Genomic DNA, 57,671 nt, shown 5'->3' with positions numbered 1-57,671 from the left:
GTCGAGGACGCCCGCTTCCGGGTCGACCTGCCGCCGGGCACGGACGTGATCCGCGAAGGGCGCTGACCCGGCTTCGCCGGGTCAAGCTTGAAGCGGGAAGAGCGGCGCTTCGCGCCTGGAAGCTGGAAGAAACCCCCTGACCCATGATGTCGGGGTTCATGCTGTCTTCCAGCTTCCAGCTTCCAGCTTCCAGCTTCCAGCTTCCAGCTTACGGCTTGCCGCCGCCATCCGCCTCGGCATCGAGCCCGGCCCGCCACTCCTGCATCTGCTTGAAGCGCTGTTCCTGGCCATGCTCGGTGGGCCCGAAGAAGCGCTCCCGGGGCAGGTCCTCGGGCCAGCAGTCGTGGGCGCTGCCCGCCGGATAGCCGTGGGGCTCGTGGTGGGCGTAGCGATAGCCCTCGCCATGGCCCAGCGATTCCATCAGCTTGGTCGGGGCATTGCGCAGGTAGGTGGGCACCTCGAGCCGGGGCGAGGCGGCGGCGAAGGCCTTGGCGCGCTTCCAGGCCTGGTCGATGGCATTGCTCTTGGGGGCCACGGCCAGGTGGATGGCGGCGTGGGCGATGGCACGCTGGCCCTCGTAATCGCCCAGGCGAAGGTAGGCGTCCCAGGCCGCCATGGTCAGCGGCAGGGCCCGCGGGTCGGCGTTGCCCACGTCCTCGGAGGCGACGGCGGCCAGGCGGCGGACGACGTCCAGCGGGTCGCCGCCGCCCTGGACGAAGCGGGCGATGTAGAGCAGGGCGGCGTCCGGCCGTGAGGACCGCACCGACTTGTGGATCGCCGAGAGCAGGTCGTAGTAGTGGTCGCCCTGCTTGTCGAAGGCGCTGGCCTGGTGGCCGATGACGTCCTCGAGGGCTTCCCGGGGCAGGCGCTCGCCGTCCCCCTCGGGGACCGCGAAGTCGCAGGCGGTCTCCAGCAGACCCAGCGCCCGGCGCGCGTCCCCGGCGGCGGCCCGGGCCAGCAGGGCGAGGATCTCGTCGTCCACGGCGATGCGGCGCCTGCCCAGGCCCCGCTCGTCATCGCCCAGCGCCTGGCGCAGCACGGCCACCAGCTCCGTCTCGTCGAGGGCCTTGAGGACATGCACCCGGGCCCGGGACAACAGCGCCGAGTTGACTTCGAAGGACGGGTTCTCGGTGGTCGCGCCGATCAGCGTCAGCAGGCCGGATTCCACATGGGGCAAGAGGGCATCCTGCTGGCTCTTGTTGAGGCGATGGATCTCGTCGAGAAACAGCAGGGTGCCCCGGCCCTGGCCCTGGGCGGCGCGCGCCCGGTCCACCGCCTCGCGAATGTCCTTGACTCCGGCCATCACCGCCGAGAGTCGCTCCAGGTGAGCGCCGGACTCCTCGGCGAGGATCTCCGCCAGGGTGGTCTTGCCGCTACCCGGCGGCCCCCACAGGATCATCGAGCGCACCACGCCGGTCTCCACCATGCGGCGCAACGGCTTGCCCGGCCCGACCAGGGCCTGCTGGCCGACGTAGTCGGCCAGGCGGCGCGGCCGCATGCGCCAGGCCAGGGGGGCGCTGTCCTCGGTCGTGGCCTGCTGGAACAGGTCCATTTCTGACTCCTTCGCTGACGGCTGCTAGAGTGGATACGTCGACGCCGGTCTTTCGACCACGGCGCCGGATAAAGGTCCCGCAGGGAGGGGTGTGCCGGCCACGGTCCGCCCTCAGGCCAGGAACCACCAAGGCGGAGGCGAGTCGAACCTAAGGTGCCTTCCGTCCATGATCGATACTGAGGAGGCTTCCGCAATGCCCATGCTGAACCAACTGCGCCAGGATCATGCCAATATGGCCCGCATGTTGCACGTTCTGCAGCTCAAGCAGAAGACCCTGGCGGGCGGCGAACGCCCGAATTTCCAGCTGGTGCGGGAAGTCGTGGACTACATCCTCGACTACATGGAAGGCTTCACCCTGCCGCTGGAGGAGGTCTGTGCCGAGCGGTTGCGCGAGCGGGCCCCGGAGTCCATCAAGGTCACCGAGCAGCTCGCCAAGGACTACCGTGCCCTCAAGGCCCAGCTCAAGCGGCTCTCCGGCGACCTGGACATGATCCTCATGGACGCCGTCATTCCCATGGATCGCTTCGCCGACGACCTCAAGGCCTACCTGGACGCCCACCGGGCCTACCTGCGCGACGAGCGCGAGCTGCTCTTCCCCCTGATCCGGCAGCACTTCGATGACGACGACCTGGAACGGCTCGCGGATGCCCTGCCGGACGGTGCCGCCGCCGAGCTCGAGCGACTGCAGGAGGCCTACCCGGAGCTCTACGCCGAACTCCGCGACGCACCCGAGCCCGTGACCTGATTCCCGTTGGGCCGCAGCGCCGACCGCCCAAGGGGGCGTCGGCGGCTTCGAGTCCCCGGCCCACTGAGGTAGAATGCGCGGCATCCTTTGACGGGAGGCGCGCAATGCCGGACTTCGCCCCACGACGGTTCCTCCAGCCCCCCGGGCCCCCTGGCCCGGGGGCCGTGTGCATGGAGGCGCCCTGATGGCGGGACCGGTACTGGTCTTCGACTCCGGCGTCGGGGGGCTTTCGGTGGTGTCGGCACTGCGCCGGCGCCTCCCGGACGTCGCCCTGGCCTATGCCTGTGACAACGCCATGCTGCCCTACGGGGTGCGCGAGGACGACTGGCTGGTGGCTCGCATCCTCGCGGTCTGTGAAGCCGCAGTGACCGCCAGCGGCTGCAGCGGCCTGGTGGTCGCCTGCAATACCGCCAGCACCCTGGCGCTCGAGCCGCTGCGCGAGCGCCTGGCGGTGCCGGTGATCGGCACGGTGCCGGCGATCAAGCCCGCCGCCGGTGCGAGCGAGACCCGGCACATCGGCCTGCTCGCCACCAGCGCCACCGTGCTCCGGCCCTACACGGTGCGGCTGATCCGCGACTTCGCCGGCGACTGCCGGGTGACCCGCATCGCCGCCGATCCCCTGGTGGGCCAGGCGGAGCGACTGGTGGCCGGCGAGGCGCCGGATCCCGAGGTCCTGCGCCGGGTGCTGGCGCCCCTGGTGGAGCTGCCGGATCTGGACACCCTGGTGCTGGGCTGCACCCACTTCCCGCTGCTGCGGGATCAGCTGGCCGAGGCGGTGCCCCATCCGGTGCGCTGGGTCGATTCCGGCGATGCCATCGCCCGGCGCGCCGGCCAGGTCATCGCCTCGCCGCAGCGTCGTCCGGCCCGCGAGCTCGGCTGGGTGACGGCCCCCACCCAGGCGCTGGCCCGAGGCCTGGCCGGCTTCGGCTTCGCCGACACCCGCCGGCTGACGCTGGCCTGAGCCCTACCGCTGTCTCTCGTTTCCCTTCTCTTCGACCGATCAAGAACCAGGAGCCGCCGTGGCCATCCCCGTTGTCGATCCCGACCGCTATGACGAACAGCTCGCGGCCAAGCGCGACCGCCTGACCGCCGACTTCGCGCGCTTCGCGCCGCCGCCGCTGGAGGTCTTCCCCTCCCCGGCGAGCCACTATCGCCAGCGCTGCGAATTCCGCCTGTGGCACGAGGGCGACGATCTCTATTACGCCATGTTCGAGGTCGATCCCGACGATCCCAGGCAGAAGACGGTGGTGCGCCTGGACGATTACCCGGTGGCCAGCCGGCGCATCAACGAGCTGATGCCACGGCTGCGCGAGCGCCTGCTCGACAATCCCGTGCTGCGCCATCGACTCTTCCAGGTGGAGTTCCTCACCACCCTGTCCGGGGAAGCCCTGGTCACCCTGATCTATCACCGTCCCCTGGACGATGCCTGGGAAGCCGAGGCCCGCGCCCTGGAAAGGGCCCTGGACATCATGATCATCGGCCGTGCCCGCAAGCAGCGGCGGGTCTTGACCCGGGACCATGTCTGGGAACGCCTCGACGTCGATGGCCGGGAGTTCGTCTACCAGCAGGTGGAGAACAGCTTCACCCAGCCCAACGCCGAGATCTGTCGATCCATGCTGGGCTGGGCCAGGGAGGTCACCGCCGGCAGCGGCGATCGCGACCTGGTCGAGCTCTACTGCGGCAACGGCAACTTCACCATCGCCCTGGCCGAGAACTTCCGACGGGTCCTGGCCACCGAGATCTCGCGCACCTCCGTGGCCAGCGCCCGGGAGAACCTGGCGGCCAATGCCGTCACCAATGCCCAGGTGGCGCGCATGTCCGCCGAGGAGTTCGCCCAGGCCCTGAGGGGCGAGAAGGGCGGGCGCCGGGTCGCGGAGCTGGACCTTGGCGACTACGATTTCTCCACCGTGCTGGTGGACCCGCCCCGTGCCGGACTCGACGACGAAAGCTGCCGTCAGCTCAGCGAGTACGAGCGCATTGTCTATATTTCATGCAATCCCGAGACGTTGGCGCATAACCTGGAGACGCTGACCCGGACCCATGAGGTGGCGCGATTCGCGCTGTTCGATCAGTTCCCCTGGACCCATCACTGCGAATGCGGGGTGCTGCTGCGCAGACGCACCTGAAGCCCCGCCGCCTCGACGGCCGTGTCAAGGGCGATGCGTAACCGACATGTCTCATGAGTGAACCGGCATGTTGCTGGGGATGACGGCAGGAATTGCGTAAGCTCCTGGCGCAAGGGCACAAACGCGCCCGTCTACTACGTCAAGTGATCCCGGCCGCGATCGGTGGCCGCAGGCAGTCGAGGTGATGGATGCTACACGTCGCACATCATGAGGAGACCCGGCAGGATCTCCTCAAGCAGCTCAAGGAACGGCTGCAAAGCCGCCTGGACAAGGGCAAGGCCGAGCAGGTCGATGGCTTCGCGCGCCATTTCTATGCCACCGTGCCCCTGGAAGACCTCGCGGAGCGCCGCCTGGACGACCTCTACGGGGCGACCCTCTCGGTGTGGCACTTCATCCAGCAGCTCGATCCCAAGGCGCCCAAGGTCCGGGTCTTCAACCCCGACTTCGAGGAACACGGCTGGCAGTCCACCCACACCTTCATCGCGGTGCTGCACGAGGACATGCCCTTCCTGGTGGACTCCGTGCGCGTGGAGCTCAACAACCGCGGCATGACGATCCACGCCATCCACAATGCCGTGCTGGCGGTGGATCGCGACCAGCAGCACCGGCTGCGCAAGGTCGTCGCCCCCGGCGAGAGCGGGGCCCCGCAGCGGCGCGAGTCGCTGATCGCCATCGAGGTGGATCGCCATTCCGACCCGGCCGAGCTGGAGGACATCGAAGCCAGCCTTCATGAGGTGCTGCGCGACGTGCGCACCGCGGTGGCCGACTTCGAGCCCATGTGCGACAAGGCCCGTGCGGCCGTGGAGGAGATCGAAGCCTGCCGCCCCGATCAGGTGGACCCCGACGACCACCGCGAGGCCATCGCCTTCCTCCACTGGCTGCTCCAGGACAACTTCACCTTCCTGGGCTATGACGAGTACGAGGTCCGCGACGTGGACGGCCACCAGCGCCTCGACAAGGTGCAAGGCAGCGAGCTCGGCGTCTTCCGCCTGGACGAGCCTCGCTACCGGGAACGGATCCGTACGGACATGGGCGTCGAGGGGGACCACTACGTGCTGGTGCCCCAACTGCTGTCCTTCGCCAAGAGCGCCCATCATGCCAGGATCCACCGGCCGACCTATCCCGACTACATCTCCATCGACCGCTACGACGCAGAGGGGAACGTGATCGGCGAGCGGCGCTTCCTGGGCCTGTTCACCGCCACCGTCTACAACGACTCGCCGCGTCACGTGCCCATCCTGCGCCGCAAGCTCCAGGCGGTGATGGACATCTCCGGCTTCAACCCCAAGGCCCACAACGGCAAGCAGCTGCTGCAGATCCTCGAGGTCTATCCGCGGGACGACCTCTTCCAGATCGACATCGACGAGCTCGCGCAGACGGCGCTCGGCATCCTCGATATCCGCGAGCGTCGCCGGGTGCGGCTGTTCATCCGCGAGGACCGGTTCGGCAAGTTCTACTCCTGCCTGGTGTTCGTGCCCCGGGACGTCTTCTCCACCGAGCTGCGGCTTCGCGTCCAGGCCTTGCTGTGCGAGGAGCTCGACGCCACCTTCGGCGACTTCAATACCTATCTCTCCGAGTCGGTGCTGGCGCGCATCCAGTTCATCCTGCGCTTCAACGGGGACCGGCCGGTGGACTACGACATCCGGCGCCTGGAGGAGAAGCTGGTCAAGCTCGCCCGCAACTGGCGCGACGACCTGCTCAACGCCGCCATCGAGGGCTTCGGCGAGGAGCAGGCCAACCTGCTGATGGGGCGGTTCCGCGACGCCTTCCCGGCCAGCTACCGCGACGACTTCAGCGCCCGCACCGCGGTCTACGACCTGCAGCATCTCGGCGAGCTGGACGAGGGCGCGCCGCTGGCGCTATCGCTGTATCGCCTCATCGAGGAGGAGGGCAGCGGCGTCAACCTCAAGCTGTTCCATCCGGATGCCCCGATCCCGCTGTCCGACGTGCTGCCGATGATGGAGAACCTGGGCCTGAGGGTGCTCGGCGAGCGGCCCTATCCGGTCGAGGCCACCGATCGGGCCTACTGGATCCATGACTTCACCCTGGAGCATCACACCAGCGTGGAGGTGAACCTCCAGGAGATGCGCGAGCCCTTCCTCGAAGCCTTCCAGCGCATCTGGACCGGCGAGGCCGACAACGACGCCTTCAACCGGCTGATCATCGGCGCCAACCTGGACTGGCGGGAAGTCGCCATGCTGCGCGCCTACGCTCGCTACCTGAAGCAGATCCGCTTCGGCATGTCCCAGGACTACATCGCCACCACCCTGGTCAACCACCCCGAGATCACCCGCGAGCTGGTGACCCTGTTCGAGCTGCGCTTCGATCCCGCGGATCGTCCCGAGGCCGGCGAGATCGCCGACTGCGAGGCGCGCATCCAGGCCCTGCTCGATGACGTGCCGAGCCTCAACGACGACCAGCTGCTGCGTCGCTACATGGAGCTGATCCAGGCGACCCTGCGGACCAACTACTACCAGCGTAGCGACGGCGGCGGCTACAAGGACTACATCGCCCTCAAGCTGGAACCGTCCCGGGTCTCCGGCATGCCCAAGCCGCGCCCGGCCTACGAGATCTTCGTCTGCTCGCCGCGGGTCGAGGGCGTGCACCTGCGAGGCGGCAAGGTGGCCCGGGGCGGGCTGCGCTGGTCCGATCGCCAGGAGGACTTCCGTACCGAGGTGCTGGGCCTGGTCAAGGCCCAGCAGGTCAAGAACGCGGTCATCGTGCCCGTGGGCGCCAAGGGCGGCTTCGTCTGCAAGCGCATGCCGGAAGGGGCGGATCGCGAGACCACCCAGCAGGAGGGCATCGCCTGCTACCGGACCTTCATCCGTGCGCTGCTGGACGTCACCGACAACCTGTCCGGCGGTGAGGTGGTGCCACCGAAGGACGTGGTGCGTCACGACGACGACGACATCTACCTGGTGGTCGCCGCGGACAAGGGCACCGCGACCTTCTCCGATATCGCCAACGAGATCTCCGCCGAGTACGGCCACTGGCTCGGGGATGCCTTCGCCTCCGGGGGCGCCAACGGGTATGACCACAAGAAGATGGGCATCACCGCCAAGGGGGCCTGGGAGTCGGTCAAGCGCCACTTCCGCGGCCTGGGCGTCAACACCCAGGAGGACGAGTTCAGCGTGGTCGGCATCGGCGACATGGGCGGGGATGTGTTCGGTAACGGCATGCTGCTGTCCGACAAGATTCGCCTCATGGGCGCCTTCAACCACCTGCACATCTTCGTCGACCCCGATCCCGATGCGGCCGCCGGCTTCGCGGAGCGCAAGCGGCTGTTCGAGCAGCCGCGCTCCAGCTGGGAGGACTACAACCGCGACCTGATCTCCGAGGGCGGGGGGATCTTCAAGCGCAGCGCCAAGTCGATCGCCATCACGCCGCAGATGAAGCGGGCCTTCGGCATCGCAGAGGACAAGCTGTCGCCCAACGAGCTGATCCGGGCCATGCTGGTCTCCCAGGTGGACCTGATCTGGAACGGCGGCATCGGCACCTACGTGAAGGGCAGCGAGGAGAGCGACGCCGAGGTGGGCGACAAGGCCAATGACGCCCTGCGCATCAATGGCCGCGACCTCAACTGCCGGGTCGTCGGCGAGGGTGGCAACCTGGGCCTGACCCAGCGCGGCCGGATGGAGGCCGCCGCCAAGGGCGTGCGCGTCAACACCGACTTCATCGACAACGCCGGGGGCGTGAACTGCTCGGACCATGAGGTCAACATCAAGATCCTCATCGACGAGGTGGTCTCCCGTGGCGACATGACCGAGAAGCAGCGCAACCAGCTGCTCGCCGACATGACCGCCGAAGTCAGCGACCTGGTGCTGCGCGACAACTATCGCCAGACCCAGGCGCTGGACCTGGCCGAGCTGCTCTCCCGCCAGGGCATCGGCCCCTTCCGGCGCTTCATCAGCGAGCTCGAGGCGGCCGGGCAGATCGACCGGGAACTCGAGTTCCTGCCCTCCGACGAGGAGCTGCTCGAGCGCACCCATCATGAGCAGGGCATGACCCTGCCCGAGCTGTCGGTGCTGATTTCCTACGCCAAGAGCGTGCTCAAGGGCGACCTGATCGCCTCGGACGTGCCGGACGATCCCACCATCATGCGCTACGTGGAGCGAGTCTTCCCTGCGGTGCTGGTGGAGCGCTACCGCGACGAGATGTACGAGCATCGCCTGAAGCGGGAAATCGTCGCCACACAGCTGGCCAATGACATCATCGACCACATGGGCGTCGTCTTCGTGCGCCGGCTGATCGACTCCACCGGGGCCAGCCGCGCCGAGATCGCCCGAGCCTATGTCATCGCCCGAGACAGCTTCCATCTGACCCGGCTCTGGGAGCAGGTGGAAGCCCTGGACAACAAGGTACCGAGCCGCGTCCAGTACTCGATGATGCTCGACCTGATGCGCATGCTGCGGCGGTCCACCCGCTGGTTCCTGCGGCATCGCACCAGCATGACCACCCGGGATGCCATCGACTACTTCGCCCCGCGTCTGGCCCAGTTGCAGGAGAACATCGGCAAGCGGCTGCGTGGCGAGGAAAAGGAGCAGTGGGAGGTTCGTCGCCAGGAGCTGTCGGAAGCCGGCGTACCGGATGCCCTGGCCGCCACCGTCGCGGCCGCCAACAGCCTCTATGCGGCCCTGGGCATCATCGATACCGCGCGCCAGACCGACGACAAGCCGCAGCGGGTCGCCGAGGTCTTCTACGAGGTCGGGGCGCGGCTGGAACTGCCCTGGATCCTGCAGCAGGTCACCCGCCTCGAGGTCCGCGACGGCTGGCAGGCCAAGGCACGGGAAACCTTCCGCGACGACATCGAACGCCAGCAGCTGGCCTTGACCGCCAGCGTGCTGGGCATGGAAGGCGGTTCCCGGGACGCCGCCGAGCGGGTCGAGCGATGGCTGTCGCTGCACGAGAGCATGCACCAGCGCTGGCGTCGCCTGCTCGAGGAGGTGGGCAGCGGTAGCCAGGGCGGCTTCCCGCTGTTCGCCGTGGCGGTCCGCGAGCTGGTGGACCTGGCCGAGAGCAATAGCGAAGCCTGACGGCCCCAGGAGCAGGGGGCACCGAGGCGCCCGAGACGCGAACCCCCGCCACAGGCGGGGGTTCGTCGTTGGGGGCGGGCGACCGGGAACGTCAGAGCAGGAAGATCGTGGCCAGTCCCAGGAAGGACATGAAGCCGATCACATCGGTCACCGTGGTCAGCACCACCGAGCCGGACAGCGCCGGGTCGATGCCGAAGCGCTTGAGCATCAGCGGGATGACGATCCCGGCCACGCCGGCGGCGAGCATGTTGATCACCAGGGCGGCGGCGATGATGGCGCCGATGCCCAGGTTGTCGAACCACAGCACCGCCACGATCGCCACCACCAGGGCCCAGAGCAGGCCGTTGAGGATGGCGATGCCCACCTCCTTGCGCAGCAGCCAGTTGCTGTTGGTACGGCTGATCTGGCCCAGCGCCAGGCCACGGATGGCCAGGGTCAGGGTCTGGCTGCCGGCGATGCCGCCCATGCTGGCGACGATGGGCATCAGCACCGCCAGGGCCACCACCTGGTCCAGGGCATCCTCGAAGCGGCCGATCACCCAGGCGGCGAGGAAGGCGGTCACCAGGTTGATGCCGAGCCAGACGGCGCGCCGTTTGGCGCTGGGCAGCACCGGGGCGAAGAGATCCTCTTCCTCGTCGAGGCCGGCCATGTTCATCAAGGCCTGCTCGGAGTGTTCGCGGATGACGTCGACGATGTCGTCGATCATGATGCGGCCGAGCAAAAAGCCCCGGGAATCCACCACCGGCGCCGAGACCAGGTCATGGGTCTCGAACAGGGTCGCCACGTCCCGGGACTTCATGGTGACCTGGATGCTGTCCACGTCGCTGTCCATCAGGTCGGCCACCGCCATCTCCTGGTCGCTCGCCACCAGGCGCGACAGGGGCAGGACGCCCATGAACAGGCCGTTGCGGTCGACCACCATCAGCGCATCGGTGTTGTCGGGGACCTCCTGTTTCCAGCGCAGGAAGCGTTGCACCGTCTCCAGGCTGACGTCGGCGCGCACGGCGATCGTGTCGGTGCGCATCAGGCGGCCCGCGGAATCCTCCTCGAAGGCCAGGGTCTCCTGGAGACGCATGCGCTGCAGCTCGTCCATGGAGCGCAGCATGTCCTCGGCGACCTGCTGGGGGAGGTCCTCGAAGAGCTCCGCCAGGTCGGCGGTGTCGAGGCCCGCGGTGGCGGCGACGATCTCGGCATGGTCCATGTCGTCGATCAGGGTGCTGCGCACCTCGTCATGGACGTGCAGCAGCACTTCGCCGTCGACTTCCTGGGGAATGCGCTCCCATAGCCGGATCCGCTCGTTGGGCGGCAGGGACTCCAGCAGCAGGGCGACCTCGGCGGGTTCCAGGTCGGCGATGACATCGTCGACCCACTCCAGGTGTTCCTTCTCCAGGGCCAGGTGGATGCGCGACAGGCGGTGTTCCAGCGTCTCGGTCGTATCGGTCATGTCGTCTCCCTGGCATGCGGATGTCGAGGCTGACATCACCCTGTGAGTGTCCTATGTTGGACTCCATCCCATATCAGTAGACCACAAAAGGAGAGCCCCATGGCAGCCAGCGAAGGCTATCACGAGCCGGTGGAGGAGCTCAGCGCCGAGACCCGGGATTATCATCGCGCCATCGTCTCCTTGATGGAGGAGCTCGAGGCGGTGGACTGGTACAACCAGCGGGTCGACGCCTGTCGGGACGACGCCCTGCGGGCGGTGCTGGCCCACAACCGGGACGAGGAGAAGGAACATGCGGCCATGACCCTGGAGTGGCTGCGTCGGCGTGACCCGGCCCTGGACAAGTACCTGCGGGCCTTCCTCTTCACCGAGGGCGATATCGCCCACTGACCCCGCCCCGGCGGGGTTCGTCGTCCTGGGGTGGCTGCGCTATACTCGCGCCCCGATTCGTCAGCCGCCGCCCCAGGAGAGCCCATGTATTCCCTCGCCCGATCCCTGCTGTTCCGCCTCGATGCCGAGAAGGCGCATGGCCTGGCGCTCTCCGCCCTGGACCTCGCCCACCGCCTCGGCATGGGCCGGGCACTGGGCTCCCGGGTCGAGGATCCGGTGGAGCTGATGGGGCTGCGGTTTCCCAATCGGGTCGGGCTCGCGGCGGGGCTCGACAAGAACGCGGACCATCTCGATGCGCTGGGGGCGCTGGGGTTCGGCTTCGTGGAGGTCGGCACCGTGACGCCCAGGCCCCAGGACGGCAATCCCCGGCCGCGCCTGTTCCGCCTTCCCGAGGCGGGCGCCATCATCAATCGCATGGGCTTCAACAATGCCGGCGTGGACCACCTGGTCGCGAACGTCCGCGCCAGCCGCTACGACGGCGTGATCGGCATCAACATCGGCAAGAACCTGACCACCCCGGTGGAGCGGGCGGTGGACGACTATCTACTCTGTCTGCGCAAGGTGCATGCCCACGCCCACTACGTCACCGTGAACATCTCCTCGCCGAACACGCCGGGACTGCGTAACCTGCAGTTCGGGGAGCACCTGGATCAACTGCTGGGCGCCTTGCGCGAGCAAGCCGACCGCCTCGACCGCGACGCCGGCCGGCGCGTGCCCCTGGCGGTGAAGATCGCCCCGGACATGAAGGCCGACGAGGTCGCCCTGGTCGCCCGCAGCCTCGAGGCCACCGGCATCGACGCGGTGATCGCCACCAACACCACCGTGTCCCGCGAGGCGGTCGAGGGCCTGCCCCATGCCGACGAACAGGGCGGCTTGTCCGGTCGGCCGGTGTTCGAGGCCTCCAATGCCGTGATCCGCGAGCTGCGCCGCCGGCTGCCCGACCTGCCGATCATCGGCGTGGGCGGAATCGACAGCGGCGAGGCGGCAGTGGTCAAGCGCGAGGCAGGGGCGGACCTGGTACAGCTGTATTCCGGCTTCATCTACCGTGGGCCGGGGCTGGTGGGGGAGTGTGCCCGGGCCCTCAAGGCACACGGGCACTAAAAAGCCCATGGGGTCGCCATGGGCTTGAGGATTCGTCGGGGACGATGGGGTGGAATACCCGCCCGTGGGTCAGACCACCATGGGGTTCTTGTGGATGCCGGAGACCCCTGTCATGCCGGCCCATTGATCTCCACGACCTTCACGCCAACCGCTCATCCAGTATTCGCGTAGGTTGATGTCTTGGCTGGGACAGTCGTCACGGGAACGACCTGAGAGACCCGCCTTGTACCCATGGACATAGGCACGCTGGAAGCGATCACGTTTCTGTCGTTTCATTGGACTACCTCTTGCTAAAGGTACCATTGGAATACGACGCACAAGGGCGCCGAACCCGTGTATGGGGATCCTGAAAGACGTGCGACAGCAGGTTCGCACTGGACAGGAAGAATTTCCCCTTGACAGGAACGCATGCGTTGTCAGGTAGCTACCACCTAATTCATAGCGCAACCTGGTCGATGCTGTCGACAGGTGATTTGTAACAAGGCGTACACACTCCCGTCCTCCCCGGACGACGGGACAGGCGCCATCCCGATGGACGAGCCATGACCGAAAGACAAGCCCCTGATTCACAGGCGTTTCTCGCGACCTGTCCCAAGGGCCTCGAGCTGCTGCTGGCCGAGGAGCTGGCAGCGCTCGGGGCCGAACCGGGCAAGACCACGCCGGCGGGCGTCCACTTCCGCGCCGACCTCGAGGCCGCCTACCGGGTCTGCCTGTGGTCGCGCCTGGCCAATCGGGTCATCCTCTGCCTGCTTCGGGAGGAGGGCATCGAGACGCCCGACCGGCTGAGGGCCGTCGTCGCCGGGGTGGACTGGCGCGAGCATCTGGCTCCCGGGTCGACCCTGGCGGTGGACTTTCATGGTCGAGCGAGAGACATCCGCCATACCCGTTTCGGCGCCCAGACCGTCAAGGATGGGGTGGTGGATCGGCTCCAGGCCGAGGGGCGGGCGCGACCCAGTGTCGACACCCGACGACCGGACCTGCGCCTCTATGCCCAGTTGCATCGGGGGCGCCTGATCCTCGGCGTGGACTTCGCCGGCGACAGCCTGCACCGTCGCGGCTACCGTCGCGACGTGGGCCACGCCCCCCTGAAGGAGAATCTCGCCGCGGCCCTGCTGGTGCGGGCCGGCTGGCCCGAGCTGGCCCGCCAGGGGGCCCCGCTGGTGGACCCCCTCTGCGGGGCGGGGACGCTGCTGATCGAGGCGGCGATGATGGCCGCCGACATGGCACCCAACCTGCATCGCGAGCGTTTCGGCTTCCATGGCTGGGCGGGCCATGACGAGCGGCGCTGGCGGGAGCTCAGGCGCGAGGCCGAGGCGCGGGCGAGCATCGGCCGCAAGCGCTGCCGCTCGCGGCTGTTCGGTTTCGACCAGAGCCCCCCGGCGTTGTCGGCCGCCAAGGCCAATGCCATGCGGGCGGGGATCCCGGCGCTGATCGACTTCCGGGGCGAGGCGCTGGGTGGCCTGACCCGGCCAGAGGCACTCGCTGCCGAGGACAAGGGGCTGGTGATCACCAATCCGCCCTACGGCGAACGGCTCGGCGAGCTGCCCGAACTGGTGGAGCTCTATGCCACCCTCGGGGAGCGGGTCCGGGCGGCCTTCCCGGGCTGGCGGCTGGCGCTGTTCACCGCCAACCCCGATCTCGGCCACCGTACCGGGCTGCGGGCTCACAAGCAGTATTCGCTGAAGAACGGTCCCCTGGATGCCCGGCTGTTGCTGATGGAGGTCCCGGCGGAAGCGGGCGGCGAGGCGACGGGGGCCGCGAGGCCCGCACCGCGCTCCGAGGGCGCGCAGATGTTCGCCAATCGCCTGGAGAAGAACCGCAGGCGCCTGAAGAAGTGGCTCAAGCGCTCGGGGGAAACCTGCTATCGCCTGTATGACGCCGACATGCCGGAATACGCCCTGGCCATCGATGTCTACGGCGCGCATGTGCACGTCCAGGAATACGCGCCGCCGAAGTCCGTGGACCCCGCCCAGGCCCAGAAGCGCCTCTTCGATGCCCTGGCGGTGATCCCCGAGGTGCTGGACGTCGATCCGGCCCGGGTGGTGGTCAAGCGACGCGAGCGCCAGAGCGGCCGGGCCCAGTACCAGAAGCAGGCCGCCAGCGGCGAGCGCTTCGAGGTCCGCGAGGGTCGGGCGCGGCTGTGGGTCAACCTCCGCGACTACCTGGACACCGGTCTCTTCCTCGATCATCGGCCGGTGCGCCGGCTGCTCGCCGGGATGGCGCCGGGCAAGCGCTTCCTCAACCTCTTCTGCTATACCGGCACGGCCACCGTTCAGGCGGCGCTGGGCACCGAGCGCGACGGCGGCGCCGTCGACAGCGTCAGCGTCGATCTCTCCAACACCTACCTGGACTGGGCGCGGGACAACTTCGCGCTGAACCGGCTGGATCCCTCACGACACCGGGTGGTGCGGGACGACTGCTTCCACTGGCTGGAGACCGCCGGCGGGCGGTTCGACCTGATCTTCCTGGATCCGCCGACCTTCTCCAACTCGAAGAAGATGGCCGAGACCCTGGACGTGCAGCGCGACCACGGCCGGCTGGTGCGCCTGGCCATGGCCCGGCTGGCCCCGGGCGGGACCCTGGTGTTCTCCAACAACCAGCGCCGCTTCACCCTGGACGCCGACCTGGCCGAGGCCTATGCGGTGGAAGACATCTCGGCGAAGACCTTCGACCCGGATTTTCAGAGGCGTCCGGACCTGCACCATTGCTTTCTGATCCGCCACCGGGAGGATGCATGATTCGTCTAACCCTCTACACGACCCTGGGCTGCCATCTCTGCGAGGCCTTGGAGGCCTGGTTGGGGCGGCTGGCCGGCGTCGAGGTGCAGCTGATCCGGGTCGAGATCAGCGAGGACGAGGCGCTGATGACACGCTACGGGACGCGTATCCCGGTGCTGGCCGACGCGGCGGGGGAGGAGCTGGATCGTGGCTTCGAGCCCGAGCGGCTCGCGGCCTGGCTGGCGGCACGGGGCTGGCTGGACGAGGCGGCCTGGCGGGCCGCCCGGGGAGGTGAGGCCCAGCGGCCGGAACCCCGGGGGGCCGAGGTGCGCGGCGGGCGGCGCTACCTTTCCCCTGCGGGGAAAGCCTAGGCAGCAAGCCGTAGGCCGGATAAGCCGAAGGCGCATCCGGCATGGTTTGTCGGGTGCGCTCGCAGGCTCGCTTACCCAATGGGATGGACTCCTCCTCACCCTACAACGGCGTCTGTGCGCCAGGATGGTAGGTGAAAACCGCCACCATCATGAGCGGAGGAGGAGCCCAGATGAACATTAGCCGGGTTGGTGTCGATATCGCAAAGTCCGTCTTCCACGTGCATGGCGTGGACCGCCATCACCAGGTCCAGTGGCGCGGCCAGTACTCGCGCGGCAAGTGGCTGGAGGCCCTGGTCCGGCGGGCCCCCGCCGGGGCCGAGATCGGCATGGAAGCCTGTGCGTCCTCTCACTACTGGGCCCGGGTGCTGCAGGCACGCGGCTATCGGGTCAGGCTGATCGCCGCCCAGTTCGTGAAGCCCTACGTGAAGAGCCAGAAGAACGACCGCGCGGATGCCGAGGCGATCTGCGAGGCCATGAGCCGTCCCCATATGCGTTTCGTGGCGGTCAAGACCGTCGCCCAGCAGGATACCCAGGCCGCCCACCGCATCCGCGAGGCACTGGTCGGCCAGCGCACGGCCAAGGCCAACCAGATTCGCGGCCTGGTCGGGGAATACGGCCTGGTCGCACCCAGGGGCATCGCCCCACTGCGCCGTGCCCTGCCATGCTGGCTGGAGGACGCCGAGAACGGTCTCAGCGACGACTTCCGGGTGCTGCTGGCCGGGTTGGCCGAGGACCTGCGCTATCTCGATGCGCGAATCACGCAACTGACCCAGACGATCGAGCGTCACGCCCGGCAGGATCCGGTGGCCAAGCGGCTCCTGGCCCTGCACGGGGTGGGGCCGATCACCGCCAGCGCCCTGGCCGGGGCGCTCGGGGACGGCCAGGCCTTCGCGCGCGGTCGCGAGTTCGCGGCGTCCCTGGGGCTGACGCCCCGCCAGCACAGTACGGGCGGACGACCGCGCTTGCTGGGCATCAGCAAGCGCGGGGATCGCTACCTGCGCACGCTGCTGGTGCAGGGCTCGCGGGCGGTTCTGCGCCATGTCACGGCCCGGGAGGATGGGCTGAGTCGATGGCTGCAGGCGCTGACGGCGCGCCGCCCGGACAATGTGGCGGTGATCGCGCTGGCCAACAAGACGGCGCGTCTGGCCTGGGCCATCACGCGCCATAAGGTGGCCTACGACCCCGCCCTGGCGGCACGTCCTCAGGCGTGCGCCGGCTAGGAGCGGCGGCCGTTACCAGAAGGGCGGCCCCATGAGGGGCGCCCGTCCACGGTAGCCGAGCACGAGGTGAGATGGCGAACAGGTCGGACCGACGTCGGACCACCCCATGTAGGTCGGAGAGCCCAAGAGCTCGTTTATCCGATAGGGAGCCGACGTGCGGAACCCCCATCAGGGTCCGATGCCCATGACCGAGGCATCCTTGAAGAGACCGAATATACGTGAGCAGTCGTACCTATCCGCCTTTCCACAACGTGCTGGCAATCGAGGAGGAGTCCATAGTGCGCCAGGCGAAGCCTGGTCGTCCGGGAAGTCGCGCGAACATGCGACAGAAAGGACGAATTGAAACCCAGTGGGTGAAAGTCCCACTCGGCCAAGGGTAGCCACCAGCCGGTAGCGAGTGTTGCGTGGTGCCGGGTAACCGTCACTGCGAAGCGTACACAGCGAGTGGATAGGCCGCGTGATTGAGCATCGAAATCCTCGGATCACGGTCGCCGACAGCGTTATGGATCTGGAAGGCAATACGAACCCGTTGTACTGGCTTGGCGGGAGAGGGCCGTCGGTGTCATAGAGCAGGGCATGTCCACACAGGGGTTTCCCAGGAACCTGGGAGGCCCGCCTTTCTCCCCCGAAAGGTGAAAGCTCAGGTGTCGGAGCCACCTGTCCCGAAAGCTCCCGGTCCGGTGCTGTCGTGCCTGGCGGTATCGGAAGCAAATCACGGGCACTCAAGGGGGTACGGCCGGGCGACCACAAGGAGCCAGCCGGACGGAAAGGCGGGAGTCGCTCATACTACCGATGAAGGCGGGGAACCGGCTCGACGGGACCCGCTGGAGGGAAGGGGCGACCAATCATCAGAACCGCGAGAGGGAAACATGGCAGGTGCACAGGAACCTGTGTCCATGTACACGTCACAATTGCGGATAGCAGCGCTGGCAGAGCGCTTCCCGCAGCGTGCCTTCACGTCACTGGCGCACCACATCGATGCCCAGTGGCTGAAGACGGCCACCCTGATGACGCGCCGTGACGGCGCCGTCGGGATTGATGGTCAGACGGCGGACGACTTCGTGCGCAACTTCGAGGCCAATATCCAGCGTCTGCTGGAGGCGGCCAAGAGCGGTTGCTATCGAGCCCCGCCGGTGCGGCGTGTCCACATCCCCAAGGGAGATGGGCGCGCCACACGGCCGATCGGCATTCCCACCTTCGAGGATAAGGTCCTGCAGCGCGCCGTGGTGGCCCTGCTGGAGCCGCTCTATGAGCACGACTTTCTTGGCTGCTCATACGGCTTCCGACCGGGGCGCTCGGCGCATCAGGCGATCAAGACGGTATGGGATAGCCTGTCGTCGATGGGAGGTGGCTGGGTCATCGACCTGGACATCCAAGCCTTCTTCGACACGATCGATCATCAGCACCTGCGCGCGCTTTTGCAGCAACGAGTGAAGGACGGTGTCATCCTCCGCCTGATCGGCAAGTGGCTCAAGGCCGGGGTACTGGAGGCCGGGCAGTGGCAGAAAGGTGAGATAGGCAGCCCGCAAGGGGGGGTGATTTCTCCATTGTTGGCTAATGTCTATCTCCACTACGTGCTGGACGAGTGGTTTGAAAATGAGGTCAAACCACGCCTGCGAGGACGGGCGTCCTCGGTGCGTTTCGCCGATGATGTCGTGCTGGCCTTCAGCAACGAAGCCGATGCCCGCAAGGTGCTGGAGGTGCTTCCCAAGCGCTTCGCGCGCTTTGGCCTCACCCTGCACCCGACCAAGACCCGCCTGGTGCGGTTCCGACCGCACCGCGAGCAACGTGCCGAGACCTTCGACTTTCTGGGCTTTACCCACTACTGGGGCAAGTCCCGGCGCGGTCGCTGGATCATCAAGCAGAAAACGGCCAAGGATCGGTTCAAGCGCGGGCTGAAGCGAATTTCGCTGTGGTGCCGAGCCAACCGTCACCTGCCCCTACGAGACCAGCACCGTCAACTCTGTCGAAAGGTCACCGGGCATTACGCGTATTACGGGATAACCAACAACATGGAGGCCCTGCAGCGCTTCCTGCACATGGTTCGGGGTATCTGGATCAAGTGGCTCAGGCGGCGATCACAGAAGGCAGGGTTCTCATGGGACAAGGCAGCTCAACTGCTGTCGATACTTCCGTTACCACGTGCCAGGATTGTCCACCGCTTGTCCTTTCAGCGAACCTGATGGTTGAAGAGCCGGATGCGTCAATCGCGCACGTCCGGCTCTGTGGGGGGCCGGGTCGAGCAATCGCCCGGTCTACCCGACTACGACCTACGGCGTATCCAGCAGCGACAGCTGGCTGACCGCATCACGCCCCTCGGGGCTGTGGTCGTCGGCCTCGAGGACCTTGCGGAAGCCGCGCGAGGCCTGGATGGTCGCCTCGTCCTCGAGCCACATCATGGCCTGGGCATGGTCGTCGGCGAGCCGGTGCTTGAGGCCGCCGAACTGGGTGCCGATCTGCCCCCAGGCGCGGCTGAAGATCCAGTCGCCGAACATGTCCTGATGGACATGTACCAGCACATAGTCATGGTCGGTTTCCCAGCGAACGATCACGGCGGCTCCCGGTGTCGGCGGCGGCGCGAAGGCGCGCCGCTCATGTAACATGGGCCGGTATTGTAAGGGCTTGCGTCCCGCGGACAAGCCCGGAGGCCACCGGGAGGAGGAGTGCATGAGAATCGTCGTCGACGCCAACGTGCCGGCGGCCATGGAGTGCTTCGCGCCATTGGGCGAGGTGATCCGGGTGCCCGGACGTGAAATCGATGCGGCCACGGTGCGCGAGGCCGATGCGCTGGTGGTGCGTTCCATCACCCGGGTCGACGAGGCCCTGGTGGCCGGCTCGCGACTGCGTTTCGTCGGCACCTGCACCATCGGCACCGATCACGTCGACCGCGACGCCCTGGGGACCCGGGGCATCGGCTTCGCCAGCGCCCCGGGGTGCAATGCCGAGGCGGTGGTGGACTACGTGCTGGTCAGCCTGGCGACCCTGGCCGAACGCCAGGGGTTTCGCCTCGCCGAGCGGCGGATCGGGGTGGTGGGGGCCGGCAACGTGGGAGGGCGCCTGCTGGCACGGCTGGAGGCGTTGGGTATCGAGACCCTGGCCTGCGACCCGCCCCGGGCCGAGGCGGAGGGCGCGGAGGGCTTCGTCGAGCTGGATGCCCTGATCGAGGCCTGTGACGTGATCTGCCTGCACACCCCCCTGGTGCGGGAGGGGCCCCATGCCACCCATCACCTGCTGGACGCCCGGCGCATCGACGAACTCGTGCCGGGCACGGTGGTGCTCAACGCCGGCCGGGGCGACTGCCTTGACGGCCAGGCGCTGCGGGACCGCCTCTCCGGGCGAGGCGACATCTCGGCGGTACTCGACGTCTGGGAAGGCGAGCCCGCCATCGATGCCGCGCTGCGCGACCTGGCCGAGTTGGCCACCCCCCATATCGCCGGTTACAGCCTTGACGGCAAGCTGCGCGGGACCCATGCCATCTACCGGGCGTTGGCCCATCGGCTGGGGCTGCCGGTGCGACTGTCCCTGGAAGACCTCGCCCCGGCGCCGCCCCTGCCGTCGCTGAGCCTGGATGGCGGCTTGACGCTGGAGGAGGCCCTGCGCCTTTGCATGCGGGCCGTCTACGACGTGCGCCGCGACCACGACGCCCTGTGGCTCCACTCCCGGCGCCAGGGGCTGGCCGCGGGGTTCGATGCCTGCCGCGCCCAATACCCCCTTCGGCGGGAGTTCTCGACGCTGACGGTCGACCTGCGGCCGGATGCCGAGTCCCTGGCCGAGCCGCTCGCCGCCGCCGGCTTCCGGGTAGGGAGTGAGCTACAAGCGCCGAGCGCCGGGCGCCCAGCTGTCCGGTGACGGGCGGCGGGTGACGAGACAGAAACGCGAAACCCCATCGGGCATACACCTGATGGGGTTTCTTGCGACTTGTCACTTGATCCTGGTGGCCGCTTGGCCGCTTGGCCGCTTGGCCGCTTGGCCGCTTGGCCGCTTACTGCCGGTACGCCGCTTCCTTGAGGGCGCGGATCCGCTCGTCCAGCGGCGGGTGGCTGGCGAATACCTTCTCCATCAGCTTGCGGGTCTGGCCGGTGGTGATGGCGAAGGCGCGGAAGGTGTCCGGCATCTGGTCGGGCATCTGGGTCTCGGCCTTCAGCCGGGCCAGGGCGTTGATCATGGCCCCGCTGCCGGCGAGCCTGGCGCCCGCCGCATCGGCCCGGTACTCGCGGAAGCGAGAGAACCAGGCGACGATGGCCGAGGCGATCAGGCCGAACACGATCTCGGCGACCACCACCACCGCCATGTAGCCGAAGAAGCCCAGCCCCTCGCTGTCGTCCCGGCGCAGGAAGCTGTCCACCAGGTGGGCGACCACCCGGGCGAAGAACATCACGAAGGTGTTGAGCACCCCCTGGACCAGCGCCAGGGTGACCATGTCGCCATTGGCCACGTGGCCGATCTCGTGGGCCAGCACGGCGCGGATCTCTTCCGGGCGCATGCGGTTGAGCAGCCCGGCGGAGACCGCCACCAGGGCGTCGTTCTTGTTCCAGCCGGTGGCGAAGGCATTGGACTGCTGGGCCGGGAAGATCCCCACCTCGGGCGTCTCGATGCCGGCGTCCCGCGAGAGTTCGCGCACGGTGTCGAGCAGCCACTGCTCGGTGCTGTTGGAGGGCTGCTCGATGATCACCGCGCCGGTGGTCTTCTTGGCCATCCACTTGGAGATGAACAGCGACACCAGGGAGCCGGCCATGCCGAAGATGAAGCAGAAGATCAGCAGGGCATTGAAGTTGATGCCCTGGGCGGTGAGGTAGGGTTCCACGCCCAGCAGGCGCAGGGTGATGCTGGCCACCACGATTACCGCCAGGTTGGTGGCCAGGAACAGCAGGATTCTCATCATTGCCGGAACTCTCCCGTCAGGGTTGTCACGCTGGCGCCGCGCCGGGGGGGCGCGGCGAGTAGAAGCAGATGCCTAGATACGGGCTTTGATCGCGGGTTTCAAGCCTGTCGGCAATTATTGGCGGTAGCGCGACAGGAAGCGCGCGAAACGATCCAGGGCGTCCTCGAGTTGGTCGGCCCAGGGGAGGGTGACGATGCGCACATGGTCCGGGTCGGGCCAGTTGAAGGCGGTACCCTGCACCAGCAGGATCTTCTCCTGCAGCAGCAGGTCCAGTACCAGCTGCTGGTCGTCCTGGATGTTGAACACCTTGGGGTCCAGCCGCGGGAAGGCATAGAGTGCCCCCTTGGGCTTGGTGCAGGACACGCCGGGGATGGCGTTGAGCTTGTCGTAGGTGATGTTGCGCTGGGCCAGCAGCCGGCCGCCGGGCAGGATCAGGTCGTTGATCGACTGGTAGCCGCCGAGCGCCGTCTGGATGGCATGCTGGGCGGGGACGTTGGCACACAGGCGCATCGAGGCCAGCATGGTGATGCCCTGGATGAAGTCCTCGGCTCGCTGCTTGGCGATATTGCCCGACAGCGTCATCCAACCGCTGCGAAAGCCGGCGCAGCGGTAGCTCTTGGACAGCCCGTTCATGGTCACCACCAACTGGTCGTCGGCGGCGAGGGCCCCGGTGGCTACGTGCTCGGTGCCGTCGTAGAGGATCTTGTCGTAGATCTCGTCGGAGAACACCACCAGGTCGTGCTCGTGGGCGATCTCGAGCAGCTCGCGGACCACCTCCGGCGGATAGACGGCGCCGGTGGGGTTGTTGGGATTGATGATGACGATGGCCCGGGTATGGGCGGTGACCTTCTCGCGGATGTCGGCCATGTCCGGGGCCCAGTCGGCCTGCTCGTCGCACCGGTAGTGCACGGCGCGCCCGCCGGAAAGATTGGCGGCGGCGGTCCACAGCGGGTAGTCCGGCGCCGGGATCAGCACCTCGTCGCCGTCGTTGAGCAGGGCCTGCATGGCCATGACGATCAGCTCGGAGACGCCGTTGCCGATGTAGATGTCCTCGATGCCGACCCCGGGAATCCCCTTGCGCTGGCACTCCTGCATGATCGCCTTGCGGGCCGAGTAGAGGCCCTTGGAATCGCAATAGCCCTGGGCGGTGGGGAGGTTGCGCATCACGTCCTGGAGGATCTCCTCCGGCGCCTCGAAGCCGAAGGGGGCGGGGTTGCCGATATTCAGCTTGAGGATGCGCTGGCCTTCCTCTTCCAGGCGCTTGGCGTGGTCGAGCACCGGGCCGCGGATGTCGTAGCAGACGTTGTCGAGCTTGTGCGATTTCCTGAGCGGGGCTGTATCCATGAGGTCGTTCCAGTGGTGTCCAGGTGCCGCGGGGGGCGGCGGGTGTCATCGTCGCGGGTCAGGAGGCCGGGGCGTCCTGGTCCTCGCCGGTCGTCTCGGTCTCGGGCTCGACCGGGATATCGGCCGGCGTCTCCAGGGTGAGGCGGCCGAGCTTGCCGTCGCGCAGCTCGTGGAGCAGTACCTCGGCGCCGCGATGCAGGTCCACCTCGCCTCCCGGGCGCAGGCCGCCGCGCTTGGCCGCGATGGCGGCCAGGATGGCATGGCCGTCGAAGCCGGCCAGGGCCAGCAGGTCCGGCCGGGCATCGCCGTCGGCGTCGACCCGGTCGGCCGCGGGATTGGCTTGGTAGGCGGGCAGCTCCTTGAGCTTGTAGCGGGCGGCGAGCGCCTCCGGGTAGCGGCGTGCCAGTTCGGCGGCGGTGACCACGGCCACGTCGACGTAATCGATGGCGGTGTCGCGGATGGCGCCGCTGGCGGCCAGCCGGTAGGCGCTGGCCTGGTCCTCGATCTTCGGCCACAGCACCCCAGGCGTGTCGATCAGCGCGACCTGGCCGGCGATGCGAACCTTCTGCTGGCGCTTGGTGACCGCCGGCTCGTTGCCGGTCTTGGCGATGGTACGCCCGGCCAGGCCGTTGATCAGGGTCGACTTGCCCACGTTGGGGATGCCCATCACCATGACGCGCACGTCGCGGTCGGCCCGGACCTGGCCGGCCAGCTCGTGGCACAGCTTGGGGATGCGCTTGAGCTCCCGGGCGTTGGTCGTGGTCACGGGCAGGGCCCGGGTGTCGGCCTTGGCGTCGAAGTGGGCGGTCCACTCCTTGGTGCGCGCCGGGTCGGCCAGGTCGGCCCGGGAGAGGATCTTGAGCACCGGCTTGTGGCGCGTCAGCTTCGCCAGCATGGGGTTGGCGCTGGAGTAGGGCAGACGGGCGTCGAGGACCTCGATCACCACGTCGATCTCCGGCAGCGCCTCGAGGATCTGGCGGCGCGCCTTGTTCATGTGTCCCGGGTACCAGCCGAGCATCGAGCCTCTCCTGCTTGCCATACGAAACGGCCGACCATCATAGCAGATGGTCGGCCGTCCAAGGGCGGGGGAGGCGCCTATTCGCCGGGATGGAAGTCCAGGGCCACCGAGTTGATGCAGTAGCGCTGGCCGGTGGTTTCCGGTGGGCCGTCGGGGAAGACGTGGCCCAGGTGCGCGTTGCAGCGGGCGCAGATGACTTCGGTGCGTTCCATGCCATGGCTGCTGTCGGGCTGCTGTTCCACGCAGCCGGAGGCCAGCGGCCGGTCGAAGCTCGGCCAGCCGCAGCCGGCATCGAACTTGTGCTCGTTCTCGAAAAGCGGTGCGTGGCAGCACACGCAGTGGTAGATGCCGTGCTCGTCGGTGACCCGGTAGTCCCCGGAGAAGGGGCGTTCGGTACCTTTCTCGCGGGTCACGTGAAACTGTTCCGGCGTGAGCTGTGCACGCCATTCGGCATCGCTCTTCTCGATCTTCTTTCGCATGGCCTTCCTCCTCGTCACGATGGCGCCTGCTCCTCATTGTGACATCCGGGGGATGCGATTTTTCCAGTCGGTTCACCAACGCTGTGGTCTCGCAGGCACGGTGACGGAAGCGGCTTGACACCTCCCAAGTCCCTGAGTAATATACGCGCCATCTCGACGAGGCGAGACGCAGCGTCCCATTCGTCTAGTGGTCTAGGACACCGCCCTTTCACGGCGGTAACAGGGGTTCGAACCCCCTATGGGACGCCACTCCTCTCGACGAGATGCCGGAGATGCGGGAATAGCTCAGTGGTAGAGCATCGCCTTGCCAAGGCGAGGGTCGCGAGTTCGAATCTCGTTTCCCGCTCCAATCTTCCTTCGGGTAGGTTGGGTACGAGTAGGGCCTGCGAGGGTCGCGAGCCGGTACGCCGGTCCGATCGAATCTCGTTTCCCGCTCCAATCACCATCTGGTGATGATGCGTCCCATTCGTCTAGTGGTCTAGGACACCGCCCTTTCACGGCGGTAACAGGGGTTCGAACCCCCTATGGGACGCCACTTCCGGTGTTCGACAATGCGAGACCTGCGGGAATAGCTCAGTGGTAGAGCATCGCCTTGCCAAGGCGAGGGTCGCGAGTTCGAATCTCGTTTCCCGCTCCAACCTTCCTTTGGGTAGGCTGGTTAGGAGGCCAAGGGCCTGCGAGGGTCGCGAGCCGGTACGCCGGTCCGATCGAATCTCGTTTCCCGCTCCAACCTTCCTTTGGGTAGGCTGGTTAGGAGCCAAGGGCCTGCGAGGGTCGTGAGCCGGTACGCCGGTCCGATCGAATCTCGTTTCCCGCTCCAATCACCATTTGGTGATGATGCGTCCCATTCGTCTAGTGGCCTAGGACACCGCCCTTTCACGGCGGTAACAGGGGTTCGAACCCCCTATGGGACGCCACTTCGCATCGTCCTCCCTCCTGTCGAGCGGGAATAGCTCAGTGGTAGAGCATCGCCTTGCCAAGGCGAGGGTCGCGAGTTCGAATCTCGTTTCCCGCTCCATTCAATCTGTGAGCCTTTTCGAGCAGGCCAAGGCTCGGGCCGCGAGCCGGAACGCCGGCCCAGCGGAAGGCCGCCCGTCGATCCATTTCCCGCTATCATCCTGATACTTCTCCATAGGGGGAGGAGCCCGCGTGGGAGCGCTCTTCAGAGCGCGATGGCCCAAGCCGACACGACTCCTGCCTTCCGCCCGGGCGGCAGTGGCGACTCCCTGCGGCAGCACCCGAACTTGAAGCGATGACGCTCCGCCCCCATATAGTGGGGCTTCGACGACATTCACCCCTTTGCACAGGATCGCACATGGCCGAACCGGCGCTGTCCATTCGTGGCCTGACCAAGGTCTACGGCAATGGCTTCCACGCCCTCAAGGGCATCGACCTCGACGTTCCCCAGGGGGACTTCTTCGCCCTGCTGGGGCCCAATGGGGCGGGGAAATCCACCACCCTGGGGGTGGTCTGCTCCCTGGTGCAGAAGACCGCCGGCAAGGTCTCGATCTTCGGCATCGATATCGACACCGATTTCGCCCGGGCCAAGTACCATCTCGGCGTGGTGCCCCAGGAGTTCAACTTCAATCAGTTCGAGAAGGTCCTCGACATCGTCATGGCCCAGGCGGGCTACTACGGCATGTCACGCCGCGAGGCGCTGCCCCGCGCCGAGCAGCTGCTGCGCGACCTGGGGTTGTGGGACAAGCGCGACGGCAGTGCCAGGATGCTGTCCGGCGGCATGAAGCGCCGGCTGATGATCGCCCGGGCCCTGATCCACCGACCGAAACTGCTGATCCTCGACGAGCCCACCGCCGGGGTGGACATCGAGCTGCGCCGCAGCATGTGGGACTACATGCGCCGCATCAACGAGGAGGAGGGCACCACCATCATCCTGACCACCCACTACCTGGAAGAGGCGGAGAGCCTGTGCCGCCACGTGGGCATCATCAACCACGGCGAGATCATCCGGAACACCAGCGTGCGTGAGCTGCTCGCCGAGCTGGACACCGAGACCTTCCTGCTGGACCTGGCGCACCCCGTGGAGAGTGCGCCCCGTGTCGAGGGCTTCCAGGTGAAGAAGGTGGACGATGCCCAGCTGTCGGTCATGGTGCATCGCGGGCAGCGGCTCAACGCCGTCTTCGAGGCCCTGGGGGAGCAGGGCATCGAGGTGATGTCGATGCGCAATCGTGCCAACCGGCTGGAGGAGATGTTCGTTTCCATGGTAGAAGGCGGCCAGAACACGGAGGTTCGTGCATGAATCCGCAGCAGATCGCCATCGCCCTGTGGACCCTCGTGGTCAAGGAGATCAAGCGCTTCACGCGGATCTGGCCCCAGACCCTGCTGCCGCCGTCGATCACCATGACGATGTACTTCATCATCTTCGGCAACCTGATCGGCTCGCGCATCGGCCAGATGGACGGCTACAGCTACATGGACTTCATCGTCCCCGGGCTGATCATGATGTCGGTGATCACCAACAGCTACTCCAACGTGGCGTCCTCGTTCTTCTCCAACAAGTTCCAGCGCAGCATCGAGGAGATGATGGTCTCGCCGATGCCCAACTGGGTGATCCTAGCTGGCTTCATCCTGGGGGGCATGGCCCGCGGGCTCGGGGTCGGCGTGATCGTGACCCTCGTCTCGTTGTTCTTCACCCGGCTCGAGGTGGCGCATCCGCTGCTCACCCTCGGGGTGGTCATCCTGACCTCGGCGCTGTTCGCCATCGGCGGCTTCATCAACGCCCTGCTGGGCAAGAAGTTCGACGACATCTCCATCGTGCCGACCTTCGTGCTCACGCCGCTGACCTACCTGGGTGGGGTCTTCTACTCGATCTCGCTGCTGCCGGCCTTCTGGCAGGGCGCCTCGATGCTCAACCCTATCCTGTACATGGTCAACGTCTTCCGCTACGGCTTCCTGGGCGTCTCCGACATCCCGGTGGGCTGGGCGTTGGCCGCCATCCTTGGGTTCATCGTGGTACTCTTCAGCATCGCCCTGTGGATGCTCGAGAACGGCAAGGGCATCAGGAGCTAAGCCATGTCATCGCATCGTCCCGAGACCCTCGCCCACGCCCCCCTGGGCCGCGAGTCCGCCTATCCGGAGCATTACGACGCCGGGTTGCTCTACCCGATTGTCCGTGCCGCCAACCGGGCCCCGCTGGGCATCGAGGAGGGGGCGCTACCCTTCGTCGGCGAGGACGAATGGCACGCCTTCGAGGTGTCCTGGCTCAACGCCCGGGGCAAGCCGGTTGTCGCCGTGGCCCGCTTCCGGCTGCCGGCGGACTCCCCCCGGCTGATCGAGTCCAAGTCGTGGAAGCTCTATCTCAACGGCTTCAACCAGACCCGCTTCGCCAACCGCGAAGCGGTGGTGGCGACCCTGGAGCGCGACCTGGCCGAGGCCGCCGGGTCGCCCGTGGGCGTGGAGCTGTTCGGCGTGGACGACGAGGTGCTCGCGCCGCGTCGGCTGCCGGGGGAGTGCCTCGACGAGCTCGAGATCGAGGTGAGCGACTACACCCCCAGTGCCGAGCACCTGCGGGTGGGCGAGGAGATCGTCGAGGAGACGCTGCACTCCCACCTGCTCAAGTCGAACTGCCCGGTCACCGGTCAGCCCGACTGGGGCAGTATGCTGATCCGCTATCGGGGCCCGCGCCTCGACCGCGAGGGGCTGCTGCGTTACCTGATCGGCTACCGCCAGCACCAGGACTTCCACGAGCACTGCGTCGAGCATATCTTCATGGACCTGATGACCCGGGCCCGGCCCGAACGCCTGCTGGTGCTGGCCCGCTACGTGCGCCGCGGCGGGCTCGACATCAGCCCCTGGCGCGCCACCCCCGGGGAACGGCCGCCGTCGGCGCTGCGCCTGGCGCGACAGTGACCCGGCGACTTGATAGAGTGCCGAGAACCCTTCTCGTTCGGATCCAGGCAAGGAGACCCTTATGGACGCGATGACGCTGCTGCACGAACGCAGCTCCATGGGCAAGCTGATGGGCCCGCCGCCCGACGCGGAACAGCTCGAGGCGATGTACCAGGCGGCCCTGCGCGCCCCGGATCACAAGGAGCTGCGGCCCTGGCGGTTCATCGAGTTCTCCGGCGAGGGGCTCGACCGTCTCGGCGAGCTGTTCGCCGAGGCCGAGTTCCGCGAGGATCCGCATGCCGGGGATGCCGTGCTCGAGGCCGCCCGCAAGAAGCCCAAGCGCGCGCCCATGATCATCGCCGTGATCGCCAAGGTCACCCCGGACGACCCCAAGGTGCCTAGGGTGGAGCAGGTCATCTCCGCCGGCTGCGCCGCTCACGGCATCCTGCTGGCCGCCCACGCCCAGGGACTCGGCGCCATGTGGCGCACCGGCAAGTACGCCTTCGATCCCACGGTCCGCAAGGGCCTGGGCCTGGCCGAGGACGACGAGCTGGTCGCCTTCCTCTACCTCGGCCAGCTGGGCGGCCGCCATCGCCCGCTGCCGCAGCATGACGTCGCCGATTTCGTCGAACGCTGGGACTGAACATGCGCGAACCCGGCATTCCCCATCCCCGCCTGCCGCTGCCCCTCGAGGGCGGGGAGGACGACCCGGCGAGCTTCCTGGCCTGGCTGGGCGAGGCGATCCCCATGGTCGAGCACCTGGGCATCCGCTCCATGCGGCGAGAAGGGGGGGACCTCGAGTGGCGCCTCGATCTCTCGCCCAGCCTCAATGACAAGGGGACCGGCTTCGGCGGGGCGCTCGCCGCCCAGACCACCCTGCTCGGCTGGTGCTGGACGACGCTCTGGCTGCGTCGCCGCGGTTACGAGCGTGACGTGGTGGTGGCCGAGGCCGGCCAGCGCTTCCTGGCGCCGGTGACCGGCGACTACCGGCTGGTCTGCACGCCCGAGGCGGAAGATGGCCCCGAGCGACTCGCCGAGCGCCTGGAGCGCCGCGGCAAGGGGCGCATCGCCCTGGTTCAGCGCCTGTGGTGCGGCGACACCCTCTGCCTCGAGGCCCGGGGCGACTATGCGGTCCTGCCCGCCGACTGAGTCGCGGGAGGACATCGCCCCGATCGGGAAGAAATCCGAAAACCGGCTTGCATTCGCGGACTTAAGCCGATAGTATACGCCCCGTTCTGGAGCGAAAGGCCACGCGCCCAAAGCGATGGAACCACAATGCGGAGGGGTGTCCGAGTGGTCGAAGGAGCACGCCTGGAAAGTGTGTAAGTCGAAAGGCTTCGAGGGTTCGAATCCCTCCCCCTCCGCCAAGAATTCTGATTAAGCCGCTGATTTCAGCGGCTTTTTCTTTTTCTATATCCCTCCAGACCATACTTCAGCCCATACTTTGGGCCTGGCTTCCACGGGTCCATAAAAGACGCTACTGGACAGCTCTTCCCTCAATACCGTATCAGCCCTATGACTCGGCTTATCCCCCGAGGCTGCTCCTGATACCACGCATGGTTGCGTATCTGCTGATACAGCAATGACAGCGGCTCCCTTATTCGTTACCTTCGTCCTAAGTCCTTTGAGCGACGAGAGGTATGGTTACGCCTGGTCTCGATGTTGTAGGTCTACGTGTCCCGTTTGGGTTGCGTGAAGGTCGGATGTATTCGCCTAGTGAGGTCGCCAATGGGCTTCGCTGTGGCTGTGTTTGCCCAAGTCCGAAGTGTGGTGCTGCTTTGATCGCCAACCACCCGACAGGCGGCAAGCGGGCGTACTTTTCGCATCACAGCGGAAGCAGTTGCGAGGCGGGCTACGAGACCGCGGTTCACTTGATGGCCAAGCAGATCATTGAAGATGCGATGTGGGTCACCCTCCCGGCTTACACGGTTCCTATTGAGACGCCCATGCCGGACGGTGTGCCCTATACTGATGAAGTATTCTTCGAGCATCACAAGAGCCAACCCTTCCGAACCGTGGTCCAGGAACAGTCGGCGGGAACCCTGCGTCCTGATCTCACAGCCAGGCTCCGCAATGGCTCCATTCTCTTCATTGAGATCTATGTCACCCATGCAGTGGAAGAAGCCAAGGCCAAGGCGCTCGACAACCTGATGGAGGTTGACCTAAGTAATCTCACGCCTGAGCAGAAAACCGATCCCGACCTGCTGCGCCAGGCAGTGCTTGAGAGTGCCCCTCGCCGGTGGTTTCTATGCTCACTCTACGACAACCTCAAGCGCGTGAAACAGGCCCAGGCCACGCTGAGTGCATCTGCCCCGGACGAATGGATGAGACGCGAGCAGGCAAAAAGAGAGCTGAAGCTCAAGAGGGAGCGCGCTGCGGCACAGGCACAAGCAAGGGAGCAGGGGCGCAAACGGATGGAGGCAAACAAGAAGAGCCGTGACTGGCAGCGACGGCAGCACCAGCACCTTATTGATCATCTCGCAGCTGCCCGGTCGGACGACTATGAGCAGGCGCGCTTGGAAGTACGTACGGCTAATCACGAAGCTAAACTAATGCGCGAGGATGCTTTCCGCACGCCGGGGCGGCTGATAACACGTGGCCGCCAAGCGACATTCGTGGGCATTCCGGTTCAAGGGGACTGGATCATTAATGCGGATTCTGAGGCCTGGCAAGCGCTTGTCGTTTTGGATCATCTGCTGTGCAAGCGAAAAGGAGCCCAGGTGAATATAGGTCAGTGCGTGTCAGCAATTAAGAATCGGTTCGGGATTCTGCCTTGGATGAGAGAGCTCAATGCCCTGAAGCGGGAGCAATCTAGGCAGGATGCTCGCGAAGGTCGGAGCCAGGGGCCAACAAAGCTGTGGTATCTGACAGGCGAAGAGAATCGGAGCATCGTCAATCCGGTAACCGTGGTAATCCGCTATCTGGAGGTTTTGTCCGCGCCGAATATTCAGATTCTCGACGCAATAAGGAGTAATGGAAAAGCCCACTTCCGCCTGCGCGATAACCGCCTCGATAGAATAATGGCTAACATTGATCATTATGCTGACGAATGCGATCAGATGTATAGAACGCATTTGCGAAAGAAGAAATAGTCACCGCTGTGACCCCGGTGCCGAGTAAGCAGGGATCCATGCGGCACTATGGTAGATAGGTGTTGTGCTTGGATCTTTGAACTATCCATTCTTCGCTCTGTGATAGACGTATGCATTCACACAACCCGGGTAAATTACTGTATATAGTAGTTGGTAAATATCAGAGATGAGAGTCTGTGAAAGTCCACCTCGATGGAATGACGGAGATGTTTATCAATGCATGATGCCGATCCTGAAGATGTCGTTGATCAGCATGGGCAAGAGGAAATCATGCTTCCTGCGCTCATGTGGCACAAGAAGCACGATCTCGGCGAGATAGCCCATACGGTACGGTCCGAGCGTGCCGAAAGGATTGTTGAGCGTACCACTATAAGGGTCTCGCCACGGATTGAGCAGCCTCTTCTTATCCTAGAATCGGGCGAGCACATCGTCCTCACCACACGGCAACGTTGCCCAGTTCCTGAAGGAGTAGACGGTGTTGTGCGAGAGGACGATACCGGTTTACTTGTTTGGCAGTATCACCGTGAACTCTCCGGTCAGGATGACCCCGCACAATGGGCGGAAAAAAAGTCAGAGGTCTCGGAATCCTGGAAGAGTGGAATCCGGTATGCTTCAGAACATGTTGACCATGACGGTAATTTAGTGCATGCGGGTCTTCGTGCTCCCCAGATTGGCGCCCTTCATGCTATCGGTGCTCACTGGAGCCTTTATAGTACACCGGCCACGATTGTCATGCCGACAGGAACCGGAAAGACAGAAACGATGATTGCCACTTTGGTTGGCCAGGTGAAGGGTACTTTTTTTGTGGTCGTCCCATCTTCGCCACTTCGATCACAAACGGTGAAAAAGTTTCTGACACTTGGCCTCCTCAGGAAGCTTAGGGTTATTCCCGAGGACATGCCCAATCCCATAGTGGGTGTGATAAACAATCGCCCGCGGTCAGAGAGTGAGCTAGATATCTTCGACTCGTGTCATGTCGTGGTCTCTACAATGGCAGCCGTGAGCCAGGGAACGGCCACCAAGCTTGTGCCGGAGATGGCTGAGAGATCCTCGTGTCTTGTCGTTGATGAGGCCCACCACGTAGGCGCAAAAAGCTGGGCAGCATTCAGAGATGAATTTCAGGCCACGCGCGTCTTGCAGTTTACGGCAACGCCGTTCAGGCGTGATGGTATTCTTGTAGACGGCGATGTGATCTACTCATATCCGCTTCGGCGGGCACAGGAGGATCAATACTTCAAGTCGATCAAGTTTGATCCGGTCTGTGAGATCGAACCCAAAGACGCGGATCGTGCCATTGCAGAGAAAGCGATCACTCAGCTTGGGGCTGACCTGGAAGCGGGGTTTGACCACCTATTAATGGCGCGCTGTAATCGCATTGAGCGCGCCACGGAAATATTGAGGCTGTATCAGGAATTGGCGCCAGGCTATGATCCGATTCTCGTCCACTCTGAAGACTCTTCATCAGGGTGGCATCTACAGCGCCTTTACAGCCGAGATAGCCGCATTGTCGTGTGTGTTGAAATGCTCGGAGAAGGGTTCGACATGCCGCAGCTCAAGATCGCTGCGATTCACGATACGCACAAGAGTCTGGCTGTCTTGCTTCAGTTTACGGGTCGCTTTACCCGGACGGCGGGCGGGGTGATCGGCGATGCGACAGTGGTCGCCAATATAGCTGATCAGGATGTGTCCGCCGGACTAGAGAGACTCTATAGTGAGAACGCAGACTGGAACACACTTCTTGCCGAAATGAGTTCGGATGCCGTTCGCGAGCATCGCGAGCTTGTCGAATTCCTCTCTCAGTCTGTTCCTCTTACTAATGAGGTTGAAGACGACGCGCTAGCTTCAATTTCTCCGGCATTACTCCGTCCTAAATTTAGTGTCGTCGCATATAGAGCGAGTGAGTTTAAGCCGCGTCGTTTTCATCGTGCTGTGCCGGTTAACACCGAAGTTCATCGAGTGTGGCTGCATGATGAATCCAGTACCCTTTACTATGTGACGAAGACGGAGCCACCTGTGCGCTGGACACGCGCGCAGTCGATCCAAGATCGCGAATGGCACTTATATGTCGTTCATTACGATGATGAATTGGGTCTGCTTTTTATTCATTCTAGCGAAAAGTCCTGCCTGCATGAGAACTTGGCCAAAGTGGTAGGCGGCCAGGATGTTTCTTTGGTCCGCGGTGATTCCGTGTTCCGGACTCTTTCCGGTATCAATCGGCTTCAGTTTCAGAATGTGGGCGTCACCAAGCATGCGCGTCGTAATCTGCGCTTTGCGATGTACACTGGTGCGGACGTTCGGCAAGCCTTGGAAATCTCTCAAACTGTCGGTTCCACGAAATCCGTTCTTCAGGGTGCTGGCTATGAGAGTGGTCTGCCGGTTGCGATCGGCTGCTCGTTTAAGGGACGGGTGTGGTCGAAAGAGCGCGGGACAATCGCCCATCTGACAAAATGGTGCAAGCGTGTTGGTGCGAAACTTATAGATAGTGCAATCAGTACGGATGAGATCCTTCAGAATGTATTGGTGCCTGAGGAAATTACGCAGTTTCCCGAGGCAACCGTGCTCACCCTGGAGTGGCCGCTTGAGATTCTTCAGCAGCAGGAGGAGAGGGTTCAGCTCATTCGGGATGGTATCGAAAATCCGCTTTCCTACTTTGATCTACGTTTTGACGAAATAGGGGAAGAGCGTCAAGCGATGCGGTTTTATCTCGAATATGATGGACAGCGGTCCGAGTATGTGTTTCGGCTTGGCATCGCCAATGCTTATGAGTTTACTCACGTGGCCGGACCAGCTCTTTCGATCGGAGTTTCACGCCGAGAACTTCCCCTATCGGATTTTCTAAATGATTACCCTATCTTAGTTCGATTTTCCGACCTTAGTGAATTGGACGGTCATTTATTGATTAAACCTGAGGTGGCGCCAGAGCTTTCCTTTCCGGCTGAATGCTTCGACGTGTGGGATTGGAGCGGTATTGACGTTACGAGGGAGTCGTTGTGGCGTGATGGCCAGCAGCAAGAGAACACGGTGCAGGCTCGTGCGGCGCAACACTTCATAGATGCCGGTTATGAAGTGGTTTTTGACGATGACGCCTCCGGAGAGGCTGCTGATTTGATCTGCTTCAAGGTTGAAGAGGAGGTCATCCATTTTTCTCTTGTTCACTGTAAGTTTACCGAAAATGTAGGGGGTGCCCGGCTTCAGGATGCCGTTGAAGTCTGCTCACAGGCGGTGCGTTCAGGACGCTGGCTCTGGAAGTTCAAGGATTTGTGTCGCCATATCGCTAGGCGCGAGCAGCGCTTGCGGTCCGACATCCGTCCAACCCGTTTTTTACATGGTGGCACACACGAAATGAACAACATTCTGCGCGCAAGCCGGTTCAAGGAGATCCAGGGGCGGATCATCATTGTCCAGCCTGGGATCTCACGGACAAATCATAGTGACCGGCAAGCTACGATCCTCGCGGCTGCTCATAGTTTCCTGATGGACACAGTTGGTGTCTCATTGGATGTAGTGTGTGCGGAGTAGACGAGAGTCAATCTTAAGAACATTTATGATTTATTTACTCCAGGGTACGTGTGAACCTGGCAAGTGTTGGACGGCTTTATCATGCCTGAATTATATAAGGCTTTTCCGATCATCCGCTTTTGGGAAAACTCTTCCCATAGTCGAAAAAATAAAGTGAACATTGAAACGCCGGTGCTGCCTTTTTAGGCAGCACCAGCGCTATATCGTGATTGGGATGCAGGCCAATTCTACAGATACCCCTGCTCAGCAAAGGAATCACATCCCTGGCTCCCGACTACGATGTGATCGATGACCCGGATCTCCACCAGTCCGAGGGCTTCCTTCAGCCGCTGGGTGATGCGTCGGTCGGCATCGCTGGGCTCTGGATCACCCGAGGGGTGGTTATGGACCAGAATCACCGCAGCAGCGTTGCAGGCCAAGGCCCGTTTGACCACTTCACGCGGGTAGACGCTGGCCGAGTCGATGGTGCCGCGAAACAGCTCCTCGAAGCGGATCACCCGGTGCTGGCTGTCGAGGAACAAAGGGCTGAAGACCTCGTGCTCGTAGTCCTGCAGCAGCACCTGCAGGTACTCGAACGCGAGAGCTGGCTGGGTGATTTTACGTCCCTTGGCCAGCCGACGACGAGCGAATGCCTTGGCGATGCTCAAGAGCTCCGATTCAGTCACCGTGTCGGTGATCCGGTAGGTGCCAGTGGTCTCGCCGGCACTCAGCTTGCGGTGGTTCATGGTGTCTCTCCTCAGGCCGCCATGACCATGGCCATGCGACGCTCTAACTCCTCGTAGAAGGTCTCAACGCGCTCGGCGATGGTGCGGATCAGCGCCTCGTCCCGATAGGCACGCTTCACGAACAGCGGCATACCCGGCCAGTAGCTGACGAAGTCGATCCATTCCCGCTCGCTGACCCACAGCCCGCCTTGGCACTGAGCGACGTGCTCCTGGGGTAGCTCGTCGGCCAGCAGCAGCTCGATTTGGTACTTGGGCAGCTTGGTCTTGATCTCGACCAGGCCATTGCTGTCGACCAGGCAATCCGGCGAATAGCCCACCCCGTGATTGAGGATGATGCCGACCTGCTCCAGTTGGGGCAGGCCGGTGGCCTCGTGATAGAGCTCCCGGGCCACGGGCTCCAGCTCATGCCCGCGCTGGGTATGGGCATTGCCCTGGAAGGTGTCGGAGGGCTCGCCGGTGATGCGCTCGCCGATCAGCTGGTGCATGTAGCTCATCGCACCGGCACCGAAGCCTCCCGGCCCCTTGCCCTTGACCAGCAACGTCTTCAGCTCGGACATGGTGACGATGCCCAGACGGGCGGCATGCCACTCGGGCGTGCCCTGTTCCAGTGTCAGGATCTGCATGATGTTCTCCTTCTCGATGACACGGCATAGGCCAGCGAGGGGAGGCCCCTCGCCGGCCGGTCAGTGATGTTGATGGTTGGGCTGCGCCCGCTTCTGCAGGGAGGCACGCAGCTTGTCGAAGTCGCTACGGGGCACCTGCTCGGCGTCGCTGTACTTGCCGACGAACCATTCCTGAGTCGCCGGGGGACAGGCGGCGATCAGCTGCCGGATCTGCCCGGCCTGGAAGGGGGTGACCAGCTTGACCGGGGCGGCGGCGTGACCGTTGTCGTCCTGGCCGCGGGTGGTGATGTTGAGCAGGGCACACAGCACGTAGCGCTTGCCGTAGCTAGTGGAGGAGCCGAACGCCTGGACGGCGTTCTTGCTGCCGCTGGTATCGGCCGGCAACAGCATGCTGGTTTCTTCCCGATGGCCGTCCTGGTGCATCAGCACGCCGGTGACCTGGATGCCGCGTTCCTGGGTCTGAATGCGGAAGCTCACCGCGAAGCCGTGCTTCTTCATGATCGGGCGCACGGTATCGACGATGTCCTCCAGGGTGGCGTAGTGGCCGTTGTTGGTCTTGCCGCGCTCGGCGATGCTCGGCAGCTCAGTCTGCATGGCCGCCATCGCGGCGCTATAGGCCATCAGCGCCTGGCGGTCGAGCACCCGCTCCTGCATCTGCAGTAGGCGCTCCATCTTGTCGATGTCGACCTCGGGGTTGAGGGCGGCCCGCTCGATCACCTGGATGATCGCGGTGCTGTCCTGGGTTGCTTGAGCGATCGGTGTCTGGTCGGCGGTCTTGGGATGAATGGGGGTTGCCATGATGGCCTCCGTTATCGATAGCGTTGGATGACGTCAGGGAGCTCCTCGGTCGGGACCGGCTCCAGGGACAGGGCCACGCGATAAACCTGGCCCTTGGCCAGCACGTGGGTCTCGGTCGCTTGCTCGCCAGCCTCGAGTAACTGACGCGTCAGCTGGGTCAGGGCATGGCAGATCTCGAATGTCATGGGTGGTTGCATCGGTACCTCCATAAACAAAAACGCCCGGCCTTTGATGGGCCGGGCGCTATGCCGTGGTGAGGGAAAGACGGGGGTGGGAGAACGCAGGACGCCGTTCAGGACACCAGCGCAAGGGAGGACTCCAACGCCTTGTCCTTGAGGCTGGCGCCCTGGCCGAACCAGGCGGAGTCCATGCGGTAGTCGTTACTGCGAGCGCGCTTCTCGTGGTCCACGTACTCGGTGACCGCGTTGAGCAGGCCCCAGGCGGTGCCTTGCGCCGTACACAGCTGAGAACCACGTCCCTCGCCCTGGTAGAGCTTCTGGACGCGATTGAGGGCGCGAACGTTGGGCAGCTTGGACGGATCGTCCAGCGGCGCCTCGGCGTTGCAGATCACCGACTGGAAGTAGGTCCTCGCTTCCTCCTGGCTGACCTTGCGCTCGGCCAGGGTCTTCAGGTGATACATGAAGTCGTCCCACTGGGACACGGAGATTCCCAGCTGCTGCTTGACCAGCTGCGGACGGAACTCGGTGCTGTGTGGCACCTTTACGCCCTGCGAGGTGCCGTCCACGGCGATGGTCAGGGTGTTGTTGCACACCACCCGTACCGAAGTTGGCGTCGCCACCGTGGCCAGCGACCCATCGCAGGACGTGGCCAGCAGCAGGTAGTCGTTGACCTGGTCTTGTCCCTTTAGAGCCCCACCCAGGCCGCTGCGGGCCAAGGCCCAGAACTTGCGGCCACCCTTGAGCACCCCGGCGGTCTCCAGCTCATAACCCGCGTATTCCGTGAGGTCCCGGTAAAACTCCAGAACCTCCTCCGGCTGTACCACCTTGTAACGTTGGGAGACCACCGACAGCGGGGCCTTGGTGTCGGAGCGATAGAGGACCTTCTGCTCCGGGAAGGAGTGGATACTGCCCAAGTGGCCGGCCCCATCGGTGATGAAGCGTACCGGGGATTCCTCGATGTGCCAGTCCATGCCAGCCTGCTGCCGCCAGACCTCCAGCGGCTGATGACGTGACAGCTGCTGGCCCAGGCCATGCCAGGGTGTGTCGCCGACGTAGGCCATGTGTTCGATCTGATGTGCCATGAGAAACCTCCAAGACGGAAAAAGCCGGCAAGTCGCCGGCAGCAGGGGGGAAGTGCGGTGATGGGATCAGTCCAGCACCCGAAAGGCATGACCACACCCAAGGCAGAGCCAGGGTGAGCCCTGCCCAGGTGGAAACAGGTGCTGGACCATCTGATGGCCAGCCGCTGCCCCGGCGATACCGCTGGACGCGGCCGCAATCACGGCAACGGCGATCCGGCTGAGGGGGAACTGTGTTGGGGAAGCCAGCAACCGGCTGGGCGAATAGAGCGAGGAATAGGCGCCCTTGAGGGAACCGGCCACCGCACCGGTAGCCGTCCCCAACTTGCGGGCAGTCTCAAGATTGATCACACACTGTGAGACACAGCGCGAGCAGGGTGGGGGCATATCATGTCTCCTGTGCCGGTGGAAGAAGCCTGGGAAGGGCCGGGTTCACAGGAGTGATATAGGTCTCAAAAAAAATGGAACAAAACTTCTACATCTTATTCTGCTACTTTAGTGCTAGTCTCCATTTCCAGTGGACCTTTTGGCAGCGTGCCAGTGCTCCTTCCAGACATGTTTGTCAGGAGTGGGAGGCCGGGCAGAGGTCGCCGCAACTGGCCAACACGCTGCTGAGGTGGTTGCTCTGAGCACGACATCACGACGTTGAGCGCCAGGTTTTTCGAAAAAACAACCTCAGGAGTGGGCAACAGACAAGATTGGCAGCAGCGAACGTCGTCTTGTCGTGGACGTCCTCTGTATATGTCCAGTGAACACACATCTGGATCTCAAGTCCTGGATCGTGGCAGATTGCTTTCAGCACGATACCTCGATTGTCTAGGTCGCCCAGCAGCAGGGGCTCCATATCAAACTTGGACAGGCATGGACTCGCAAGGCCAGGGACCGACGCTGTGCGGTGTTCAGCGAGTATTGCCTGGCGATCTGGCTGATGGACAGGTGGGCTGGTCCAAACATTGCGATAGTCCGGGTGGTCAAGGCATTCGGTTCGCCTTGGACCCACTGTGCTTGCCTCTTGCCGACGTAGTGGCAATCGGATGGAGGTGCTGGTTCCCGGTGGTCTGGGCATCTGGCCTGCCCTCGGGAATTTGCTTGGACACGTTCCACTGAACCGAGTCCTGGCGAGGGGGTAGGGTAGTCGTCGGAAACGCTGGGCGGTGATGACGGGCTACTTCGATGACGGCACATCGCCGGGAAGATCCAACTGGCTACTCGCCCGGCCACTGCGCATGAGCTCGCAGGCCACCAACATCATGAGCCTGAGCCGGCCTACCAAGCTTCACGGCCACGAGCCCCATGCCTACCCTGAAAGGCATACAGGGTAGGCTGCCGACCCAGAATGCCGGTCGGGTCCACAATCTCCTCCTCCAAACTGGCAGGTAACCGCCTAAGTCTCGACACGCGATGAATGCCAATTGGTCAGAAATGCTGCATGGCGAGCCCTTTTGGACCGATCACCCAATGGCGTTTCGAGCCACGTTTGCCGTTGCTACAGCAGGTAATCCCCTGGGCATCCAGCAGTGGGGCGGCACGCTTGAAGGCTGCGCCGAGGCCGCGCGCCTCACGTGGCCATTGGCTGTCCGACACACAGGCCGGCCGGAACTGGCCTAAGATGGCCAGCCAGACCCCCGCCGGATTTTCGACGGCTTCCGTGATGGCGTTGATCCTCAGGTATTCAACAACTGCCTTGGCAATCGGCTCCTCTTCAGTCATCTCGCAGAGCCGCTCATTGCGATATGCCTCGTACTGCGACCAAAAGGCCTCTGCACTGCCGGTCAGTGTGTCGGAGACAATCATTCCGATACGACAGAAATCGTGCCAGCCGTCCGGTACTCTCCGATCCAAGCTCACTTGGTCGATATTGGCATGTGCCTTTCCGAGCATGCCAAGCAGTGCATTGAAGACGCGACTCTGATCTTCGCCTGGTAAGTTCTCCTGAGTATGGCATTGGGAAGACGCCTTACCCGTCTGATCTGTTGAGGGTGATGGCATTTCCAGACTCAAGGTGAGTTCTACTAATTCAGGTTGTGTGATAACCGGCTCTAGGCTGCTCAGCAAAAAAGCACGCCGCACAGCGAGACTCGATGTAATCTCATGGCAACCAATAGCTTTCCATTCCAGCCGGCTTTTGCAGAGCAGCTCAAACATACGTCGCTGTACCGCCGAACTGAGCCCGTCTTCGACATTGTCCAGGTTGAGCACATGATGCCGCCAGGCCTTTTGATCTACGTCCTTGACCTTTGAGGGTGTATCACGAATCGCATTCTCCTTGATTACCGGATCTAGGGTGCGCTTGATGACATCTTGTAGTTGTGCCATTCCAGATTTAAGCTCTCCTGTGAGTTCCAGGACCAGCTGCTGACGTTCTGGCATCATGCAAAGCACCATGAACGTATAGATCAGCAGGTCTCGATCTTTCGGAATCGGCACATACGACTCAATGATGCGCACGCCTGAGGGTGCCATCGCACTGGGACCCTGCATATACAACGTGTGAAAGGGACGACTATTGGCGGGATGCCAGTAAGGATAGACTAGCTCTGGCTGAATCATGTTCTCCTGTTTCGGTTGGAGAATCATCACTTTTCCATTCAGTGCGATATATCGATTACCGTAATTGTCTAGCCAGGTTCGGCCACTCCCGATTTCCGCAACATCCGGGTAGTCCCTCCGAATGATCTCCAGCGCGTCCCGGACATTTTGGTCCGAAACATCGCGATTGTTAGTGCTCGCTGCTATATGCTTGATGATCGGTGCAATCATCTCCGCTTCCAACATCAGGACGGGACCGCCGAAGTTCGGTACAAGGAAATAGACGCCGTTAGGATCAGCTACAAGGCGATAGGCTTGGTAAAGGATCTGCCGGATGAGATTGGCCTTGCAGGGCTTGGGTGGCCGTCCCACCCGGGAAAAGGGAAGTTGCTGGCTCGAGTTGTATCGACCGGTGCTTGCGGAAGAGACAGCCTGATAGTCTATCTGGGGATTAGCGGATGGATTGGGGAGACATGCACCGTTCCCTGTTGAGGGTTGGTTGAGCGGATATGGATTATCGTACATTAGGCTGAGTCCTTAGTTTTCTCGTGGAGCATGATGTTTGTGTTTTTTACTTGCCTTCGCATGTTTTTTGTAGCGGTATCTGTGCGCTCGGGGACTATCAGGGTGTGGCGTATTTGGTATATGAATATTCCTGTCAGTTGAGTTTGCATTACCGTTTGAAGCTGGAGCCGGTGCGTTGGTGTTTTGATTCAAGGCCTTCCATCAATTCAAGTTGAAAGTGCTATAGAGTATCGCCCTCATTCTGCCAAAAATTGTTGAAATTAATTGTGTTAAGGATGTTGGCAAGTATGAGCAGTCCGCCGTCCTGATTTTTCATCCACCCAGTGGATGGTGAATAGCACCAGTGAAGCCAGAAGGTCATTATCCTGGAGCAGAATTGGTTTCGTTAAGGGAATGTTTGTCCCACCTATATCGTCTTCTGAAAACTCCTACATGTTGAATCTCCTTCATTGCTGATGTTGCCAAATTTAGCAGGTTGAACATGGATTGAATAATGAGTTTTTTTAACCTTGGGCTTGTATGTCGTTAGATAATAAAAGATGCTTTTGGATGTTCCTGGACACCCATGGTAACCATTTTTGTATGAGGAATTTTCAAGGATCTCGTCCAGAGCTGTGCCTGAAGACCCCTAGCTGGGGCGTCAGGCACATCGCGGACGAACTAGGTGTCAGCAAGAACACCGTCAAGCGCTAGCTGCGCCAGGGTGGATGGGCGCCCTAGGCCAGCCTGCAGCGCACCCGTTCGCTTGATGTTCTGGAGCACTGTCTGCAGTACCGCCTCCTGCAGCTCACCGGCAATGCCGCCGTGGTGCTGCAAGTCCTGCAGCTCGAACATGGTCTTAACCGTCAGCCTGCGGACGCTGGAGCGCGCCTGCGAATCCTATTGCCAGGCGCTGGCCGCCGAAGACAAGGCGACGGTGAGATTCGAGACTCCACCTCGCAAGCAGCTACAGATCGACTTCGGCAGCCGCCAGATCGTCATCGGTGGCGAGTCGGTCAAGGTCTACCTGTTCGTCGCCACCCTGGGCTACTCCCGCCGCCACTATGTTCGGGCCTTCCGGCACGAACGCCAGTCGGCGTGGTTCGCCGGCCTGGAAGGGGCCTTTCGCCACTTCGGCGGGGTGCCGGAGCAGGTGCTGCTGGACAATGCCAAGGGTTGGTCGATCACCACAACGCCGCTACCCGCGAGGTGGTGTTCAACGCGCGGCTGGTGGCCTTTGCCCATTACTGGGGCTTCCGGCCGGTGGCCTGTGCACCTTACCGCGCCCGTACCAAGGGCAAGGACGAGCGCGGCGTCGGCTACGTGAAGCGCAACGCCATCGCCGGGCGCACCTTCGCCTCCTGGGCGGCGCTGGAGGCCCACCTGGCCTGGTGGATGCGCGAGATCGCCGACCAGCGGTGCATGGCACCACCGGGGAACTGCCGGCGGTGCGCTTCACCGCCGACCAGACCAGCCTGCAGCCGCTGAACGATCGGGCGCCCTTCGAGCAGGCCAGGGCTGGGGCGCCGGGTCCAGCGCGACGCCACCGTGGAGGTCGACACCAACCGCTACAGCGTGCCCTGGCGGCTGATCGGCGAGGCGGTCCAGGTCAGCGTGACCGACGGCGAGCTGCGGGTGCACCACGCCGGCCACGAGGCGGCGCGCCACCTAGAGCTGGGTGGGCGCCGCCAGGTACGCCGGCCTGCCGGAGCACCTGCAGGGCATCGTCGGCTACCGGCCGCCAAGGCGGACACCGAGGGCGCGGTGACGCCCACGCCGGTCGTCGCCACCTTGCCCGCAGTGATCCCGTCGGCCGAGTTGCAGCGCGACCTGACCGAGTATGAGGCGGTGGTGGGAGGGGGCTGGTGATGATGACGCCGGACATTGAGCACCTGGACGCCATGCCCACGCGCCTCAAGCTGACCGCCATCCGTGAGCGGCTCGACGCCCTGCTCGACGAGGCGGCGCGCCGCGAGTTGACCCTGCGCGAGACGCTGTCCTATCTCTGCGAACAGGAGGTGGCTCACAAGGCGCAGCGGCGCATCCAGATGGGGCTGAGCATCGCCCGCTTCCCGTTCCTGCGAACCCTGGAGGGGTTCGACTTCAACGCCCAGCCCGTCGTGGACCCTGGGCAGATCCGCGAGCTGGCTTGCGGGCGCTGGATCGCCAACGGCGATGCCCTGCTGTTGCTGGGCCCACCGGGGGTGGGCAAGAGCCACCTCGCCGTGGCCTTGGGCCGCGAAGCGGTGAAGACCGGCTACTCGGTGCTCTTCACCACTGCCACCGCGCTGATCACCCAACTGGTCCAGGCCCACGCCAGCGGCGACCTGGAGGAGAGGTCACGTCACTTCGCCAAGCCCAAGCTATTGATTATCGACGAACTGGGCTACCTGCCGCTGGAGCCCGGCGCCGCTAACTTGTTCTTTCAACTGGTCACTCGCCGCTACGAACGTGGCAGCCTGCTGGTCACCAGCAACCGCGCGGTCAGCGAATGGGGCGAGGTATTCGGCGATACGGTGGTCGCCACGGCCATCCCGGATCGGCTGTTGCACCACAGCCACGTCATCACCATCCGCGGGGACAGTTACCGACTGCGTGCCAAGCGCAAGGCCGGGCTGATCAAGCCCGATTCCAGCCACCATCACGAGCAGATCGTCAGCGGATAAGGGGGGCAGATTTCACTGTCGCCAGGGGGCACTCTCTGATGTCGCTTGACACCGATCGCGGGACAAGCCCAGGGCCGGGTTCATCAAGCTCGATGCGATCCACCATCCCGAGCCGAGTAGGTCGCCAGAGGGTAAGGGGGCAGTTTCTGGTGTCGTTCGACAACAATGTGGTCGCCCAGCTGCCTGACGCATGCCAACCGCCGAATCCTGCTTGCTTGCGCACCGCATTGGCGTCTGTCTGACCAGGCAGGAGCGCTTGGGTATCCCGCGAGGTTCAGTAATTTTTTACCAGAAGATTTCTCTAAAGGATGGCTTTGCCTAACGTAATGAAAAATATGGATAAAATCTGGTGACTGTTGGTGCGGTGAGAGCTTTTCTGGCTATAAATACAGTGCAAATGCCCAGGATTTGAATAGGCGGCACGGACTGCTGGCTACTTGTATAGCCTCAGATACAATGCGTTATACAAGTTGATTCAGAAGGAGAGTTAAACAATGAGCAACGATACAACCTTCAAGATCCTGAGAATAAAGCAGTTGGTCATCAAACTTGGCATTGGTCGGTCATCCATCTATGCGAAGATGAACCCTCGGTTACCCCAATATGATCCCACATTCCCAAAACCGGTTACTCTTGGCGCCCGGTCAAAAGGTTGGATAGAGCGGGAAATCGATGAGTGGTTACGCTCAAGGTAGGGTAGACCTCCTAATAACCCTGATGCTAGCTAAGGTTCCTGACTTTCTTGAATGCTTCTTTGGCTTCAGTATTTTTATACATCCAGTTGGTTGTCATTCTTTCAACGTCACATTGGAGTAGTTTTATGACTGAGCGGTGATCGCTTTTCTCATGATAATCCAATATTTTCGGTGCCAGTTTGTATGCGGCAGATTTTACTGAGCGCCAACCATTATCTGGACAATCTTCATACAGGAGGTCTATGAGATGATGTTTCAAGTGTTTTAGCTTCTGGTTGGCTAATCTTCCATATTCTTGCTGAAGGAGCTTTTCCCAGCGTTTTTGTTCAGCTATGCATGCGTCTTCAAGTCTTGGCTCTAGAGATGCGAGTTCAACCAGTGCTGCCCATGATTGATCGCGTAAGCCTTCTTGGGCTAGGAGGTCGGAACAAACTAACCACATGAATGAAGTTGAGAAAAGCCTTGTTATTTCCTCACCAGTTTTTTCAAAGAGAGCGAGCTCTAAAAATTTTTGATAGTCGCTAGCTGGCGTGCCAGAAAATATTGCCCTTTCAGCTGAAGAGTATTCTTGATGGAAGAGCTTGTTTGCTAATTCTTCTTCATTTTTTTTCGGTGGAGGTGAGCCAATGGTTGGAGGTTTTCGCGATATATGGAAATAGGTTTCGCAAAGCGTGCTTTTCAGCCTCTCAATGTAGTCTTCAAGCGGGATGGAAGAGATCTGGTGGTAATAGTCAGGGATGGTGAGGTTTCTGTTTGTGAGGTGCTGGTTGTGTTCTCCTCCTTTCTTTTCTGAAATGGAGGTGGTGGCCGGTAAGGGATTATTGCTCATTGCGGATTTCCTTTGATCGAAAACTCAGAATTGAAAAATTATGCCATAAAGTGATCACAGGTTCTAGAGCTTGAGATTCACCATGTGATTATTTTTAGCTGACGTTATTTTAACGTTATTTTTTTGGCAAAGAAAGCTCTGATATTTTGCTGCAACCCTTGCTATGTCTGCAATGTCGAAGAGGAGGTGATTAGGTTTATTTTTGCTTTATATGTTATACCAAGGTAGTAGTGGTAGCTATGTACTATATCAATGGAAGTGCTGGTGGAAGAGCTGCCAATAGGAGGGTAATGAACTAGCACTTACCATATGGCTCAGTTGTATGTGGATGGATGACACTTATAAGGCAGAAATTGGATGCTCGAGGCAGAGCCGAGAGGCTGTGCCTTATATCCATGATGAGATACTCAACCGTGAAGTCGATGATGGAGTGGTGTATGGAATATGAAACATGCCAAGGTGAGTCTTCGCATCCTTTTGACGAAGACTGGGATCTTGATTGGGGCTGGGGAGCGAATCAGTCTCTTAGCGATGATGATGTACCGTGGTGGGAGGTAGAGGAACGACTGGCAAGAGATGGGGGCTTACGACAATGGGATATGGAAGATGAGGAGTTTGAACTTGAAGAGAAGGAGGTGCCCGATGATCAAGAAGAGCTACTCTCAGAAGCCGATAAACAGTTTGCTGCACACCTGCGTCGTGCAGAAGCTGTTGTAAAAGGGATATCTGTCTCTCAAGAAGTTCACTTTGAGGTGGTAGAAAAAAAGAATGGGAAGCTGAGGCTCTTCCCATCCTTACATGGCAAAGAGTTCCTGAAAGTAGTGAAAAAGAGCTGTGATGATAGATGCTCACAGCTGCGCGTTGTCGATCAAAATCCTTACGTTGGCATTTATCATAAGGTAACAAGGAAGTGGCAATATGAATTGAGAGCAGTGGTGGAGTATGGCGTGCTGGAAGGGGGTGTCCGAAGAACGGCGAGCGTCATGAATAAGATCATGGAGGAGATCAAGGAAGAGGTCAGTAGGCCGATTATCCAAAATTTTTCACGACGTGCCGATCGAGCGGCAAAAAGCAGAAAGGAGGCAGCGACCTCAATTATCGATCAATGCTTTGCCGAGCGGTCCCGTCTACTGGTGCTTAGAGTGGATCTGGGATATAGAAAAGGAAAGTTTGTTGAGTCGGAAGACTTTCTGCAAGACATGAAAATGGTCAAGTATGAATGGGCATTAATGAGTGATAGTCTCAAATCAGGGAAAGTTATTCCGAACGTGATGGCGGTTTTTGGCAAGCTGGAATACGGGGTCCTGGCTGGTTTTCATTACCATTTGGTTGTCGTCATGAAGGGAGCCGATCATCGCCAGGACATTAGCTATGCCAAGATGGTGGGGCAGTATTGGTACAGCGAAGTGACGGGGGGTGAAGGGAGATATTTTAACTGCAATAGAATCAAGCATCGCTACCAAAACCTGGGAATAGGGGTCATAAACTATTATGAAAAAGACAAAGTCGATGCTTTGAAAGGGGTGGTGATTGATTACGTTGTCAAGAGTGATTACTACATGAGCTCTCTGTTACCATCCAAGAAAACATTTGTCCAGTTATCGTGCAACAAAAAGGAGCAGGTTGGCAGGCGCGGGCGGCCGCGGCGTTATCTTTCCAAGGTTTGAGCACCCATCATTCCGTGACATCGCGCCGTTCAAGCTGGTATGGCTCGGCAGAGCGAGGTTTAGCTGCTACTATGCCACCTATCACTATCTGTTAGGTTGTGCCTGCTTGGGCACAGTCGCCGCCAAGGAGGCCCGCGGGTGCCCAATGCATCACACCAGCCCAGTTCGCTGGCGTCGCTCTCCACGCCGCAGCGGGAGCGTCTCGCCCATATCGACTTCACCCTCATGTTCAAGGGTGAGGCGGGGCGCGGCGATCTGATGGAGCGCTTCACCATCGCGCCGACGCAGGCCACCAAGGACTTCGCGCTCTATCACGAGTTGGCGCCGGCCAACATCGTTTACGATAAGTCCAAGCGGCTGCATGTGCGGGCTCGCTCCTTCACGCCGCTGTTTGACTACGACACCAGCCGCACCCTGGCTACCCTCTGCCAGGGACATGGTGATGGCTTCCTCGGAACGCTGCCGACCTCGGTGCGCTGCGAGATGGCCGATCAGCTCAATCAGCCGGATCTGATCCTGGTAGCGGCGGTCAGCGAGGCCGTGCACAAGAGCTGTGCGCTCTCGATTCGCTATGTGTCGCTCTCTAGTGGTGAGACAGAGCGCGAGATCGTGCCGCACACCTTGGTCGACAACGGCTTACGTTGGCACGTGCGGGCCTTCGATCGTCACTCCGGTGAGTTTCGCGACTTCGTGCTCACACGCCTTCTGACAGTGTCTGTGCTCGAGCAGAGCGCTGCTCAGGAGCATGAAAGCCTCCTGCATGACCGTCAGTGGAATCGTTTCGTGGAGCTGGAACTGGTGCCTCATCCCGGGATTCGTCATCCCCAGGCTATCGAGCGCGACTACGGCATGCAGCAAGGCAAGCTGAGTGTTGAGCTGCGAGCCGCCTTGACCGGCTACCTGCTGCGGCGTTGGAACGTCGACTGCTCGTCCGATCACTCGCTGCAAGGGGCGGAGTACCAGCTGGCCCTGGCCAATGCCCCGGCCCTGTATGGGGTTAAGAATCTTCAGCTGGCCCCTGGTTACGATCAGGCCGAGCCGGTATAACGCGCCTTCGTGCGGAGGGAACTGCATGCTGAAGCTGGAAGACATCAAGCAGGACGCTCAGGTCCGCGGTATCAGGCCTGATGAGGTGGTCCGAGTCGTGGCGGTGGTGCCGGTGGGTACCGATGCGCTGACCGTCTACTTCAAGGACAGTCAGGGCGCCGTTCACGAACAGATGCTGTTCCGTGACAATGAGCCCAACCTCTCACTGGCCGAAGCCGGCCGTCCCTGGGCCTTCGATGCCCCCGGCGCCGACTTCAAGCTGGGCCTCGAAGCCTATCGCATCAGCCAGGCGGCGCTGTTCGACCCCATGATGGCGGTGCACACTTCCAATGTGGAGCCGCTGCCCCACCAGATCTCTGCCGTCTACGAGGCCATGCTGCCACGCCAGCCGTTGCGCTTCGTGCTGGCCGATGACCCCGGCGCCGGCAAGACCATTATGGCCGGCCTGTTGATCCGTGAGCTGCTGATGCGCGCCGACGCCAAGCGTATCCTGATCGTCTCCCCAGGCGGGCTCACCGACCAGTGGCAGGATGAGCTGCTGGAGAAGTTCGGCGTGCAGTTCGAGATCTTCAGCCGCGAGAAGCAGGAGCAGTGCGCCTCCGGCAACTACTTCGACGAGCAGGATCAGCTGATCTGCCGCCTGGACCAGCTTTCCCGCAATGAGCAGCTCCAGGAGAAGCTGGCCAACACCGAGTGGGACCTGATCATCGTCGACGAGGCCCATAAGCTGTCGGCCAACTACTTCGGTAACAAGATCAACAAGACCAAGCGCTTCCAATTCGGAGAACTGCTCGGTTCGAGCACTCGCCACTTCCTGCTGATGACCGCCACGCCTCACAACGGCAAGGAGGAGGACTTCCAGATCTGGCTATCGCTGATTGACAGCGACCGCTTCTATGGCAAGTTCCGCGAAGGCGCGCACAAGGTCGATGTCTCCGACATGATGCGGCGCATGGTGAAGGAGGAGCTGCTCAAGTTTGACGGCACCCCGTTGTTTCCCGAGCGTCGCGCCTATACCGCCAATTACGACCTTTCCGATGCCGAGGCCGAGCTCTACGAGCAGGTCACCGACTACGTGCGCAACGAGATGAACCGTGCCGATGCGCTCTCCGGTAAGCGCAAGGGCACCGTAGGTTTCGCACTGACCCAGCTGCAGCGGCGGTTGGCATCGAGCCCCGAGGCGATCTACCAATCGCTCAAGCGCCGCCGGCGCAAGCTGGAAGACAAGCTCAACGAGATGAAGCTGATGGCCCGCGGCCAGTCGGTCCGCGAAGGCAAAGTCGCTTCCACCCTGGGCACCTATGCCGTCCAGAAGCAGATCGATCTGCCAGACAACATGGATGAGCTGGACGAGGAACTGAGCGCCGAGGAGTACGAACTCTTCGCCGAGCAGGTGGTAGACCAGGCCACTGCTGCCGAGACCGTCCCGGAGCTGGAGGCCGAGATCCTCATCCTCAAGGATCTGGAAGAGCAGGCCCTAACGCTGGTGGATTCCGGGAACGACCGTAAGTGGGAAGAGCTCTCGCACTTGCTGCAGGACAGCCCAGAGATGTACACCGCTGGTGGCAGCCGCCGCAAGCTGATCATCTTTACCGAGCACAAGGACACCCTGAACTACCTGGTCGACCGCATCCGCAGCCTGTTGGGCCGCCCCGAGGCTGTGATCACCATCTATGGCGGGACCAATCGCGATGACCGTCGCAAGGCCCAGGAGCAGTTCCGCAACGACCCGGACGTGCTGGTCTTGATCGCGACCGACGCCGCCGGCGAGGGCGTCAACCTGCAGAACGCCAACCTGATGGTCAACTATGACCTGCCTTGGAACCCCAATCGCCTGGAGCAGCGCTTCGGGCGTATCCACCGTATCGGCCAGCGAGAGGTCTGCCACCTGTGGAACCTGGTGGCCAACGAGACCCGCGAAGGGGCTGTGTTCCAGAAGCTGTTTGATAAGTTGGAGGTGGAGAAGAGTGCTCTTGGCGGCAAGGTCTTCGACATCCTCGGCGAGGCCTTCGAGAACACCTCGCTCAAGGACCTACTGGTGGAAGCCATCCGCTACGGCGAATCCGACGAGGTGACATCGCGCCTGGATCAGGTCATCGAGGGTGCCCTGGATACCGAACACCTGCGCGAGATCATCCGCCGCAACGCCTTGGTGGAGCAGCACATGGGCCTGGAGGAGCTTTATGCGGTGAAGGAGGAGATGGAGAAGGCCGAGGCACGTAAGCTGCAGCCTTATTTCATCCGCGCCTTCTTCACCGAGGCCTTCCAGACCCTGCGTGGTGAGCTGCGCCCGCGTGAGACGGGGCGCTATGAGGTGCGCCACGTGCCAGCGGCGATCCGTGAGCGCGACCGGGTGATCGGTGAGAGTCGTACCCCCGTGCTCAGGAAGTACGAGCGGATCTGCTTCGAAAAGGAGCATGTACGCCTGTCCGGCAAGCCCATGGCGGATCTGATCCACCCCATGCACCCGCTCATGCATGCCACCACCGACCTGGTGTTGCAGGCCCACCGCAGCAAGCTCAAGCAAGGGGCAGTACTGGTTGACCCTAATGACGATAGCACCACACCCAAGGTGCTGTTCATGGTCGATCACTCGGTGCGCGAGGTAGAGAGTCAGAGCAGCGGCTCGCCCTTGGTGGTATCGCGGCGTCTGCAGTTCGTGGAGATCGACGAACAGGGCAGGGCGACCCATGCCGGCTGGGCGCCACACCTGGACATGCAGCCCATCGATGATCATGACTTGGGCCTGGTGCAAGACGTGCTCAAGGCGCCCTGGATCACCGGCGACCTGGAGGCCCTGGCGCTCAACCACGCCGTACAGGCCCTGGTGCCTGATCACTACCGCGAGGTGAAGGGGCGCCGGGAGCGCCACGCCGACAAGGTGCTCAACGCCGTCAACGAGCGGCTGGTCAAGGAAATCAACTACTGGTCGGACCGCTACATCAAGCTCACCGACGACATGAAGGCCGGCAAGCAGCCGCGTATGCAGCCGGAGATGGCGCGCCGGCGGGTCGACGAGCTGACCGAGCGCCTCAATCAGCGCCGCCGTGAGCTAGATGCCATGAAGCAGGTGGTTTCTAGCACGCCGGTCGTGATTGGCGGTGCCCTGGTGATTCCCCAGGGGCTGCTAGCCGAGCGCAAGGGCGAGACCCAGTTCAACGTCGACGCCCAGTCCCGCGCCCGCATCGAGCAGTTAGCCATGCAGGCGGTGATGGACGCCGAGCAGGCCATGGGCCATCAAGTGTTCGATGTTTCCGACCAGAAGTGTGGCTGGGACGTGACCGCTCGACCGCCGGCCAATCCGGACGGCTCGATCCTGCCCGACCGCCATATCGAGGTGAAGGGCCGGGCCAAGGGGCAGAGCACCATCACCGTTTCACGCAACGAGATCATCTACGGCCTCAACCAGGCCGACAAATTCTGGCTGGCCATCGTCATCGTGGAAGGCGACAGCGTCGAGGGCCCCTGCTACGTGAAGACTCCCTTCACCAGCGAGCCCGACTTCGGCGTGGCCAGCATCAACTACGACCTGGGCGAGCTGCTGTCCAAAGCTGCCGACCCACAACAGACGCCATAGGGAACCGGATGACAGACATCAAATCCCCCAAGAAACTCATCGAAGTGGCGCTGCCGCTGGATGATATCAATGCCGCTGCTGCTCGCGAGAAGTCGATCCGTCACGGCCACCCTAGCACCCTGCATCTGTGGTGGGCACGGCGCCCCTTGGCAGCAGCACGGGCGGTGCTGTTTGCGCAGTTGGTCAACGATCCCGGCTATCAGCGGGAGTTGGGCTACGGGGTCAACAAGCAGGAGGCAGAGCGTAAGCGCGAGAAGCTCTTCGATATCATCCGCGAATTGGTGAAGTGGGAAAACACCAACAACGAGGAAGTGCTGAACCGCGCCCGGGAGGCCATCTGGGAGAGTTGGCGAGAAACCTGCCATCTGAACCGCAACCATCCGCAGGCTGCGGAACTCTTTAATCCTGAAAAATTGCCAGCTGCTCATGACCCCTTTGCAGGTGGAGGCACAATTCCGTTAGAGGCGCAGCGACTGGGTTTGCAGAGTAATGCATCGGACCTTAACCCAGTAGCTGTGATGATAAATAAGTCAATGGTCGAAATACCCGCTAGGTTTTCAGGGATAAGTCCTGTGGGTCCTGAAAGTGCTATTAAAAAACAAAGAGTTTTGTCTGAAAAATGGGAGGGGTTGTCTGGCTTAGCAGAGGATGTTAGGCGCTATGGGGAATGGATGCAGAAAAAAGCACATGATGCTTTAAAAAACCACTATCCAAAGGTGGTGGTCACAAGTGAAATCTCAGAGTCTTATCCTCATTTGCGTGGTAGTGAAGGTCAAGAGCTTACTGTTATTGCATGGGTATGGGCTCGAACAATTCCCAGTCCAAACCCAGCGGCTATGGGGAAAGAAATACCTATAACATCAACTTTTGTTATTGCAGGGTCTGGCGAAAAAACCGCTTTTGTTGAGCCAGTGGTCGAGGGGGGCAATTATAGGTTTGATGTGAAGTTTGGTAAGCCTGGTTCCGAAGCAAAAAAAGGAACCAAGCTTGGCCGGGGGGCAAACTTTTTTTGTTTGCTCACTGGCACTCCAATACCGGAAAAGTATCTGAAGAAAGAAGCTTCAGAAGGCCGGTTAGGCCAAAAATTAATGGCGGTTATTCTGGAGTCAAGTAAAGGGAAGGTTGTTGCATCCCCCTCTTTGGAAATGGAAGAGGTCGCCCTTAGTGCATCACCATCTTTCAGGCCAGATGTTGAGCTTTCTAAGCATCCCCAGTATATGGGGCCGCCTAGATATGGAATGACTAATGCTTCTGACTTGTTTACTGATCGGCAGACTTTGGCGCTTGGTACATTCCTTAGCTTGTTAGATGATGTTGAGAAAAAGGTCCTAGACGATGCTGCTTCCTCCGGGGCTTTGTCGAATGATAAGGAACCTCTTCGCAGCGGGGGAGCAGGCGCTTTTGCATATGCTCAAGCCATAAGGACTTATTTAAGTTTTGGTGTCGATCGTTCATCGAATTATTGGTCGGCACTTAATGCCTGGGGAGGAGGTTTCGTAGTACAGGTTTTTAGTAGGCAAGTTTTGCCTATGGTTTGGGACTTTGTTGAGGTTAATCCATTTTCAAGCTCAACCGGGAATTGGTTAGGTGCCGTTGAGTGGGTGTCTAAGGTCGTTGAAAGGTCCTTGGTCCCAGGGAATTCAGGCTTTGCTTTACAGGCAGATGCGTCCTCTAAGGTGTCTTATCTTGAGAATTCTGTTATCTCTACGGATCCTCCTTACTATGACAATGTCCCATATGCTGATATTTCCGATTACTTCTACGCATGGCTTCGGCCAGCGCTAAAAAAAGTGTACCCAGAGGTTCTTGGTACAATCAATGTGCCGAAGTCTAATGAGCTTGTTGCTGACTCTCAAAGGCACGGGGGTAAACAAGGGGCTGAAAAATATTTTCTATCTGGGATGATCGAGGCAATGTCAAATATCTCAGAGGCCTCTCATTCCAGCTTTCCGGTTACTATTTATTATGCATTTCGTCAGGGTGAAAGTACCGATGAGGGTACTGGCAATACAGGCTGGGAAACCTTCTTGAATGCTGTAATTGATTCTGGCTTTTCTATAGTAGGTACGTGGCCTATTAGGACAGAAAGGCCAACTGGAATGAAAGTCAACTGGAATGCCTTGGCATCTTCCATTGTGCTCGTTTGTAGAAAGAGAGAAAGTTACGTTGGGAGTATATCTCGAAGGGAATTTCAGCGTTACTTACGTGAGCAAATGCCTGAGTCATTGGAAACCATGATTGGTGGTGAAAGTGGGCAGGCTCCTATTGCACCGGTGGATCTGGCCCAGGCCGCTATCGGCCCGGGTATGGCTATTTACTCTAAGTATGAGGCCGTGTTGAATCAGGATGGCTCTCGGATGAGCGTCCATGATGCTCTGGTGCTGATAAACCGCACCATCACCGATTTCCTGAACCCCGATTCGGGCAACTTTGACGCCGATACCCAATTCTGTTCGAGCTGGTTCGACCAGTATGCCTGGAGCGAAGGGCCCTTCGGTGAGGCCGATACGTTGGCTCGTGCCAAGGGCACGAGCGTCGACGGCGTGCGTGAAGCCGGTGTGGTTGAGTCCGGCGGCGGCAAAGTCCGCCTGCTTAAGTGGGGGGAGTTCGAGTCCGACTGGGACCCCACCTACGACAAGCGCACGCCGGTGTGGGAGGCCTGCCACCAAATGATCCGCCGGCTGCAGAATCATGGTGAATCTGCCGCCGGTGAGCTGTTGGCCAAGATGCCCGAGAAGGGTGAGGCGATCCGTCAGTTGTCGTACCACCTCTACACACTCTGCGAGCGCAAGCGGTGGGCCGAGGAGGCGCGTGCCTATAACGAGCTGATCGGCTCCTGGCATGCCATCGTAGCGGCGTCGCATGAGACAGGTCATACCGGCGAGCAGGTCGGTCTGGATATTTGAGGAGCGTACCCATGGCAAGCACTGACTGGCCTTTTCCCGGTTCTCGCTGGTGGAAGTTCGACTTTCATACCCATACCCCTGCCTCAAAGGACACACGAGCATGGCAACAGGCCAAGGGTACTGAAAATGAAGTCACACCAGAAAAATGGCTCTTGCGCTTTATGGCCGCTGAGATTGACTGTGTGGCGGTGACGGACCATAACACGGGCGCTTGGATCGACCAGCTCAAGAGTGCTTATGCCAGTATGGAAATGCAGGATGAGCTTATCGGTTCTGCTGGGTTCCGCAAGCTGACGATCTTTCCAGGGGTGGAGATATCGGCTAACAATGGTGTGCATGTGCTGGCTATTTTTAATCCGGAGGCCACCACCAGTGATATCGATACATTGCTCGGAAGCGTCGGCTACCAAGGCACAAAAGGTGATAGTGATGGAGTGACTAGCAAAGGGATTGAGGAAGTCATCCAGACGATTCTGGATGCAGGTGCGATTCCCATCCCCGCTCATGCCGATCAAGGCAAAGGATTGCTGCAAGCCCAGTCGGATTCCAGGCGGAGCCGGATCGATGCTAATACACTCCGCCAGGCAGTTTCCGCGGAAGGACTGCTGGCGGTGGAATGGTGTGATCTTACCAACCAGTTCCCGGAGTGCGTATGCCATGAAGAAGCGCGTTTTTCCAAAGTGCTTGGTAGTGATTGCCATAACTTTCAAGGCCGGAATATTCCCGGCAGCCGCTTTACTTGGGTCAAGATGGCCAACTCAACGTTGGATGGCCTTCGCTTGGCACTACTAGATGGTAATGAGATCTCGATTCGGCGTAGTGACGAAGGCGATTTCAAACCCTTCGGAGTGCCGGATCACGTTATCACTGCCATCGATATTGAAGAGGGGCGATATATCGGGAAAGGAAAGCCCGCAAGGCTGGAGTTTTCGCCGTTCTTTAACGCTATCGTCGGTGGGCGTGGGACTGGTAAATCCACGCTGGTGCATGCCCTTCGGTTGGCGGTGGGGCGTGGGCAGGAATTGGCTACACTTGGACCAGGCAGCGAGCCGCGCGCTCATTTCGATGATTTCCGCAAAACCTCTCGCGGGCGCGATGGTACAGGGGCGTTAGGCAGCAACTCCGAAATCCGCGTGGAGTGGCGATACGATGACAATCTTGTGCGGCTACGCTGGCTAGCAGATAGCCAAGCAGCCATGATAGAGGAGTGGGATGGTAGCGAATGGCAGGCATCCAGCAGCCAAAGCATCAACCCAGCGCGTTTTCCCCTGCGTATCTTCTCTCAAGGGCAGATTGCGGCCATGGCCGGCAGTGGTCGCCAGACCTTGCTGTCCATTATTGATGAAGCCGCCAATATCGATCCACATCGTCAAGCCTTCGAAGAAGCCCAACGTCTCTTCCTTACTCAGCGGGCCAGGCTACGCGAGCTGGAGGGGAAACTCGCCGGGCAACCTGAGATCGAACGCAGGCTGGAAGAGACCAGCAGGAAGCTGGCCGCCCTCTCGCAGAGCGATCAGGCGACGGTTCTGCGCGCCTACGGCCAGTCGCAACACCAAATAAGAGAAGTCGACGCCCTATTTGAGCAAATGAGAAATAATGCGGATCGCATTACCGACTCAGCGGAGCATATCGTACTCGATGACTGGTCTGGGCAATACTTCACGGAGCAGGATACAGATATTCTGGCCTTGCGAAAAGAAGTCGACTTACGTGTTGAACAGGTCCGCAGAAGTTTGCTGGAACAGGCCAAAAGCCTGAACAGGATCATAGAGTTGGTTCAACAAGACGCACGTTATGCACAGTGGCACAGTCGCACTCAGGCTGCCCAACAAGCTCATGCTGAACTGCAACAGCAGCTGGAGGCGCAGGGCGTCAGCGACCCCCAAGCCTTTGCCCGCCTGACTCAAGAGAAGCAGCAGTTAGAGGCCCAGTGCAAGCACTTCGGAAAAATGCGCGAAGACCGCGAGCACCTAAAACATAAAATTCAGGCTCAACGCTCACTGATGTCGGAAAAGCGCCAAGCGATCACCCGGGCGCGTCAGGATTTCGTTCAACAGACATTGGACAACAATAATTACGTTCGTATCGAGGTGGTGCCGTTCGGCTATGAGGCGCGACAGATAGAAAGAGGGCTGCGCGAGTTGGTCGATGCTACTGACGATCGTTTTGCTGGCGATATCTTGTCAATAGAGAATGGCGAAGCCGAAAGCGGCATGGCGCTTGATCTGGCTCAAGCTCATGGGGACAAGAAAATAGCCAAACTCAAGGATATCAAACGTCAGCTCTTGGAAATGAGCGATAGTCTTAGTGGCCACTTCCGAAACTATCTAGCGCGAAAGCACGAGAAACCGGAATTTGCCGACCATGTCATGGCCTGGGTGCCTGAGGATGATCTGCGCATCCAATACCGTCGAGGTAACGAATGGAGTGACATCAAAACAGGCTCCCAAGGGCAACGTTCGGCGGCACTGCTGGCTTTCCTGTTGGCTTTCGGTGACGAGCCCATCGTGTTGGATCAGCCCGAGGATGATCTCGATAATCACCTGATCTATGACCTGGTTGTTCGTCAGATCCGTGAGAACAAGCTGCGCCGACAGCTTATCATCGTTACCCATAACCCCAATGTGGTGGTCAACGGTGATGCTGAGTTGGTGCATGTCACTGAGTTTGGCCGTGGACAGTGCTTTGTGCAGCAAAATGGTTCGCTTCAGGATAGAGAAATACGTACTGATGTGTGCCGTGTGATGGAAGGTGGCCACGAGGCTTTTGCTCGGCGATGGAAACGCCTGGGAGCGGAGGTTTGAAATGTTGATTATACATAGAGAACTGTTGGATAGCCATTTGGCTGAAAATTTTAGTATATCCAGGTGGTGTATTTATAGAGATTTATTTGCATCCCAAAAGCCGACCGTGGAGCTGTCTCACGAGACGGGGGATAACGGTAAGCCGGTAGGGAGGGAGCACTGATGTC

At 61.8% G+C, this 57,671-nt stretch carries 44 protein-coding genes, 7 tRNA genes and 1 pseudogene (2 of these 52 cut by a window edge); 36 read left to right on the top strand and 16 right to left on the bottom strand.

Annotation, left to right across the window (positions count from 1 at the left end; genetic code table 11):
• Positions 1-66, top strand: the 3' portion of a protein-coding gene (gene lolA, locus BEI_RS12085; protein ID WP_097789752.1) for an outer membrane lipoprotein periplasmic chaperone LolA. It extends 567 nt beyond the left edge of the window; only the last 66 of its 633 coding nucleotides appear in the window; the start codon falls outside the window, past its left edge; the stop codon is at positions 64-66.
• A gap of 142 nt (positions 67-208) precedes the next feature.
• Here lolA and BEI_RS12080 read toward each other — a convergent pair whose 3' ends face one another.
• Complete coding sequence (locus tag BEI_RS12080) at positions 209-1,552, bottom strand: replication-associated recombination protein A (protein WP_097789751.1); 1,344 nt, start codon at positions 1,550-1,552, stop codon at positions 209-211.
• A 199-nt stretch (positions 1,553-1,751) separates the two neighbouring features.
• Here BEI_RS12080 and BEI_RS12075 point away from each other — a divergent pair, with 199 nt between their 5' ends.
• The 4 genes from BEI_RS12075 to BEI_RS12060 all read left to right on the top strand — a co-directional run bounded on the left by BEI_RS12075 (position 1,752) and on the right by BEI_RS12060 (position 9,456).
• Positions 1,752-2,297, top strand: coding sequence for a hemerythrin domain-containing protein (locus BEI_RS12075; protein ID WP_097791071.1), 546 nt, complete (start codon positions 1,752-1,754; stop codon positions 2,295-2,297).
• A 184-nt stretch (positions 2,298-2,481) separates the two neighbouring features.
• Positions 2,482-3,258, top strand: a complete 777-nt coding sequence (murI, locus tag BEI_RS12070) for a glutamate racemase (protein WP_097789750.1) — start codon at positions 2,482-2,484, stop codon at positions 3,256-3,258.
• 58 nt (positions 3,259-3,316) lie between these two features.
• A complete protein-coding gene (trmA, locus tag BEI_RS12065) occupies positions 3,317-4,423 on the top strand; it encodes a tRNA (uridine(54)-C5)-methyltransferase TrmA (RefSeq protein ID WP_097789749.1) in 1,107 nt (368 codons plus the stop codon).
• A 188-nt stretch (positions 4,424-4,611) separates the two neighbouring features.
• Entirely contained in the window at positions 4,612-9,456 is a 4,845-nt protein-coding gene (locus BEI_RS12060; RefSeq protein ID WP_097789748.1) for an NAD-glutamate dehydrogenase, read from the top strand.
• A gap of 91 nt (positions 9,457-9,547) precedes the next feature.
• On the opposite strand, the gene mgtE is transcribed toward BEI_RS12060, so the two are convergent.
• Positions 9,548-10,900 carry a magnesium transporter gene (gene mgtE, locus BEI_RS12055; RefSeq protein ID WP_097789747.1) on the bottom strand — a complete coding sequence of 451 codons (1,353 nt, stop codon included), beginning with the start codon at positions 10,898-10,900 and terminating at the stop codon, positions 9,548-9,550.
• Positions 10,901-10,999: 99 nt separating this feature from the next.
• Between mgtE and BEI_RS12050 the strand changes: the two genes are divergently transcribed.
• Positions 11,000-11,287: an encapsulin-associated ferritin-like protein gene (locus tag BEI_RS12050; protein WP_097789746.1), complete on the top strand. Its 288-nt coding sequence runs from the start codon at positions 11,000-11,002 to the stop codon at positions 11,285-11,287.
• An 84-nt stretch (positions 11,288-11,371) separates the two neighbouring features.
• On the top strand, positions 11,372-12,388 hold the full coding sequence (locus BEI_RS12045; protein WP_097789745.1) for a quinone-dependent dihydroorotate dehydrogenase: 1,017 nt from the start codon (positions 11,372-11,374) through the stop codon (positions 12,386-12,388).
• Between the two features lie 69 nt (positions 12,389-12,457).
• On the opposite strand, the gene rmf is transcribed toward BEI_RS12045, so the two are convergent.
• The gene (rmf, locus tag BEI_RS12040; RefSeq protein WP_097789744.1) at positions 12,458-12,664 is read right to left on the bottom strand and encodes a ribosome modulation factor; all 207 of its coding nucleotides are present in this window, start codon (positions 12,662-12,664) and stop codon (positions 12,458-12,460) included.
• A gap of 266 nt (positions 12,665-12,930) precedes the next feature.
• On the opposite strand from rmf, the gene rlmKL reads away from it, so the two are divergent.
• From rlmKL to ltrA, 4 genes are all read left to right on the top strand, one after another.
• Positions 12,931-15,126, top strand: coding sequence for a bifunctional 23S rRNA (guanine(2069)-N(7))-methyltransferase RlmK/23S rRNA (guanine(2445)-N(2))-methyltransferase RlmL (gene rlmKL, locus BEI_RS12035; RefSeq protein WP_097789743.1), 2,196 nt, complete (start codon positions 12,931-12,933; stop codon positions 15,124-15,126).
• Positions 15,123-15,476 carry a glutaredoxin family protein gene (locus BEI_RS12030; protein WP_097789742.1) on the top strand — a complete coding sequence of 118 codons (354 nt, stop codon included), beginning with the start codon at positions 15,123-15,125 and terminating at the stop codon, positions 15,474-15,476. Before rlmKL ends, BEI_RS12030 begins: the two co-directional genes overlap by 4 nt.
• Before the next feature lie 170 nt (positions 15,477-15,646).
• Positions 15,647-16,696, top strand: coding sequence for an IS110 family RNA-guided transposase (locus BEI_RS12025; RefSeq protein WP_097789741.1), 1,050 nt, complete (start codon positions 15,647-15,649; stop codon positions 16,694-16,696).
• A gap of 896 nt (positions 16,697-17,592) precedes the next feature.
• Positions 17,593-18,879 (top strand): group II intron reverse transcriptase/maturase, encoded by a 1,287-nt coding sequence (ltrA, locus tag BEI_RS12020; protein WP_227644469.1) that lies wholly within the window; start codon positions 17,593-17,595, stop codon positions 18,877-18,879.
• A gap of 87 nt (positions 18,880-18,966) precedes the next feature.
• Here ltrA and BEI_RS12015 read toward each other — a convergent pair whose 3' ends face one another.
• Positions 18,967-19,248 carry a hypothetical protein gene (locus BEI_RS12015; RefSeq protein WP_097789739.1) on the bottom strand — a complete coding sequence of 94 codons (282 nt, stop codon included), beginning with the start codon at positions 19,246-19,248 and terminating at the stop codon, positions 18,967-18,969.
• A gap of 115 nt (positions 19,249-19,363) precedes the next feature.
• Here BEI_RS12015 and pdxB point away from each other — a divergent pair, with 115 nt between their 5' ends.
• Entirely contained in the window at positions 19,364-20,545 is a 1,182-nt protein-coding gene (pdxB, locus tag BEI_RS12010) for a 4-phosphoerythronate dehydrogenase PdxB (protein WP_097789738.1), read from the top strand.
• 133 nt (positions 20,546-20,678) lie between these two features.
• Here the strand turns inward: pdxB and htpX are convergent, their stop codons facing one another.
• The 4 genes from htpX to msrB form a co-directional block, all read right to left on the bottom strand.
• Complete coding sequence (gene htpX / locus BEI_RS12005) at positions 20,679-21,578, bottom strand: protease HtpX (protein WP_097789737.1); 900 nt, start codon at positions 21,576-21,578, stop codon at positions 20,679-20,681.
• A 114-nt stretch (positions 21,579-21,692) separates the two neighbouring features.
• Positions 21,693-22,922 carry a pyridoxal phosphate-dependent aminotransferase gene (locus tag BEI_RS12000; protein ID WP_097789736.1) on the bottom strand — a complete coding sequence of 410 codons (1,230 nt, stop codon included), beginning with the start codon at positions 22,920-22,922 and terminating at the stop codon, positions 21,693-21,695.
• A gap of 58 nt (positions 22,923-22,980) precedes the next feature.
• Positions 22,981-23,940 (bottom strand): ribosome biogenesis GTPase YlqF, encoded by a 960-nt coding sequence (ylqF, locus tag BEI_RS11995; protein ID WP_097789735.1) that lies wholly within the window; start codon positions 23,938-23,940, stop codon positions 22,981-22,983.
• A gap of 77 nt (positions 23,941-24,017) precedes the next feature.
• Positions 24,018-24,419: a peptide-methionine (R)-S-oxide reductase MsrB gene (gene msrB, locus BEI_RS11990; RefSeq protein ID WP_097789734.1), complete on the bottom strand. Its 402-nt coding sequence runs from the start codon at positions 24,417-24,419 to the stop codon at positions 24,018-24,020.
• Positions 24,420-24,592: 173 nt separating this feature from the next.
• Here msrB and BEI_RS11985 point away from each other — a divergent pair.
• The 14 genes from BEI_RS11985 (at position 24,593) to BEI_RS11920 (ending at position 34,876) form a co-directional block, all read left to right on the top strand.
• A tRNA-Glu gene (locus BEI_RS11985) sits at positions 24,593-24,668 on the top strand.
• Between the two features lie 25 nt (positions 24,669-24,693).
• Positions 24,694-24,768, top strand: a tRNA-Gly gene (locus tag BEI_RS11980).
• 110 nt (positions 24,769-24,878) lie between these two features.
• Positions 24,879-24,954: transfer RNA gene (locus tag BEI_RS11975), tRNA-Glu, on the top strand.
• A gap of 27 nt (positions 24,955-24,981) precedes the next feature.
• Positions 24,982-25,056: transfer RNA gene (locus tag BEI_RS11970), tRNA-Gly, on the top strand.
• 204 nt (positions 25,057-25,260) lie between these two features.
• Positions 25,261-25,336: transfer RNA gene (locus tag BEI_RS11965), tRNA-Glu, on the top strand.
• 26 nt (positions 25,337-25,362) lie between these two features.
• A tRNA-Gly gene (locus BEI_RS11960) sits at positions 25,363-25,437 on the top strand.
• Positions 25,438-25,734: 297 nt separating this feature from the next.
• Complete coding sequence (locus tag BEI_RS11955) at positions 25,735-26,676, top strand: ABC transporter ATP-binding protein (protein ID WP_097789733.1); 942 nt, start codon at positions 25,735-25,737, stop codon at positions 26,674-26,676.
• On the top strand, positions 26,673-27,446 hold the full coding sequence (locus BEI_RS11950; RefSeq protein WP_097789732.1) for an ABC transporter permease: 774 nt from the start codon (positions 26,673-26,675) through the stop codon (positions 27,444-27,446). Before BEI_RS11955 ends, BEI_RS11950 begins: the two co-directional genes overlap by 4 nt.
• A gap of 3 nt (positions 27,447-27,449) precedes the next feature.
• Positions 27,450-28,286 carry an NADPH-dependent 7-cyano-7-deazaguanine reductase QueF gene (queF, locus tag BEI_RS11945; RefSeq protein ID WP_097789731.1) on the top strand — a complete coding sequence of 279 codons (837 nt, stop codon included), beginning with the start codon at positions 27,450-27,452 and terminating at the stop codon, positions 28,284-28,286.
• A 61-nt stretch (positions 28,287-28,347) separates the two neighbouring features.
• Complete coding sequence (locus BEI_RS11940; protein WP_097789730.1) at positions 28,348-28,908, top strand: nitroreductase family protein; 561 nt, start codon at positions 28,348-28,350, stop codon at positions 28,906-28,908.
• Between the two features lie 2 nt (positions 28,909-28,910).
• Positions 28,911-29,414 (top strand): YiiD C-terminal domain-containing protein, encoded by a 504-nt coding sequence (locus tag BEI_RS11935; RefSeq protein ID WP_097789729.1) that lies wholly within the window; start codon positions 28,911-28,913, stop codon positions 29,412-29,414.
• 130 nt (positions 29,415-29,544) lie between these two features.
• A tRNA-Ser gene (locus BEI_RS11930) sits at positions 29,545-29,632 on the top strand.
• Positions 29,633-30,139: 507 nt separating this feature from the next.
• Positions 30,140-31,357: a hypothetical protein gene (locus BEI_RS11925; RefSeq protein ID WP_097789728.1), complete on the top strand. Its 1,218-nt coding sequence runs from the start codon at positions 30,140-30,142 to the stop codon at positions 31,355-31,357.
• A gap of 216 nt (positions 31,358-31,573) precedes the next feature.
• Positions 31,574-34,876, top strand: a complete 3,303-nt coding sequence (locus BEI_RS11920; protein ID WP_097789727.1) for a DEAD/DEAH box helicase — start codon at positions 31,574-31,576, stop codon at positions 34,874-34,876.
• Positions 34,877-35,103: 227 nt separating this feature from the next.
• Here the strand turns inward: BEI_RS11920 and radC are convergent.
• From radC to BEI_RS19310, 7 genes and pseudogenes are all read right to left on the bottom strand, one after another.
• Positions 35,104-35,523: pseudogene (gene radC / locus BEI_RS11915) on the bottom strand (RadC family protein); the annotation flags it as partial.
• An 89-nt stretch (positions 35,524-35,612) separates the two neighbouring features.
• Complete coding sequence (locus tag BEI_RS11910) at positions 35,613-36,224, bottom strand: lambda exonuclease family protein (RefSeq protein ID WP_097789725.1); 612 nt, start codon at positions 36,222-36,224, stop codon at positions 35,613-35,615.
• A gap of 60 nt (positions 36,225-36,284) precedes the next feature.
• Entirely contained in the window at positions 36,285-37,022 is a 738-nt protein-coding gene (locus BEI_RS11905) for an ERF family protein (RefSeq protein WP_097789724.1), read from the bottom strand.
• Positions 37,023-37,033: 11 nt separating this feature from the next.
• Positions 37,034-37,207, bottom strand: a complete 174-nt coding sequence (locus tag BEI_RS19165; protein ID WP_160174902.1) for a hypothetical protein — start codon at positions 37,205-37,207, stop codon at positions 37,034-37,036.
• Between the two features lie 107 nt (positions 37,208-37,314).
• The gene (locus tag BEI_RS11895) at positions 37,315-38,283 is read right to left on the bottom strand and encodes a DUF932 domain-containing protein (protein ID WP_097789723.1); all 969 of its coding nucleotides are present in this window, start codon (positions 38,281-38,283) and stop codon (positions 37,315-37,317) included.
• 1,413 nt (positions 38,284-39,696) lie between these two features.
• Positions 39,697-41,334, bottom strand: a complete 1,638-nt coding sequence (locus tag BEI_RS19025) for a hypothetical protein (protein WP_153045790.1) — start codon at positions 41,332-41,334, stop codon at positions 39,697-39,699.
• 660 nt (positions 41,335-41,994) lie between these two features.
• On the bottom strand, positions 41,995-42,168 hold the full coding sequence (locus tag BEI_RS19310) for a hypothetical protein (protein ID WP_227644468.1): 174 nt from the start codon (positions 42,166-42,168) through the stop codon (positions 41,995-41,997).
• 321 nt (positions 42,169-42,489) lie between these two features.
• Between BEI_RS19310 and BEI_RS19300 the strand changes: the two genes are divergently transcribed.
• The 4 genes from BEI_RS19300 to BEI_RS19455 all read left to right on the top strand — a co-directional run bounded on the left by BEI_RS19300 (position 42,490) and on the right by BEI_RS19455 (position 44,674).
• On the top strand, positions 42,490-42,801 hold the full coding sequence (locus tag BEI_RS19300; RefSeq protein ID WP_227644733.1) for a hypothetical protein: 312 nt from the start codon (positions 42,490-42,492) through the stop codon (positions 42,799-42,801).
• A gap of 3 nt (positions 42,802-42,804) precedes the next feature.
• Positions 42,805-43,182, top strand: a complete 378-nt coding sequence (locus BEI_RS19295) for a Mu transposase domain-containing protein (RefSeq protein ID WP_379802353.1) — start codon at positions 42,805-42,807, stop codon at positions 43,180-43,182.
• A 2-nt stretch (positions 43,183-43,184) separates the two neighbouring features.
• A complete protein-coding gene (gene istB, locus BEI_RS11880; RefSeq protein ID WP_227644466.1) occupies positions 43,185-43,979 on the top strand; it encodes an IS21-like element helper ATPase IstB in 795 nt (264 codons plus the stop codon).
• Between the two features lie 494 nt (positions 43,980-44,473).
• Positions 44,474-44,674 (top strand): AlpA family phage regulatory protein, encoded by a 201-nt coding sequence (locus tag BEI_RS19455; protein ID WP_097789720.1) that lies wholly within the window; start codon positions 44,474-44,476, stop codon positions 44,672-44,674.
• A 25-nt stretch (positions 44,675-44,699) separates the two neighbouring features.
• Here BEI_RS19455 and BEI_RS19020 read toward each other — a convergent pair whose 3' ends face one another.
• The gene (locus tag BEI_RS19020; RefSeq protein ID WP_153045789.1) at positions 44,700-45,503 is read right to left on the bottom strand and encodes a hypothetical protein; all 804 of its coding nucleotides are present in this window, start codon (positions 45,501-45,503) and stop codon (positions 44,700-44,702) included.
• Between the two features lie 437 nt (positions 45,504-45,940).
• Here BEI_RS19020 and BEI_RS11870 point away from each other — a divergent pair, with 437 nt between their 5' ends.
• The 6 genes from BEI_RS11870 to BEI_RS11845 form a co-directional block, all read left to right on the top strand.
• Entirely contained in the window at positions 45,941-47,170 is a 1,230-nt protein-coding gene (locus tag BEI_RS11870; RefSeq protein WP_193765105.1) for a YagK/YfjJ domain-containing protein, read from the top strand.
• A gap of 138 nt (positions 47,171-47,308) precedes the next feature.
• On the top strand, positions 47,309-48,217 hold the full coding sequence (locus tag BEI_RS11865; RefSeq protein WP_227644465.1) for a WYL domain-containing protein: 909 nt from the start codon (positions 47,309-47,311) through the stop codon (positions 48,215-48,217).
• A 25-nt stretch (positions 48,218-48,242) separates the two neighbouring features.
• Complete coding sequence (locus BEI_RS11860) at positions 48,243-51,794, top strand: helicase-related protein (RefSeq protein WP_097789718.1); 3,552 nt, start codon at positions 48,243-48,245, stop codon at positions 51,792-51,794.
• Positions 51,795-51,802: 8 nt separating this feature from the next.
• Positions 51,803-54,700 (top strand): DUF1156 domain-containing protein, encoded by a 2,898-nt coding sequence (locus tag BEI_RS11855; RefSeq protein WP_097789717.1) that lies wholly within the window; start codon positions 51,803-51,805, stop codon positions 54,698-54,700.
• Between the two features lie 11 nt (positions 54,701-54,711).
• Positions 54,712-57,504, top strand: a complete 2,793-nt coding sequence (locus BEI_RS11850; RefSeq protein WP_097789716.1) for a TrlF family AAA-like ATPase — start codon at positions 54,712-54,714, stop codon at positions 57,502-57,504.
• 162 nt (positions 57,505-57,666) lie between these two features.
• Positions 57,667-57,671, top strand: partial view of a hypothetical protein gene (locus BEI_RS11845; RefSeq protein WP_097789715.1) — the start only. It continues 718 nt past the right edge of the window; 5 of the gene's 723 nt are visible here — the first part of the coding sequence; it begins with the start codon at positions 57,667-57,669; the stop codon falls past the right edge of the window.

Origin of the sequence: Halomonas beimenensis, from assembly GCF_002549795.1 — a bacterium.
GTDB lineage: Bacteria > Pseudomonadota > Gammaproteobacteria > Pseudomonadales > Halomonadaceae > Halomonas > Halomonas beimenensis.
The sequence above is the reverse complement of the archived record's forward strand: the minus strand, read 5'-3'. Positions and strand labels throughout refer to the sequence as shown.

Coding starts and splice junctions, on each gene's coding strand:
- BEI_RS12060 (WP_097789748.1), top strand. CDS start 4,612: ATGCTACACGTCGCACATCATGAGGAGACCCGGCAGGATCTCCTCAAG.
- ylqF (WP_097789735.1), bottom strand. CDS start 23,940: ATGCTCGGCTGGTACCCGGGACACATGAACAAGGCGCGCCGCCAGATC.
- msrB (WP_097789734.1), bottom strand. CDS start 24,419: ATGCGAAAGAAGATCGAGAAGAGCGATGCCGAATGGCGTGCACAGCTC.
- rlmKL (WP_097789743.1), top strand. CDS start 12,931: ATGACCGAAAGACAAGCCCCTGATTCACAGGCGTTTCTCGCGACCTGT.
- rmf (WP_097789744.1), bottom strand. CDS start 12,664: ATGAAACGACAGAAACGTGATCGCTTCCAGCGTGCCTATGTCCATGGG.
- BEI_RS12025 (WP_097789741.1), top strand. CDS start 15,647: ATGAACATTAGCCGGGTTGGTGTCGATATCGCAAAGTCCGTCTTCCAC.
- BEI_RS11910 (WP_097789725.1), bottom strand. CDS start 36,224: ATGCAGATCCTGACACTGGAACAGGGCACGCCCGAGTGGCATGCCGCC.
- htpX (WP_097789737.1), bottom strand. CDS start 21,578: ATGATGAGAATCCTGCTGTTCCTGGCCACCAACCTGGCGGTAATCGTG.
- BEI_RS12075 (WP_097791071.1), top strand. CDS start 1,752: ATGCTGAACCAACTGCGCCAGGATCATGCCAATATGGCCCGCATGTTG.
- BEI_RS11940 (WP_097789730.1), top strand. CDS start 28,348: ATGGACGCGATGACGCTGCTGCACGAACGCAGCTCCATGGGCAAGCTG.
- BEI_RS11905 (WP_097789724.1), bottom strand. CDS start 37,022: ATGGCAACCCCCATTCATCCCAAGACCGCCGACCAGACACCGATCGCT.
- BEI_RS11870 (WP_193765105.1), top strand. CDS start 45,941: ATGGAATATGAAACATGCCAAGGTGAGTCTTCGCATCCTTTTGACGAA.
- BEI_RS11855 (WP_097789717.1), top strand. CDS start 51,803: ATGACAGACATCAAATCCCCCAAGAAACTCATCGAAGTGGCGCTGCCG.
- BEI_RS19455 (WP_097789720.1), top strand. CDS start 44,474: ATGAGCAACGATACAACCTTCAAGATCCTGAGAATAAAGCAGTTGGTC.
- BEI_RS11950 (WP_097789732.1), top strand. CDS start 26,673: ATGAATCCGCAGCAGATCGCCATCGCCCTGTGGACCCTCGTGGTCAAG.
- BEI_RS19025 (WP_153045790.1), bottom strand. CDS start 41,334: ATGTACGATAATCCATATCCGCTCAACCAACCCTCAACAGGGAACGGT.
- BEI_RS19020 (WP_153045789.1), bottom strand. CDS start 45,503: ATGAGCAATAATCCCTTACCGGCCACCACCTCCATTTCAGAAAAGAAA.
- ltrA (WP_227644469.1), top strand. CDS start 17,593: ATGTACACGTCACAATTGCGGATAGCAGCGCTGGCAGAGCGCTTCCCG.
- BEI_RS19165 (WP_160174902.1), bottom strand. CDS start 37,207: ATGACATTCGAGATCTGCCATGCCCTGACCCAGCTGACGCGTCAGTTA.
- BEI_RS11955 (WP_097789733.1), top strand. CDS start 25,735: ATGGCCGAACCGGCGCTGTCCATTCGTGGCCTGACCAAGGTCTACGGC.
- BEI_RS11850 (WP_097789716.1), top strand. CDS start 54,712: ATGGCAAGCACTGACTGGCCTTTTCCCGGTTCTCGCTGGTGGAAGTTC.
- mgtE (WP_097789747.1), bottom strand. CDS start 10,900: ATGACCGATACGACCGAGACGCTGGAACACCGCCTGTCGCGCATCCAC.
- BEI_RS11925 (WP_097789728.1), top strand. CDS start 30,140: ATGGCCAAGCAGATCATTGAAGATGCGATGTGGGTCACCCTCCCGGCT.
- BEI_RS12045 (WP_097789745.1), top strand. CDS start 11,372: ATGTATTCCCTCGCCCGATCCCTGCTGTTCCGCCTCGATGCCGAGAAG.
- istB (WP_227644466.1), top strand. CDS start 43,185: ATGACGCCGGACATTGAGCACCTGGACGCCATGCCCACGCGCCTCAAG.
- BEI_RS11860 (WP_097789718.1), top strand. CDS start 48,243: ATGCTGAAGCTGGAAGACATCAAGCAGGACGCTCAGGTCCGCGGTATC.
- BEI_RS12080 (WP_097789751.1), bottom strand. CDS start 1,552: ATGGACCTGTTCCAGCAGGCCACGACCGAGGACAGCGCCCCCCTGGCC.
- BEI_RS19310 (WP_227644468.1), bottom strand. CDS start 42,168: ATGTTCGAGCTGCAGGACTTGCAGCACCACGGCGGCATTGCCGGTGAG.
- BEI_RS11920 (WP_097789727.1), top strand. CDS start 31,574: ATGCATGATGCCGATCCTGAAGATGTCGTTGATCAGCATGGGCAAGAG.
- pdxB (WP_097789738.1), top strand. CDS start 19,364: ATGAGAATCGTCGTCGACGCCAACGTGCCGGCGGCCATGGAGTGCTTC.
- BEI_RS12050 (WP_097789746.1), top strand. CDS start 11,000: ATGGCAGCCAGCGAAGGCTATCACGAGCCGGTGGAGGAGCTCAGCGCC.
- BEI_RS12030 (WP_097789742.1), top strand. CDS start 15,123: ATGATTCGTCTAACCCTCTACACGACCCTGGGCTGCCATCTCTGCGAG.
- BEI_RS12000 (WP_097789736.1), bottom strand. CDS start 22,922: ATGGATACAGCCCCGCTCAGGAAATCGCACAAGCTCGACAACGTCTGC.
- BEI_RS11895 (WP_097789723.1), bottom strand. CDS start 38,283: ATGGCACATCAGATCGAACACATGGCCTACGTCGGCGACACACCCTGG.
- BEI_RS11935 (WP_097789729.1), top strand. CDS start 28,911: ATGCGCGAACCCGGCATTCCCCATCCCCGCCTGCCGCTGCCCCTCGAG.
- queF (WP_097789731.1), top strand. CDS start 27,450: ATGTCATCGCATCGTCCCGAGACCCTCGCCCACGCCCCCCTGGGCCGC.
- murI (WP_097789750.1), top strand. CDS start 2,482: ATGGCGGGACCGGTACTGGTCTTCGACTCCGGCGTCGGGGGGCTTTCG.